This is a genomic window from Pseudomonas sp. SW-3, assembly GCF_016615645.1.
Classification (GTDB): Bacteria; Pseudomonadota; Gammaproteobacteria; order Pseudomonadales; family Pseudomonadaceae; genus Aquipseudomonas; species Aquipseudomonas mandelii.
The window spans coordinates 5,409,906-5,465,775 of record NZ_CP067098.1; the positions used below are offsets into that span (position 1 = coordinate 5,409,906).

Annotated in this window: 55 protein-coding genes, 2 tRNA genes, 1 pseudogene and 1 riboswitch (1 of these 59 running past the window's edge); of the genes and pseudogenes, 35 read left to right on the top strand and 23 right to left on the bottom strand. The window is 59.8% G+C overall.

Going from position 1 to position 55,870, the window contains the following annotated elements:
• The 3 genes from JIO00_RS24400 to JIO00_RS24410 form a co-directional block, all read right to left on the bottom strand.
• On the bottom strand, window positions 1–1,493 hold the 5' portion of the coding sequence (locus JIO00_RS24400; RefSeq protein WP_102595362.1) for a DUF1302 domain-containing protein. The gene continues 394 nt to the left of window position 1, outside the view; the window shows 1,493 of its 1,887 coding nt (coding positions 1–1,493); the start codon lies at window positions 1,491–1,493; its stop codon lies beyond the left edge, outside the window.
• A gap of 336 nt (window positions 1,494–1,829) precedes the next feature.
• Window positions 1,830–3,512 (bottom strand): fatty acid--CoA ligase, encoded by a 1,683-nt coding sequence (locus tag JIO00_RS24405; RefSeq protein WP_077748998.1) that lies wholly within the window; start codon window positions 3,510–3,512, stop codon window positions 1,830–1,832.
• A gap of 161 nt (window positions 3,513–3,673) precedes the next feature.
• Window positions 3,674–4,303, bottom strand: a complete 630-nt coding sequence (locus tag JIO00_RS24410; RefSeq protein ID WP_102595361.1) for a LysE family translocator — start codon at window positions 4,301–4,303, stop codon at window positions 3,674–3,676.
• A 240-nt stretch (window positions 4,304–4,543) separates the two neighbouring features.
• Between JIO00_RS24410 and JIO00_RS24415 the strand changes: the two genes are divergently transcribed.
• The 3 genes from JIO00_RS24415 to JIO00_RS24425 all read left to right on the top strand — a co-directional run bounded on the left by JIO00_RS24415 (window position 4,544) and on the right by JIO00_RS24425 (window position 7,380).
• Window positions 4,544–5,509 (top strand): 2-hydroxyacid dehydrogenase, encoded by a 966-nt coding sequence (locus JIO00_RS24415; protein WP_010458197.1) that lies wholly within the window; start codon window positions 4,544–4,546, stop codon window positions 5,507–5,509.
• A 33-nt stretch (window positions 5,510–5,542) separates the two neighbouring features.
• Entirely contained in the window at window positions 5,543–6,541 is a 999-nt protein-coding gene (locus JIO00_RS24420) for a class I SAM-dependent methyltransferase (protein WP_010458199.1), read from the top strand.
• 40 nt (window positions 6,542–6,581) lie between these two features.
• A riboswitch (yybP-ykoY riboswitch) is annotated at window positions 6,582–6,706 on the top strand.
• Between the two features lie 89 nt (window positions 6,707–6,795).
• Window positions 6,796–7,380 (top strand): TMEM165/GDT1 family protein, encoded by a 585-nt coding sequence (locus tag JIO00_RS24425; RefSeq protein ID WP_010458201.1) that lies wholly within the window; start codon window positions 6,796–6,798, stop codon window positions 7,378–7,380.
• A 136-nt stretch (window positions 7,381–7,516) separates the two neighbouring features.
• Here the strand turns inward: JIO00_RS24425 and JIO00_RS24430 are convergent, their stop codons facing one another.
• Window positions 7,517–8,335: a M48 family metallopeptidase gene (locus tag JIO00_RS24430; RefSeq protein ID WP_077749001.1), complete on the bottom strand. Its 819-nt coding sequence runs from the start codon at window positions 8,333–8,335 to the stop codon at window positions 7,517–7,519.
• Window positions 8,336–9,691: 1,356 nt separating this feature from the next.
• Here JIO00_RS24430 and JIO00_RS30245 point away from each other — a divergent pair.
• Both JIO00_RS30245 and JIO00_RS30250 read left to right on the top strand, forming a co-directional pair.
• Window positions 9,692–9,895 (top strand): annotated as a pseudogene (locus JIO00_RS30245) (HAMP domain-containing protein); the annotation flags it as partial.
• A 111-nt stretch (window positions 9,896–10,006) separates the two neighbouring features.
• Window positions 10,007–10,750 (top strand): methyl-accepting chemotaxis protein, encoded by a 744-nt coding sequence (locus JIO00_RS30250; RefSeq protein WP_370693218.1) that lies wholly within the window; start codon window positions 10,007–10,009, stop codon window positions 10,748–10,750.
• A gap of 95 nt (window positions 10,751–10,845) precedes the next feature.
• Here JIO00_RS30250 and JIO00_RS24440 read toward each other — a convergent pair whose 3' ends face one another.
• Genes JIO00_RS24440 through JIO00_RS24450 form a run of 3 tightly spaced genes read right to left on the bottom strand, consistent with a single transcriptional unit; the run spans window position 10,846 to window position 11,957 of the window.
• Complete coding sequence (locus JIO00_RS24440) at window positions 10,846–11,469, bottom strand: SOS response-associated peptidase (protein ID WP_010458207.1); 624 nt, start codon at window positions 11,467–11,469, stop codon at window positions 10,846–10,848.
• Window positions 11,470–11,504: 35 nt separating this feature from the next.
• On the bottom strand, window positions 11,505–11,765 hold the full coding sequence (locus JIO00_RS24445) for a putative signal transducing protein (RefSeq protein WP_010458208.1): 261 nt from the start codon (window positions 11,763–11,765) through the stop codon (window positions 11,505–11,507).
• Between the two features lie 9 nt (window positions 11,766–11,774).
• Window positions 11,775–11,957, bottom strand: a complete 183-nt coding sequence (locus JIO00_RS24450) for a CPXCG motif-containing cysteine-rich protein (RefSeq protein WP_010458210.1) — start codon at window positions 11,955–11,957, stop codon at window positions 11,775–11,777.
• 139 nt (window positions 11,958–12,096) lie between these two features.
• On the opposite strand from JIO00_RS24450, the gene JIO00_RS24455 reads away from it, so the two are divergent.
• Window positions 12,097–13,263: a 1-acyl-sn-glycerol-3-phosphate acyltransferase gene (locus tag JIO00_RS24455; protein WP_077749002.1), complete on the top strand. Its 1,167-nt coding sequence runs from the start codon at window positions 12,097–12,099 to the stop codon at window positions 13,261–13,263.
• A gap of 231 nt (window positions 13,264–13,494) precedes the next feature.
• On the opposite strand, the gene JIO00_RS24460 is transcribed toward JIO00_RS24455, so the two are convergent.
• A complete protein-coding gene (locus tag JIO00_RS24460) occupies window positions 13,495–13,773 on the bottom strand; it encodes a hypothetical protein (protein ID WP_200667000.1) in 279 nt (92 codons plus the stop codon).
• Between the two features lie 192 nt (window positions 13,774–13,965).
• Between JIO00_RS24460 and JIO00_RS24465 the strand changes: the two genes are divergently transcribed.
• The gene (locus tag JIO00_RS24465; RefSeq protein ID WP_010458215.1) at window positions 13,966–14,172 is read left to right on the top strand and encodes a hypothetical protein; all 207 of its coding nucleotides are present in this window, start codon (window positions 13,966–13,968) and stop codon (window positions 14,170–14,172) included.
• 97 nt (window positions 14,173–14,269) lie between these two features.
• On the opposite strand, the gene JIO00_RS24470 is transcribed toward JIO00_RS24465, so the two are convergent.
• Entirely contained in the window at window positions 14,270–14,854 is a 585-nt protein-coding gene (locus JIO00_RS24470; protein ID WP_010458217.1) for a YajG family lipoprotein, read from the bottom strand.
• A gap of 205 nt (window positions 14,855–15,059) precedes the next feature.
• Here JIO00_RS24470 and JIO00_RS24475 point away from each other — a divergent pair, with 205 nt between their 5' ends.
• Both JIO00_RS24475 and mqo read left to right on the top strand, forming a co-directional pair.
• On the top strand, window positions 15,060–15,293 hold the full coding sequence (locus JIO00_RS24475) for a hypothetical protein (RefSeq protein WP_010458219.1): 234 nt from the start codon (window positions 15,060–15,062) through the stop codon (window positions 15,291–15,293).
• Between the two features lie 738 nt (window positions 15,294–16,031).
• On the top strand, window positions 16,032–17,540 hold the full coding sequence (mqo, locus tag JIO00_RS24480) for a malate dehydrogenase (quinone) (protein WP_077749003.1): 1,509 nt from the start codon (window positions 16,032–16,034) through the stop codon (window positions 17,538–17,540).
• Between the two features lie 202 nt (window positions 17,541–17,742).
• Here mqo and JIO00_RS24485 read toward each other — a convergent pair whose 3' ends face one another.
• Window positions 17,743–18,030, bottom strand: a complete 288-nt coding sequence (locus JIO00_RS24485) for a PA4642 family protein (RefSeq protein ID WP_010458223.1) — start codon at window positions 18,028–18,030, stop codon at window positions 17,743–17,745.
• 63 nt (window positions 18,031–18,093) lie between these two features.
• Window positions 18,094–18,579, bottom strand: a complete 486-nt coding sequence (locus JIO00_RS24490; protein ID WP_010458225.1) for a hypothetical protein — start codon at window positions 18,577–18,579, stop codon at window positions 18,094–18,096.
• A 151-nt stretch (window positions 18,580–18,730) separates the two neighbouring features.
• On the opposite strand from JIO00_RS24490, the gene dauA reads away from it, so the two are divergent.
• The gene (gene dauA, locus JIO00_RS24495; protein WP_010458228.1) at window positions 18,731–20,452 is read left to right on the top strand and encodes a C4-dicarboxylic acid transporter DauA; all 1,722 of its coding nucleotides are present in this window, start codon (window positions 18,731–18,733) and stop codon (window positions 20,450–20,452) included.
• A gap of 9 nt (window positions 20,453–20,461) precedes the next feature.
• Here the strand turns inward: dauA and JIO00_RS24500 are convergent, their stop codons facing one another.
• Window positions 20,462–20,935: a WbuC family cupin fold metalloprotein gene (locus JIO00_RS24500; RefSeq protein ID WP_010458230.1), complete on the bottom strand. Its 474-nt coding sequence runs from the start codon at window positions 20,933–20,935 to the stop codon at window positions 20,462–20,464.
• Window positions 20,936–20,939: 4 nt separating this feature from the next.
• Window positions 20,940–21,497, bottom strand: a complete 558-nt coding sequence (locus tag JIO00_RS24505; protein ID WP_010458232.1) for a hypoxanthine-guanine phosphoribosyltransferase — start codon at window positions 21,495–21,497, stop codon at window positions 20,940–20,942.
• 163 nt (window positions 21,498–21,660) lie between these two features.
• Between JIO00_RS24505 and upp the strand changes: the two genes are divergently transcribed.
• Together upp and JIO00_RS24515 are read left to right on the top strand one after the other, a co-directional pair.
• On the top strand, window positions 21,661–22,299 hold the full coding sequence (gene upp, locus JIO00_RS24510; protein ID WP_010458234.1) for a uracil phosphoribosyltransferase: 639 nt from the start codon (window positions 21,661–21,663) through the stop codon (window positions 22,297–22,299).
• Between the two features lie 2 nt (window positions 22,300–22,301).
• Window positions 22,302–23,576 carry a uracil-xanthine permease family protein gene (locus JIO00_RS24515; RefSeq protein ID WP_010458235.1) on the top strand — a complete coding sequence of 425 codons (1,275 nt, stop codon included), beginning with the start codon at window positions 22,302–22,304 and terminating at the stop codon, window positions 23,574–23,576.
• A gap of 104 nt (window positions 23,577–23,680) precedes the next feature.
• Here JIO00_RS24515 and hemH read toward each other — a convergent pair whose 3' ends face one another.
• Together hemH and JIO00_RS24525 are read right to left on the bottom strand one after the other, a co-directional pair.
• Window positions 23,681–24,706: a ferrochelatase gene (gene hemH / locus JIO00_RS24520; protein WP_010458238.1), complete on the bottom strand. Its 1,026-nt coding sequence runs from the start codon at window positions 24,704–24,706 to the stop codon at window positions 23,681–23,683.
• 13 nt (window positions 24,707–24,719) lie between these two features.
• The gene (locus JIO00_RS24525) at window positions 24,720–25,622 is read right to left on the bottom strand and encodes a TIGR01777 family oxidoreductase (RefSeq protein WP_010458241.1); all 903 of its coding nucleotides are present in this window, start codon (window positions 25,620–25,622) and stop codon (window positions 24,720–24,722) included.
• A 196-nt stretch (window positions 25,623–25,818) separates the two neighbouring features.
• On the opposite strand from JIO00_RS24525, the gene JIO00_RS24530 reads away from it, so the two are divergent.
• From JIO00_RS24530 to JIO00_RS24585, 12 genes are all read left to right on the top strand, one after another.
• On the top strand, window positions 25,819–26,805 hold the full coding sequence (locus tag JIO00_RS24530; protein ID WP_010458243.1) for an NAD(P)/FAD-dependent oxidoreductase: 987 nt from the start codon (window positions 25,819–25,821) through the stop codon (window positions 26,803–26,805).
• On the top strand, window positions 26,802–27,017 hold the full coding sequence (locus JIO00_RS24535) for a TIGR02450 family Trp-rich protein (RefSeq protein WP_010458245.1): 216 nt from the start codon (window positions 26,802–26,804) through the stop codon (window positions 27,015–27,017). Before JIO00_RS24530 ends, JIO00_RS24535 begins: the two co-directional genes overlap by 4 nt.
• A 203-nt stretch (window positions 27,018–27,220) precedes the next feature.
• Entirely contained in the window at window positions 27,221–28,183 is a 963-nt protein-coding gene (locus JIO00_RS24540; protein ID WP_010458247.1) for a YbgA family protein, read from the top strand.
• Entirely contained in the window at window positions 28,183–29,124 is a 942-nt protein-coding gene (locus JIO00_RS24545) for a MerR family transcriptional regulator (protein WP_010458249.1), read from the top strand. Before JIO00_RS24540 ends, JIO00_RS24545 begins: the two co-directional genes overlap by 1 nt.
• 11 nt (window positions 29,125–29,135) lie before the next feature.
• On the top strand, window positions 29,136–30,581 hold the full coding sequence (phrB, locus tag JIO00_RS24550; RefSeq protein ID WP_010458251.1) for a deoxyribodipyrimidine photo-lyase: 1,446 nt from the start codon (window positions 29,136–29,138) through the stop codon (window positions 30,579–30,581).
• Window positions 30,574–30,996, top strand: coding sequence for a nuclear transport factor 2 family protein (locus JIO00_RS24555; RefSeq protein ID WP_010458253.1), 423 nt, complete (start codon window positions 30,574–30,576; stop codon window positions 30,994–30,996). Before phrB ends, JIO00_RS24555 begins: the two co-directional genes overlap by 8 nt.
• The gene (locus JIO00_RS24560; RefSeq protein ID WP_200667002.1) at window positions 30,993–31,775 is read left to right on the top strand and encodes an SDR family NAD(P)-dependent oxidoreductase; all 783 of its coding nucleotides are present in this window, start codon (window positions 30,993–30,995) and stop codon (window positions 31,773–31,775) included. Before JIO00_RS24555 ends, JIO00_RS24560 begins: the two co-directional genes overlap by 4 nt.
• Window positions 31,772–33,019 carry an NAD(P)/FAD-dependent oxidoreductase gene (locus tag JIO00_RS24565; protein ID WP_200667004.1) on the top strand — a complete coding sequence of 416 codons (1,248 nt, stop codon included), beginning with the start codon at window positions 31,772–31,774 and terminating at the stop codon, window positions 33,017–33,019. Before JIO00_RS24560 ends, JIO00_RS24565 begins: the two co-directional genes overlap by 4 nt.
• Window positions 33,016–33,831 (top strand): DUF1365 domain-containing protein, encoded by an 816-nt coding sequence (locus tag JIO00_RS24570; protein ID WP_200667006.1) that lies wholly within the window; start codon window positions 33,016–33,018, stop codon window positions 33,829–33,831. Before JIO00_RS24565 ends, JIO00_RS24570 begins: the two co-directional genes overlap by 4 nt.
• A complete protein-coding gene (locus JIO00_RS24575; RefSeq protein ID WP_200667008.1) occupies window positions 33,818–35,089 on the top strand; it encodes an SAM-dependent methyltransferase in 1,272 nt (423 codons plus the stop codon). The genes JIO00_RS24570 and JIO00_RS24575 overlap by 14 nt, the downstream gene beginning before the upstream one ends.
• On the top strand, window positions 35,082–35,585 hold the full coding sequence (locus tag JIO00_RS24580) for a DUF2878 domain-containing protein (protein ID WP_077749014.1): 504 nt from the start codon (window positions 35,082–35,084) through the stop codon (window positions 35,583–35,585). The genes JIO00_RS24575 and JIO00_RS24580 overlap by 8 nt, the downstream gene beginning before the upstream one ends.
• 53 nt (window positions 35,586–35,638) lie before the next feature.
• Window positions 35,639–35,944, top strand: coding sequence for a YkgJ family cysteine cluster protein (locus tag JIO00_RS24585; RefSeq protein WP_077749015.1), 306 nt, complete (start codon window positions 35,639–35,641; stop codon window positions 35,942–35,944).
• A gap of 129 nt (window positions 35,945–36,073) precedes the next feature.
• Here JIO00_RS24585 and JIO00_RS24590 read toward each other — a convergent pair whose 3' ends face one another.
• From JIO00_RS24590 to hemA, 6 genes are all read right to left on the bottom strand, one after another.
• Entirely contained in the window at window positions 36,074–36,592 is a 519-nt protein-coding gene (locus JIO00_RS24590; protein ID WP_010458265.1) for an acyloxyacyl hydrolase, read from the bottom strand.
• A gap of 117 nt (window positions 36,593–36,709) precedes the next feature.
• On the bottom strand, window positions 36,710–37,501 hold the full coding sequence (gene murI, locus JIO00_RS24595; protein WP_154501746.1) for a glutamate racemase: 792 nt from the start codon (window positions 37,499–37,501) through the stop codon (window positions 36,710–36,712).
• Complete coding sequence (locus JIO00_RS24600) at window positions 37,494–38,249, bottom strand: molybdopterin-synthase adenylyltransferase MoeB (protein ID WP_102594938.1); 756 nt, start codon at window positions 38,247–38,249, stop codon at window positions 37,494–37,496. Before JIO00_RS24600 ends, murI begins: the two co-directional genes overlap by 8 nt.
• Window positions 38,243–39,073: a peptide chain release factor N(5)-glutamine methyltransferase gene (gene prmC, locus JIO00_RS24605; protein ID WP_200667010.1), complete on the bottom strand. Its 831-nt coding sequence runs from the start codon at window positions 39,071–39,073 to the stop codon at window positions 38,243–38,245. Before prmC ends, JIO00_RS24600 begins: the two co-directional genes overlap by 7 nt.
• Window positions 39,074–40,156, bottom strand: coding sequence for a peptide chain release factor 1 (prfA, locus tag JIO00_RS24610; RefSeq protein ID WP_010458272.1), 1,083 nt, complete (start codon window positions 40,154–40,156; stop codon window positions 39,074–39,076).
• Window positions 40,153–41,442, bottom strand: coding sequence for a glutamyl-tRNA reductase (gene hemA / locus JIO00_RS24615; RefSeq protein ID WP_200667012.1), 1,290 nt, complete (start codon window positions 41,440–41,442; stop codon window positions 40,153–40,155). The genes prfA and hemA overlap by 4 nt, the downstream gene beginning before the upstream one ends.
• Before the next feature lie 182 nt (window positions 41,443–41,624).
• Here hemA and JIO00_RS24620 point away from each other — a divergent pair, with 182 nt between their 5' ends.
• The 8 genes from JIO00_RS24620 (at window position 41,625) to ychF (ending at window position 48,546) form a co-directional block, all read left to right on the top strand.
• Window positions 41,625–43,349 (top strand): tetratricopeptide repeat protein, encoded by a 1,725-nt coding sequence (locus JIO00_RS24620; protein WP_077749018.1) that lies wholly within the window; start codon window positions 41,625–41,627, stop codon window positions 43,347–43,349.
• A gap of 4 nt (window positions 43,350–43,353) precedes the next feature.
• Entirely contained in the window at window positions 43,354–43,971 is a 618-nt protein-coding gene (lolB, locus tag JIO00_RS24625) for a lipoprotein insertase outer membrane protein LolB (protein ID WP_010458278.1), read from the top strand.
• Window positions 43,972–43,973: 2 nt separating this feature from the next.
• Complete coding sequence (gene ispE, locus JIO00_RS24630; RefSeq protein ID WP_200668668.1) at window positions 43,974–44,825, top strand: 4-(cytidine 5'-diphospho)-2-C-methyl-D-erythritol kinase; 852 nt, start codon at window positions 43,974–43,976, stop codon at window positions 44,823–44,825.
• Between the two features lie 36 nt (window positions 44,826–44,861).
• Window positions 44,862–44,936, top strand: a tRNA-Gln gene (locus JIO00_RS24635).
• 46 nt (window positions 44,937–44,982) lie between these two features.
• Complete coding sequence (locus JIO00_RS24640; protein WP_010458281.1) at window positions 44,983–45,924, top strand: ribose-phosphate pyrophosphokinase; 942 nt, start codon at window positions 44,983–44,985, stop codon at window positions 45,922–45,924.
• 141 nt (window positions 45,925–46,065) lie between these two features.
• Window positions 46,066–46,668: a 50S ribosomal protein L25/general stress protein Ctc gene (locus JIO00_RS24645; protein ID WP_074880258.1), complete on the top strand. Its 603-nt coding sequence runs from the start codon at window positions 46,066–46,068 to the stop codon at window positions 46,666–46,668.
• Window positions 46,669–46,838: 170 nt separating this feature from the next.
• Window positions 46,839–47,423 (top strand): aminoacyl-tRNA hydrolase, encoded by a 585-nt coding sequence (pth, locus tag JIO00_RS24650; RefSeq protein WP_010458286.1) that lies wholly within the window; start codon window positions 46,839–46,841, stop codon window positions 47,421–47,423.
• 22 nt (window positions 47,424–47,445) lie between these two features.
• The gene (gene ychF, locus JIO00_RS24655; RefSeq protein WP_010458288.1) at window positions 47,446–48,546 is read left to right on the top strand and encodes a redox-regulated ATPase YchF; all 1,101 of its coding nucleotides are present in this window, start codon (window positions 47,446–47,448) and stop codon (window positions 48,544–48,546) included.
• A 176-nt stretch (window positions 48,547–48,722) separates the two neighbouring features.
• On the opposite strand, the gene JIO00_RS24660 is transcribed toward ychF, so the two are convergent.
• Entirely contained in the window at window positions 48,723–49,940 is a 1,218-nt protein-coding gene (locus JIO00_RS24660) for an MFS transporter (RefSeq protein WP_200667014.1), read from the bottom strand.
• A gap of 332 nt (window positions 49,941–50,272) precedes the next feature.
• Between JIO00_RS24660 and JIO00_RS24665 the strand changes: the two genes are divergently transcribed.
• Both JIO00_RS24665 and JIO00_RS24670 read left to right on the top strand, forming a co-directional pair.
• Window positions 50,273–52,330: a methyl-accepting chemotaxis protein gene (locus tag JIO00_RS24665; protein ID WP_010458292.1), complete on the top strand. Its 2,058-nt coding sequence runs from the start codon at window positions 50,273–50,275 to the stop codon at window positions 52,328–52,330.
• A 116-nt stretch (window positions 52,331–52,446) separates the two neighbouring features.
• Window positions 52,447–52,523, top strand: a tRNA-Met gene (locus tag JIO00_RS24670).
• A 71-nt stretch (window positions 52,524–52,594) separates the two neighbouring features.
• On the opposite strand, the gene JIO00_RS24675 is transcribed toward JIO00_RS24670, so the two are convergent.
• Window positions 52,595–53,704 carry a DUF2817 domain-containing protein gene (locus JIO00_RS24675; RefSeq protein WP_200667015.1) on the bottom strand — a complete coding sequence of 370 codons (1,110 nt, stop codon included), beginning with the start codon at window positions 53,702–53,704 and terminating at the stop codon, window positions 52,595–52,597.
• 164 nt (window positions 53,705–53,868) lie between these two features.
• On the opposite strand from JIO00_RS24675, the gene ggt reads away from it, so the two are divergent.
• Entirely contained in the window at window positions 53,869–55,701 is a 1,833-nt protein-coding gene (gene ggt, locus JIO00_RS24680) for a gamma-glutamyltransferase (protein ID WP_200667016.1), read from the top strand.
• The last annotated feature ends 169 nt before the right edge of the window (window positions 55,702–55,870 follow it).

A 55,870-nucleotide genomic window follows, 5' to 3' on the forward strand; every position in this document is an offset into this window, starting at 1 on the left:
CCAGTGGCTGGCAATGCACCCGGACCGTAGACCGGATCGCGGCCATAACGGAGGTCGGAAGTGCTTTCCAGGCCGCCGACGTGAGTCACGCCCACTTCGCCCACCAGGGTCAGACGGCTTGCGCCCATGACCTGGTCAAAGAAGTGCGTCAGGGTGGTCTGGAATTGGGTGATTTCTTTACGACGATAGCCGTGCAGGTCTTGACCCGGGCCGGCAGAGAGCAGCGAAGCGTTACCCAGAGCACCGCCCAGAGGTCGTACACCGGCGAACAGAATGTCGGTGGAGTTGAGCTGCACCGGTGCGTTCGGACGGTAGCTCAGTTCACCGCTCCACGCCGTACCGGTAGGCAGGGTGGTAGAGAAGCTCAGGCCGTAGAGGCGAATGTCTTCAGGGTATTCGATGAAGTATTTCGAATTACCTGCCACCAGCAGCGGCGCGAGTGCGGCGAACGGTCCTGGCAGAGAAGCCGCGGTGTTATAGACCGACTGCGGCGCACCCGTGGCGCTGAAGATCGGCGCACGGCTGTGGTAGTTCATGAAGTAGGCACCGAACTCGGTGTCCAGCGGCTCGAACATGTACTTGAGGGACGCGCCCCACTGGCCGCTGTCGCGAGCATCACGATCGCCGCCACGCTGGACCAGCACACCTTCCTCGTTGACATTGACGCCGTTGGCGGCCAATGGACCCAACGCCACGGCTGGAATCTGCGAACGCTTGTTCAGCACGCGAAGGTTGTTTTCGCAACCATCGGCAACGATGTCCGGCTGCGAGAAGAACGTACCGCAGTTATCGACAACGGTCTGGTCCCATTCCAACTGGTAGAAGGCTTCTGCCGACAGGTTTTCGGTCAGGCTCTGGGACACATAGAACATGTTGACCGGGATCAGGCCTTCCTTGATCTCGGCACCCGGACGACGGAACGCAGAAACGTCGATCGGGTTGATCGAGTTGATGCCGCCGCCGATGAAGGTACTTTCACCCCAGCTCACTACCTGCTTGCCCAGACGCACGGAACCCGGCTGATCGGCAACGGAGTAGTTGTGGTAGACGAAGGCGTCGAGGATTTGCCCGCCGGAGGACTTGGCGCCTTCCTTGCGGTTGTTGTCGCTGATGTCCTTGAACGGACGGCTTTCGTCCTTCAGTTCAAAGTCGTACCAGTATTTGCCACGGACGAAAACGCCAGTGTCGCCATATTTCAATTCAAGGTCATGGATGCCCTTGAAGATCTTCGAGAAGGTTTTCCCGCTTTCGAAGTTCAGGTGACCGTCATCAGAGGTCTGGGACAGGCCGCTGCCACCGTTGTTCACGCCAATGAGGTTCTTGTTGGCACTCTCGGTAGACCAGCTGGAACCGATCGAGAGGGAAGAATCGAACTGACCTTCGATTTCACCAACGTTGAAACTGACGCCGAATGCAGGCCCGGCGAGCGAAGAGGCGAGACTGACCGCCAGGGGCAATTTCGCCCGGCGCCAGAACGTGTTTACTGATGTCATCGACGCTACTCCATGTGCATTATTGTTATGGCAGTTAGCACTTCTAAAAACGTTGTGGATGACGGGGAGCCAAGGCGTCCCGAAGTCACTCCAAATTGCATCGCCCCGTTTTGTGCGTGCGCTCCGTTCTTAAAAATCCTTGAGCGGACTATAGCCAGCAGGTAGTAGAGCTTGATCCCTCTAAAGTGTGATTTGCAGCTGCCGGCCACTCTGGAACAGTCCTTTCGCCAGTCCGACACATGTCGGCATGCCAAGGATGGCTGAAAATTCGGATTTCACAAGCCAAGCGCTTGCTTGGTGGGGCTGGCGTGCCCTTTCGGGCACACCAGAAGGCGCTTAAAGCGTCGAGAGGAAGGTGCTGTTGTTGGCCTGCCATTCAGTGATGTCTAGGCGGATGCGCTTCTTGTCGAGTTTGCCGACACTGGTCTTGGGAATTTCAGTAACAAGGGCGATCTGGCTCGGGATCGCCCACTTGCTCAGGTGGCCCAACTCTACGAATGGTTTGAGGTGTTCCTTGAGCTCTTTAGCCCCGATCTCATGCCCTTCGCGGATCACCAGCAGCGCAAATGGGCGCTCGCCCCACTGTGGATCGGCGATGCCTACCACTGCTACTTCGCGTACCGCCACGTGACGGCTGATCAGATCTTCGAGGTCCAGGGACGAGATCCACTCGCCGCCGGTCTTGATCACGTCTTTGATGCGATCACGAATGTCGATCACGCCCATGCTGTCCAGCGTTGCCACGTCGCCGGTGTGCAGCCAGCCCCCGGCCCAGAGCTCGGCGCCCTTTTGCGGTTCGTTGAAGTAGCCCTCGGTGAGCCACGGCGCACGTAGCACCAGTTCGCCCTGAGTCTCGCCATCGGCGGGCAGGAAGTTGCCGTCGGTGTCGACGATCGCCGCCTCCACCAATGGCCCTGGTACGCCTGCCTTGATGCGATACGTGGTGCGTTCGTCTTCGGTGCCGGCCATCAGCTCATCGTTGAGGTGGGCACAGGACACCAACGGCCCGGTTTCCGACATGCCATAAGCGGCGGTCAGCTGAATGCCCTTGGCCTTGGCCGCTTCGTACAGTGCACGGTTCAGCGCACTGCCGCCGATGACGATTTTCCAGCCGCCGAAATCGGTGCTCTGCGCCGCCTTGGAATTGAGGACCATCTGCAGGATGGTCGGCACGCAGTGGGAGAAGGTGACCTTCTCCTTGCGCCACAGCTCCACCAGGTACTCCGGGTCGTAACGGCCGGGATAAACCTGCTTGAGCCCAAGCATGGTCGCCACATACGGCAAGCCCCAGGCATGCACGTGGAACATCGGCGTGATCGGCATGTACACGTCGTTGGTGCCCAGCAGCCTCACGCTGTCGATGGCGCCCATGATGGTCGACACGCCCATGGTGTGCAGCACCAGTTGCCGATGGGTGAAGTACACGCCTTTAGGGTTGCCGGTGGTGCCGGTGGTGTAGAACGTGGTCGCGACCGAGTTTTCGTCGAAATCCTGGAAGTCGTACTGCGTGCTCGCGGCCGCCAGCAACTGCTCGTACTCGCCTACCAGGTTCGGCAAGTCGGCGGTTTTTTCCGGCAGGTCTGTCAGAAGCAGGGTTTTCTCGACCGTGGTCAGGTGCCCGGCAATCGCCTGGTACAGCCCAACGAATTCGCTGTTGACCAGTACGAAGCGGTCCTCGGCGTGGTTCATGGTGTAGAGGATCTGTTCCGGTGACAGGCGCACGTTGATGGTGTGAATCACCGCGCCGATCATCGGGATGGCAAACATGCATTCCAGATACCGATGGCTATCCCAGTCCATCACCGCCACGGTATCGCCGGCCTTGACCCCGGCCGCCGTGAGCACGTTGGCCAGCCGCGCGACCCGCTCGATCAGGGTCGGATAGCTGTAGCGCAACTGGTCGCGGTAAATGATCTCGCGGGTTTTCTCGTAACGAGCGCCGGACATCAGCAGCCGTTTGATCAGCAGCGGATACTGGTAAGCGCCTTCGGCTGGGGGGATAACGCGAGTCTGCAACATAAGAATCCCTTTTCTGACTGCACGGTGTTGGCTTCAAGAGGCAACCACTCTAGAACCCTTATACGCCGGCCAAATCAGCCAAAGGAATGATTTGCAGAGCCGTACAAATGCTAGCTTTGCGCCAGCATTTGCGGGAGTTCGTTATCCAGGGCGCTGCGCGATCAATGCATCTCGGTAAAAGCGAGTTTGACGCCGATGGCGATCAGCACCACACCCATGGTCCGGTCGAACCAATGGCCCATCCGCGCAAAACCGGCGCGCACGCGCTGCTGGCTGAACAGCCGCGCCACCAGGCAGAACCACACGGCCGTCGCCGCCGCGAGATAGAGCCCGTAGCTTGCCTGCACCGCCAACGGCGTGTGCGGGTTGATCACCACGGTGAACAGCGACAAAAAGAACAGCGTGGCTTTGGGGTTCAGGCCGTTGGTCACGAAACCTGAGGTGAAGGCACCGCGCGGTGTGCGCTCGCCGGCTTCCTTGTGCAAGTCGTCGGTGACGGCTTTAGCCGGTTGCGCGCGCAAGGCCTTGTAGCCGATGTACAGCAGATACGCGGCAGCCGCCCATTTCAAGGCGTTGAACAGCACGATCGACTGCGACACGATCAGGCCGATGCCGAGCAATGAATAGCCGACGTGCAGGAAAATCGCCGTACCGACGCCCAGCGCTGTCCAGGTCCCGGCGCGACGGCCATGAGTCACGCTTTCACGCACCACCACGGCGAAATCCGGGCCGGGGCTGGCGACGGCGAGCAAGTGAATCAGGGCAACGGTCAAGAACTCTGTCCAGTACATGGGGGCTCCTTTGGGGTAGATCGATCAAAATGAAATTCACAGGTCAACGCCAACCCTTGTGGGAGCGAGCCTGCTCGCGATGCGATCTGACATTCAACAAAGGTGTTGAATGTTAATGCCCCATCGCGAGCAGGCTCGCTCCCACAGGTTTCGCACCTGGCCTGCAATGCGTAACTATATGTTTCATCTGGTAGGCTCGGCAGATTACGCCTTCAGTTCACCGCACAAAAGGTACAGTTGATGACGAACTCTCGCCGCGCCGTTTTCCTCGACCACCCTTCCCTGGACCTGGGCGACCTCGATCTCAGCCCGTTGCGCGACTGCTTTGACGACTTGCAACTGTTCGCACAGACCACGCCGGAGCAGGTGATCGAACGTCTCAAGGGCGCCACCGTGGCCATCAGCAACAAGATTCTGATCGACGCCAACGCCATCGCCGCCAGCCCTGATCTGAAGCTGATCCTGATCACCGCTACCGGCACCAACAACGTCGACCTCGCGGCCGCTCGTGCCCACGGCATCACGGTCTGCAACTGCCAGGGCTACGGCACACCGTCGGTGGCGCAGCACACGATCATGTTGCTGCTCAACCTGGCCACGCGCCTGGCGGACTATCAGAAAGCCGTGGGTGAAGGCCGCTGGCAGCAAGCGAAACAGTTCTGCCTGCTGGATTACCCGATTGTCGAACTCGAGGGCAAAACCCTCGGCCTGCTCGGCCATGGCGAACTGGGCGGCGCCGTCGCACGGCTGGCCGAAGCCTTCGGCATGCGTGTGTTGCTGGGACAGATTCCGGGGCGTCCTGCCCGGCCGGATCGCTTGCCGCTGGATGAACTGCTGCCGCAAATCGATGCGCTGACCCTGCACTGCCCACTCAACGAACACACCCGCCACTTCATTGGTGCCCGCGAACTGGCCTCGATGAAACCCGGCGCGTTCGTGGTCAACACCGCACGCGGTGGCTTGATCGATGAACAGGCACTGGCCGATGCCTTGCGCAACGGTCATCTGGGCGGCGCGGCGACCGATGTGCTGAGCGTCGAACCACCGACCGCCGGCAATCCGTTGCTGGCCCACGATATTCCACGGCTGATCGTCACGCCGCACAACGCCTGGGGCAGTCGCGAGGCGCGGCAAAGGATCGTCGGTCAGTTGACCGAAAACGCGCAGGGATACTTCAGCGGTAAAGCGCTGCGGGTCGTCAGTTGATAGACTGCGGCACTTTTTTTCACAGGAGCAGTTATGGATCCGCGCAGTGAAGTACTGCTTCGTCAGGCCGACTTATTTCAGGGTTCGGTGCTGCTGGCCGGTTTGCCCGCCGACGACTTGCTGGGCCGTCTGCCCGACGCCCATGGCTGGTGCTGGCATGCCGGTGATCAAGCGGCGCTGGAGGCGCGTTTTGCCGAGCGCAGCCATTTTGGTGTGACCGCACCCGAGCGTGAGTTCGAGACGGCGGTGGTGTTTTTACCCAAGTCCAAGGACCTGACCGATTACATTCTCAACGCCCTCGCCTCTCGCCTGGCCGGTCGCGAGTTGTACCTGGTGGGTGAAAAACGCAGCGGCATCGAAGGCGCGGCCAAGCAACTGAACCCCTTCGGCAAGCCACGCAAGCTCGACAGCGCGCGGCATTGCCAGCTTTGGCTGGTTACTGTGGCCAACGCGCCAGAAGCCAAGTCGCTGGAAAGCCTGGCCCAGACCTATGAATTGCCGCTGGCCGAAGGTCCGCTGAAAGTCATCAGCCTGCCGGGCGTGTTCAGCCACGGCCGGCTGGATCGCGGCAGCGCATTGCTGCTGGAACACTTGGACAAGTTGCCGAGCGGCCACTTGCTCGACTTCGGTTGCGGTGCCGGTGTACTGGGCGCGGCGGTGAAACGTCGTTATCCGCACAATCAGGTGACGTTGCTTGACGTGGACGCCTTCGCTGCCGCCAGCAGCCGTATGACGCTGGCTGCCAATGGCCTGGAAGCGGACGTGATTACCGGTGACGGCATTGACGCGGCACCGATGGGTTTAAGTGCAATTCTGAGCAATCCACCGTTCCATGTCGGCGTGCATACCGACTACTTCGCCACCGAGAACTTGCTGCGAAAAGCGGCTAAACATCTGAAAAACGGCGGCGAACTACGCTTGGTTGCAAACAGCTTCCTGAAGTATCAGCCGCTGATCGAAGAGCACTTGGGCGTGTGCGCGATCAAGGCCGAAGGACAGGGCTTCAGAATTTATCGGGCCAAACGAGGCTGAAAAATAAGTGCTTGCCTAACGGGTTTTGCCTAGGCAGAATCCGCTCCGTCCTAGGGGAGTAGTCTCCCACGAGCGCCATGCTCGTCCGGCATACGTCAACATACTTGGTCAACAGACCATGGCGTATGCGACCCAAGCGTCCGCATCAGACGGATCGCAGGGTTTGACAAGACCTATGACACGAACACCTTACCCGGGGCGGGAAGGCTGTACGTGTCATAGCCGTGTCGACCCGCCCCTTAGGAAAATCCCTGATGCTGGACTCTTTGCTCGTTCCCACCGCAATCGTTGCCTTGGCCGAAATCGGCGACAAGACGCAACTGCTCGCGCTCATTCTCGCTGCCCGCTTTCGCAAACCCTGGCCGATCATCGCCGGCATCGTCGCCGCGACCCTGGCCAACCATGCGGCGGCCGGTGCGGTCGGCGCCTGGTTCGGCAGTTTCTTCTCGAATGCTGTGTTGCACTGGATCCTGGCGGCGAGCTTCGCCGCGACCGCACTGTGGACCCTGGTGCCGGACAAGATGGACGACGATGAAGCCAGCACCGCCCGCAAGTTCGGGCCGTTCCTGACCACGCTGATCGCGTTTTTCCTGGCAGAAATGGGCGACAAAACCCAGGTCGCCACGGTGATGCTCGCCGCGCAATACCCGGATTTGTGGCTGGTGATCATCGGCACCACCGCCGGGATGTTGATTGCCAACGTACCGGTGGTATTGGCGGGTAACTTTGCGGCGGATAAATTGCCGCTCACCCTGATCCGTCGCCTGGCGGCGTCGGCGTTCTTTGTCCTGGCGATTGTGGCGGTGTACAAGGCGATGCAGAGCAGCGGGTGGGTTTGACGCCGTAGGTTGATAGACCGCGTTATCGTTCCTCGCGGGCAAGTCTCGCGCCTACAGATTCTGTGTCGTAATCGACCGAAAACCTGTAGGAGCGAGGCTAGCCCGCGAAGGCGTCAACGGCATCACCGCCTGACCATCAGGATTTCGGCGCTTTCTCGTACAACGGCATCACCTTCGGAATCGCCGCCTGCAACGAAGCAATCCGGCTGGACGAAGCCGGGTGCGTACTCAAGAACTCAGGTGGGGCGCCTTCCGAGGCTTTGCTCATTTTGTTCCACAACGTGATCGCCGCATTCGGGTTGTAACCGGCGCGGGCCGCCAGCTCGAGGCCGATCAGGTCCGCCTCGTTTTCATTGCCACGGCTGTTGGGCAAGGTCATGCCGTATTTCGCCACGGTGTCCGCCAGGGCCAGGCTGTCCTGACCCAGACCGAGCAACGCGCCTGCGCCTTGCTTGGCCATTTCGACGCCGTATGCCTTGGACATCGCTTCACGACCATGCTCGCGCAGGGCATGGGCGATTTCATGGCCCATGATCGCGGCGATTTCATCGTCGGTGAGTTGCAGTTTGTCGATCAGCCCCGTGTAGAAAAAGATCTTGCCGCCAGGCCCGCAGTTGGCATTGAGCTCGTCGCTCTTGATCAGGTTGACTTCCCATTTCCACTGGGCCGAATCCGGACGAAACACCGGCGCCTGGGCAATCAGCCGGTCGGCAATCATCTGGACGCGCTTGGCGTCGTTACTGGTCTTGTCCAGCACACCCTTGGTGCTCGCCTCTCCGACAGTCTTCTGATAAGACTGCGCGTACATCTGGTTGACTTCGTCGGTGGACAACATGCTGAACATGTACTGCTTACGCTCTACGCCAACAGCCCCACCGCTGGTGGTATTGACCGACTGACAACCGGCAAGCAACAAACCTGCGCTCAGCGCACACACAACCAATGTCTTGTTCATCAAAAAACTCCCTGAAAACATGCCGGGTATCCTAGGCGGGTAACTGTATCCGCACCAGATACAACTGACGTGTAGACGCTCATTTCAGATAAAGCTCTCATTGCCGTAGGAAAAAATTCACATAACGGCGCTCGCCACGGCCGCCAACGCCCGGCAATGATTCATTTACGACATCAACCACTCCAAAACAGCCATTTCGCGCTGCCTCGCTCATGGCCCTCCAGCTCCCTGCCGATACACCACCGCAGACGTCCTCTTGCGTGCGGAGCACCCATGAAATTCAAGTCGATCCAGTTTTCCGTGGCCGCCCTCGCCGGCGCCATCGTTCTTAGCGTAGTCGCCGCGCTGGTGCTGTACGCACTGTTCTCCGGCGCCCGGACGCAAGACATGGTCCAGGAGCGGACCCAGGCGCAATTCGAGCAAGTCATCGAGCAGCGCCTGACCTCTCTGGCGCAAACCCAGGTCAGCCAGATCCAGCGCGAACTCGAAGCGCCGCTGCTGATCGCTGGCGGCCTGGTGCGGGTCAACGCGCTGATCGGTACGCCGGGGGCCGATGGCCAGCCGACATTGAGTCTGAGCCGGGAGCAGTTGATCAGCCTGATCAAGGAAAACGTGGCCAAGAACCCGAAAATTCTCGGCACCTATATAGGCTGGGAAAAAGACGCGCTCGATCACAACGATGCGGCCTACGTCGACACCAAGGTAGTCGGCATCGACGCCAGCAACGGGCGCTTCCTGCCGTGGTGGTTTCGCAACGAGGACGGCACCCTGGGCCTGGACAAACTGGTGGACGTCGATGACCAGAAAACCCTGTCCACCGGCGTGCGTGCCAGCGAGTACTACCTGTGCTCGAAAGAAACCAAGAAGTCCTGCGTGATCGATCCGGCGCCCTACAAGGTCGGCGACAAGATCGTCATGCTCGCCTCCTTTATTGAACCGATCATGCTCAACGGCGCCTTCCAGGGCATCGTCGGTGCCGACCTGTCGGTGAACTTCATCCAGGAAATGTTGCTGGGGGCGAATCAGAAACTGTACAGCGGCGCAGGGGAAATGGCGCTGATCGGTGGTAATGGCCGGATCGTTGCCTACACCAAGGACCCGAGCAAATTCGGCGAAAAGGTCAGCGACATTCTCGACAGCAAGCAGATCGCCAACATGGCCCACCTCAAGGGCGGCGAAGTGACTTACACCGTCGACAAGGCCCAGGGCCGGATCGAGTTGTACCTGCCCTTCGGCATCGGCCAGACCGATGCGCGCTGGACCTTGATGCTGCAATTGCCGCTGAACGCCGTGATGGCCGACCTGCAAAAACTCCAGGGCGACCTGGACGCTCAGCGCAAATCCGACACCTTCGGCATGGCCATTGTCGGTTTATTGATCGCCGGTATCGGTCTGTTGGTGATCTGGCTGGTGGGCCACGGTATCGCCCGCCCGCTCAAGCAAATGGTGGCGATGCTCGACGATATCGCCAAAGGCGAAGGCGACCTGACGCGCCGCCTGACCAGCGACCGCGCCGACGAACTGGGCTCGATTGCCAAAGGCTTCAACACGTTCCTCGCCAAGCTACAGGCGATGATCACCCAGGTCGTGACCTCGGTGCAGAGCGTCAGCGATTCATCGGAACACACCGCCGACATTGCCATCCGCACCAACATCGGTGTGCAGAAGCAAATGGCCGAGATCGATCAAGTGGCGACGGCGGTGCATGAAATGACCGCCACCGCCCAAGACGTGGCACGCAACGCCACCCAGGCCGCGCAAGCCGCCAGCCATGCCGATCAGGCAGCGGCCCAGGGCATGCAAATTGTCCGGGATACGTCGAATTCGATTGGCGTCCTGGCAATTGAAATCGGCAAGGCTGTGGGCGTGGTGCAAACCCTGGCCAAGGACAGCGAGAACATCAATGCGATCCTGACCGCCATTCGCGGGATCGCTGAACAAACCAATCTGCTGGCCTTGAATGCGGCCATTGAAGCGGCACGCGCGGGCGAACAGGGCCGCGGTTTTGCGGTGGTGGCCGATGAAGTGCGCAACCTGGCGCAGAAGACTCAGAAAGCCACTGAAGAAATCCAGACCATGATCCAGCAACTGCAACAAGGCACCCGCGATGTAGTGCGGGTCATGGAGGACAGCCAGAACCGCACAGACGAAAGCGTGCAACATGCGGCGAAAGCGGCCGAGGCCCTGGAGACCATTACTCAGGCGGTGTCGGTGATCAATGACATGAACACCCAGATTGCCAGTGCGGCCGAAGAGCAGAGCGCGGTGGCGGATGACATCAACCGTAACGTGATCAACATCGGGCAAGTGGCCAATGAAGTGGCCGGCGGGGCGGATGAATCCAGTGCGGCGAGTGCGGATCTGACCAAGTTGGCGGAACAGCAGCGGCGGTTGATCAATCAGTTCAAGGTTTGATCCAAAAAACCCTTCGCGGGCAAGCCTCGCTCCTACAGAACACTGCGGTCCGTAGGAGCGAGGCTTGCCCGCGAAGGCGTCAGCACAGACAACCTTTAACCAGGGGTCAGACACTCCGGCCCATTCAGCTTCGGATCATTCACCAGATTTGCCAATACCCGCTCGCGCAACGCCGCGGGCTCACTGGCCAGCAACCCTTGCAATACATGCAGCGGCGTCTCGGGATCAAGCCACGCCGCCTGCCCTGCCTCATCCAGAATCAACGGCCGACGCTGACTCGCGGCCGGCTGGGTGATCACCGCCGTGCTCAGCCACACTTGCTCCTGCACCGGATACGCTTCCCAGATCGCCGCAAAAAACAAGGTCGAGCCTTCTCCCGGCGTCAGCCAATACGGGCGCTTGCGGGTCGTGCCACGCCATTCGTAGAAACCGTTGGCCGGCAGCAGGCAACGGCGTTCGCGCAGGGCCTGGCGAAACATCGGTTGTTCAGCGACGGTTTCGGCCCGGGCATGGGCCGGTGTGCGGGAAAGATCGGTCAGCCACGGCGGCGTCAGCCCCCAACGCGCCCGCGCCAACTCACGCTGAGCGTCTGCACCGGCACGCAGCATCAGCACCGAATCATTGGGGGAAATATTCCACTGGGCCTGCTGATCGGCGGGGAAGCCAGGCAGGGCCGCGAAGGCGGGGTTCCAGCGAAACAGGGCATAACGTCCACACATGGGGCAACACGACTCTCAATAAAACGAACGCCAGCCTAACAGACCAGCGTGCCGGGAAAGCTGTCCGGTTCATCACCGGGCAGTGGCAGCGCGGCATTGTACGCGGTGATCAGCTCGCGGGCGTATTCGGCCTGGTCGTTGTCCACCGACAAACCCAGCAGGCCGTAGATCGGCAGTTCACCGGTCCCGCCGATCAAATCGCGGCCCACCAGATGCGCCTCGATGCCCTCGCTGGCCAGCATGCCTTGCAGCAACTCCCCTTCCATCAGGTTTTCCGGCTCGTAGATTCGCTGCATAGACGCCCCTTACTCGTTTTCGCTGAACACTTCGAGATGCCATTCCTCTCCGTCTACCTGCAACACAAACGTTATCGGCCGACAGCACACCTGACAGTCCTCGATATAGGTCTGATCGCCACCGGACAGGTCCACCGTCGTCTCGACCTCTTCACCACAATACGGACATTCGTACAACGCAGGTTCCAGCATCGCGGTCTCCCAAGTGACTTGTGCGTATAATCGCCGGTCTATTTGCAGGGCTATTTTTGTCTGGCTAACTTTTCAGACCGTGCCCCGTTGGTTTTCGATCAAAACCTTTACTTACCCTAGCCGTTTCTAACAAGAGAGCATGATGGGCGAATTCGATGCCATCCGACCTTACAATGACAGCGAAGTCCCTGCGGTGCTGGACCGACTGCTCGGCGACAAGGCGTTTCTAGATATCCTCATCCATTTCCGCTTCCCGCGTTTTGCCGGTGCCTTTGGCTGGGCGCTCAAACCTCTTATAGCTCATCGGCTGCGCCGTGAGTTCGCCAGCGTCACCTCGGTGGCGACGTTGCAGGATAAAGTCGAGATGTATGTCGACCACACCATCGAACGAGCCACGGACGGTGTGACGTACACCGGCGTCGAGCAGTTCAAGTCCGGCAGCGCCTACCTGTTCATCGCCAACCACCGTGACATCGTGATGGACCCGGCCTTCGTCAACTACGCCGTGTACCACGCCGGCCTGCCGACACCGCGCATCGCGATCGGCGACAACTTGCTGCAAAAGCCCTTTGTCAGCGATTTGATGCGCCTGAACAAGAGCTTCATCGTGCACCGTTCGATCACCGGGCGTCGCGAGAAGATGGCGGCGTATCAGCTGCTGTCCGCCTACATCAACCACTCGATCCGCAACGATTGCGCCTCCATCTGGATCGCCCAGGCCGAGGGCCGGGCCAAGGACGGTGATGACCGCACCGAGTCGGCGATCCTGAAGATGTTCCACATGAGCCGCAAGGACGAGCCGTTCGGCGAAGTCATCCGCTCGCTCAACGTCAGTCCGGTGTCGATCAGCTACGAATACGACCCGTGCGACCAGGCCAAGGCCCGCGAGTTGTTCATCCGCGCCACCACCGGCAGCTACACCAAAGTCCCGGGCGAGGACGACGTCAGCATCGCCAAGGGCATCACCGGCTACAAGGGCCGGGTGCACGTGAACTTCGCCGCGCCGATCACCGAACTGTTCGACGACACCAAGCAATTGGCGATCGAAATAGACCGGCAGATTCTCGGCGGCTACCGGTTATTCCCGGTGCATTACCTGGCTTACGCGCAGTGGAAAGACGCTGACCCGCAATTGCAGGTGCCAAAAGCTGCCGAGGTGTTTGCGGCCGACGAACTGGCCAAGGCCCAGGAAGAATGGCAACGCCGACTGGAAGCCTGCCCTGAGGAACATCGGCCGTATCTGGTGCTGCAATATGCGACGCCGGTGCGTAATCAGTATCGGGTCAAGGCTGGTTTGCCGCTGTAATTGACTGGATACAACAACGGCGCCTTCGAGGCGCCGTTTTTATTTGCCTTGACGCGGTAGGTGGGCAAGGCACTGTCCCTGTGGCGAGGGAGCTTGCTCCCGCCCGACTCAGCAGCAGTCGAAACATCGGTGCTCGCGGTTTGCCTGACGCTACAAGGATGGCTGGTTGTGGGGCCGTTTCGCAGCCCAGCGGGAGCAAGCTCCCTCGCCACAAGGTTCTGCGTCAAAGATTCAGAACCGGGTGCTGATCCACGACACCAGCAACGCCAACCCCAGGCACGCGAAGCCGAAGCGGTAGAAAAACCGGTTCATGCGCAATGTCGCCCAATCCAGGGTGGGCTCTTCGTTCGGGCGGCTCTGGCGTTGGGCGACAAGGCTCGCCATGGCGCGTTGTTCACGGCGACGCGTGGCATGCAGCAGCCAACTACCCGGGAAGGCCAACAGCAAGGCCAGCAGGTTGATCAACTTGGCGGGATGGTGGGTGAACAGCGAAATCAAATGCAACGACATCACGGACCTCGGCAAAACAGGTGTGGCAGACGCCGAACCGACGACTGCGGCGCGGATTCTACCGAAAGCCTGTCCCCCTGCCCTGCCTTTCCGACAAATAACGAACCATCTGACCAAATGCTGCCCTGTGTCACGGCTCCGTCATCTGAATACGCCAGTCTGGCGGCCCTCGAAACCGACACGGATACCGTCATGCTGCACGCCGAAAACCAGGACCGCCTCTACCTCATCGCCCAGAGTGACGAACAACAAAACCTCGTAGGAAGCCTCGCCTTTAACGTTCAGGACCGCCATTGGCTGGTTTATTGCGCACTGGGCGGGCATCAGCATGCGGATTTGCCAGAGACGGATTTGCTGACCGGCGTGAGCGTGCTGGATTTCTATTCACAAGCGGCCTGACCCCACCAGCCTCGCGCCTGCTGGTGATCGGTAATCAGCAGGCATGAAAAAGCCCGGAGCCATTGCTGGCACCGGGCTTTTTTGAATCTCGCGAAAGTTACTCGCCGAGAATCTGACCAATCGTCGGGTCCTTGAACAGACGCGTCAACGCATCGCTCAACACGTCGCTGACCAGCTTGGTGTTGGTTTCCTGATTCGGCGCCATACCGAAACGCTGGTCCAGGGATGCGCCGTAACGGCCGCTGTAGCGACGGTTGGCGTTCTGCACATCCGAGCGGAAGGTTGCGCCGATGGTCGCTTCAGTCACGTACATGCCTTCTTTAGGCGACTGATACTTCAACTCGGCCAGGGTCACGGTCAATTGCGGGGCATTCAGCGCATTCGAGGTCGGGGTGAAGCCCAGCAACCGCACGGCCGCCTCGGCCTGTGCCTGCAACTTCGGCAGGATCTGCGCGCCCTGCACGGTGATCGCGCTGGTCTCGGGGTACAAGCCACCACGGGTGCCCAGGGTTGGCGACGGACGACCATCCACCACACGCACCACCACCGGCTGACCGCGGCCGACCGGCGCCAGCTGAGCTGTCAGCTTGGGTTCAGGGTTCAGTTGTTGCGGGCTGTGGGCGCAGCCGACGAGGGTCAAACTGGTCACAGTGATCAAACCGAACAACAGGCGTTGCAACATGCTCTTCTCTCCAGAATCAGGCACAAACAGGCCCGCAGTATAGCCGTGCGCCACTGCAGCGAACTAGGGCGCTGCAATGATTGAAGTAATTTCCTACAAACCCATCAGAAACCCCCTCGTGTCACAGATCTGTCATCGCCCATACACTTTCACGTCACGGCTTGCTGGCAACCTTCTCGGCAGGTCACCCACAAGGTACTTTGTCATGCGTTATCTCATCTCGCTGTTCGCGCCACGCCCCTTGCACCGCAGTTTTGCCCTGCTCGACCGCAATGGCCATTGCCAGGCGTTCAAGCAGTGCAGCCTCCAGCCGATGGGCGATGGCTGGGTCGAAATCGAAGAAATCCGCCTCAACTGGTTGCACCATCCCCTGCCCCCGAGTGCCCGTGTCAGCCAGCGCCGGCCACGTGCACGGGTGCAACATCTGTTGACCACCTGACCAGACGCCTAATAAAAGTCATTAAACACGTCCATTTCCCTGCGTTTCTTAGATACAATCTCCCCCCGATTATAAGGACGTCTCCTGATCGGGCCTCGCAGCATCGTCAATGCTTCGGTATTGGCACCCCGCACCGCCCACAGAGAGCCGCCCACACAGATCGAGTGAAGCTGGCGCGCTTGCTGTTCCTTGAGCAAAAACCCCACTTTTCGCGAATCTGCAGAGCTGTCATTACGCTCGGTCACTGAGCTGTTTGCCCGTTTTGCCTGTCATGTACCCCATGACGGCAATCCATCCGGGCACGGTGCCAGGCTGGGACAGCCCTTTTTTGAGGTTCACGTCTTCAAAAGAGCGTGAAAAAAACGGGTTTTCACAACTTCACAAGAGTGTGGCGAGCAAATGAATAGTTTTGCGTCTGAACATGCACCATTAGCGTCTGAAACAGCCCAACGACACAGGACCGAGTACTCCTCGAACACCGGAGCCTGAAGCCTGTCCGCTACGGATTTGGTTGCACAAACGGATGTCTCGACCATAAGTCGAATTGCCAGCCGCGCGCTGAGATGAGTTCATGTAACTCTTTAGGCCCGGCCGCATGCATCCGTCGAAGTTGCGAAAAATTGCGAAGATTCGGACATGGCAACACTGACCACGGGTACCTGGGCATCACTGACACGCCCCGGAACGCCTGGCAGCCATGCCGACAATTTGGTGCTGCAGATTTTGGAGACGCGTTAAATGGCGCATAACGAAGCAGTCGACGTAGTACTGGTTGGGGCCGGCATCATGAGTGCCACCCTTGCCGTACTGCTCAAAGAACTCGACCCCGCGATCAAGCTGGAAGTCGTCGAGCTGATGGATTCCGGTGCTGCGGAGAGTTCCAACCCATGGAACAACGCCGGTACCGGTCACGCCGGGCTGTGTGAGCTCAATTACACGCCGCAGGCGGCCGACGGCAGCGTCGACATCAAGAAAGCCGTGCACATCAACACTCAGTTCGAAGTGTCGAAGCAGTTCTGGTCCTACCTGACCAAAAAAGGCACGTTCGGCTCCTGCAAGACGTTCATCAGCCCGGTGCCGCACCTCAGCTTCGTGCAGGGCAATGATGGCGTTTCCTTCCTCAAGGAACGCTTCAAGACCCTGAGCAAGCACCACGCCTTCTCGGACATGGAATACACCGAAGACAAGGCCACCATGGCCGACTGGATGCCGTTGATGATGCCGGGCCGGCCAGCCGACGAAGTCGTCGCAGCCACCCGCGTAATGAACGGCACCGACGTCAACTTCGGCGCCCTGACCAATCAATTGCTCAAGCACCTGACCAGCGCACCCGATGCCCAGGTAAAGTACTGCAAGCGCGTGACGGGCCTCAAGCGTAACGGCAGCGGCTGGACCGTCAGCATCAAGGACGTCAACAGCGGCAACACCCGTGAAGTCGACGCCAAATTCGTCTTCCTCGGTGCGGGCGGCGCGGCACTGCCGCTGTTGCAGGCCTCGGGCATCGAAGAAAGCAAAGGCTTCGGCGGCTTCCCGATCAGTGGCCAGTGGCTGCGTTGCGACAATCCGGAAGTGGTCAAGCATCACCAGGCCAAGGTCTACAGCCAGGCTGCGGTGGGTTCTCCACCGATGTCGGTGCCGCACCTGGATACCCGCGTGGTCGATGGCAAGAAGTCCCTGCTGTTCGGACCTTATGCCGGTTTCACCACCAAGTTCCTCAAGCATGGCTCCTTCATGGACCTGCCGATGTCGGTTCGCGCCGGCAACATCGGCCCGATGCTGGCCGTGGCGAAAAACAACATGGACCTGACCAAGTACCTGGTCAGCGAAGTGATGCAGTCGATGGAGCAGCGTCTGGACTCCCTGCGTCGCTTCTACCCTGAGGCGAAAGCCGAAGACTGGCGCCTGGAAGTGGCCGGCCAACGGGTGCAGATCATCAAGAAGGATCCGAAAAAAGGCGGCGTTCTGCAGTTCGGTACCGAACTGGTCGCGGCCAAGGACGGTTCCCTTGCCGCCCTGCTCGGCGCCTCCCCAGGCGCTTCGGTGACTGTTTCGATCATGCTTGAGCTGATTGAAAAATGCTTCCCGAACAAGGCATCCGGCGAATGGGCTGCCAAACTGGCGGAAATCTTCCCGGCCCGGGAAAAAGTTCTGGAAACCGACGCTGCGCTGTATCGCAAGATCAATGCGCACAACAACGTCGCCCTGGAACTGGTTGAAGCCAGTAACGAGACCGAAAGCTACGCTTGATTCGGCCCCATGAAAAACGCCCCGTTCTCAGTGAGAGCGGGGCGTTTTTTTTAGGACGCTGAAATTATCTTTGTGGCGAGGGAGCTTGCTCCCGCTGGGCTGCGAAGCGGCCCCAAAGCTCTGCGAACGGCATAGATTTTGTGAGCGCTGCGCACTCAAGCGGGAGCAAGCTCCCTCGCCACATATTCCGGTGTGTCCGGGATCAGCCGCGCGCCTTGGCAATCAACTCGATGTACTCGGCCGCATTGCGCTGATCCTTGATCAGGGCGACGAAGTCATTGCCGTGCTCATCCTTGCCATCCAGGTCCAGGCCGGCTGCGACGAAGAATGTCAGAAAACGCTCGAAGTCATCGATGCGCAGGCCACGGTAGGCCTTGATCAGCTTATGCAGGGACGGCGAAGTGGCGTCGACCGGTTCGAAATCGAGAAACAACTTGATCTGCTCATCGCCGATCTCGTCACCAATCACTTGTTTCTTATCTTTACGCATTGCCGACTCCAGCTCGCAGACATTTCACGGGGCGGGCAGTTTACCCCTGCCCGGGCACAAGGCTCAACGCGGACGAACAGCGCCCGTGTGCAGATCGGCCCAGACATGGCCGTTGGCGTAGCTGAGGAACTGGCAATAGACCGTGCCATTGCGCAACAAATCGATCACCACCCGGTACTGCGCCATCGGGTAAAACAGCGTCAGGGTTTTGCTTTTTTCGTCATAGATCGGCTTTTTCAGGCTTTTGCTTTCGCCGTCGAAATTGACCAGCACCTGGTTGATGGTCGCGCCCTTGTTCAAGGATTTGCCCTTGAGGCGGATCATCATCGGAGACGTAACCGGAATCGGTTGTTGATTGGACTGACGCTGGCTGCCAACCACCACCGAATATTCGGTGACCTGCAACAACTGTTGCTGCTCGGGCTCCGCGTCACGCAGGGTAAGGTCGTCAGGCGGCAGAAACTGCGCGTGCATCGGCGCCGGGGCGGCCGCCAGAGGCAGGCTGAGGGTCAGCAACAGGACGGCGCAGCTGCGGATCAAAAGGCTCATGACGGGCTCCGAAGACGGGGCCAAGCACTCTAGCATGAGGATCAACCGCGCGAATTGGCGATATAGGTCAATACTTCGCAGTACGAGGTTGGCCATGCTGGACGAGCTTTCAGCCGTCGTTCAACAGTGCATCGTCTTCTAGGGAGTGTGCATGACGTTCTCCGTCCCCCCATTGTTTGCGGCCTGGCGTCAGACCTGGCGCGCCGGCTACACCCTCAGGCGCTTACGCGGCGACATCAGTGCCGGGGTGACGGTAGGGATTATTGCCATCCCGTTGGCCATGGCCCTGGCGATTGCCGTAGGTGTACCGCCCCAGCAAGGGTTGTATACGGTACTGATCGCTGCGCCCCTGATCGCCCTGACGGGAGGTTCACGTTTCAATGTCAGTGGGCCGACCGCCGCGTTCGTGGTCATTCTGTTGCCCATCACCCAACAATATGGCCTGGGCGGCCTGCTGCTTTGCACCATGCTTGCCGGCGTCATTCTCATTGCCTTGGGGCTGATTCGAGCCGGGCGGTTGATTCAGTACATTCCGTACCCGGTCACCCTGGGCTTTACCGCCGGGATCGGCATCGTCATTGCCACCCTGCAATTGAAGGATTTGCTGGGCCTGACCACCGCCGGCCAGGCAGAACACTACATCGAACAACTGGGCGTATTGATTCTGGCGTTGCCCAGCGCCCGACTAGGGGACGGGATCATCGGCCTCACATGCCTGGCCGTTCTGATTGTCTGGCCACGGTGGGTGCCGAGGATTCCGGGGCATCTGGTGGCGCTGACAATCGGCGCGCTCCTGGGGGTGGCGCTGGAGCACGGCGGGCTGGCGGTGGCGACATTGGGTGAGCGCTTCAGCTATATGGTCGACGGCGTCAGCCATCCCGGCATTCCGCCGTTCCTGCCAAGCTTCGATTGGCCTTGGAATCTACCCGGCCCCGACGGCCAGCCGCTGCACCTGTCTTACGATTTGATCCGTCAGTTACTGGCGCCGGCGTTCGCCATTGCCATGCTCGGCGCCATCGAATCCTTGTTGTGTGCGGTGGTGGCGGATGGCATGACCGGCAGCAAACACGACCCCAACGCAGAACTGCTGGGCCAGGGCCTGGGCAACCTGATCGCCCCGTTGTTCGGTGGCATTACCGCCACGGCGGCCATTGCCCGAAGTGCCACCAACGTGCGCAGCGGCGCCTTTTCGCCACTGGCCGCCATTATTCATAGCGCCGTGGTGCTGATGGCAATACTCGTCCTGGCACCGCTTTTCAGCTACTTGCCGATGGCGGCACTGGCCGCGTTGCTGGTCATGGTGGCGTGGAACATGAGCGAGGCCCGGCACGTGCTCCATACCTTGCGCATCGCGCCTCGCAGCGATGTGCTGGTCTTGCTGACCTGCCTGAGCCTGACGGTGTTGTTCGACATGGTGATGGCCGTCGCCGTCGGCCTGCTGCTGGCCGCCGGGTTATTTATCAAGCGCATGAGCGATCTCACCGACACCGCCGAACTGCCTCGCGGCTTCCATCAAGCCTTGCAGGACATGCCGGAGCACGTTCGCTGCTACGCGATACGCGGGCCGCTGTTCTTTGGCGCGGCTGAAAAAGCGCTGGGGGTGCTACGCAAATTCAACCCGGAGGTCAAAGTGGTGATCGTCGAGATGAGCGCCGTGCCGATGCTGGACATGACGGCGCTGGCCGCCTTCGACAATATCCTGAGGGATTACCGCAAGGACGGCATCGGCCTGATTCTGGTGGCGACCGCTCCACGGGTGCGCCTGAAGCTCAGGCGCGCGGGCATCCATCGGGAACAGCGTCAGCTGGCCTACGTGAACAACCTGGAACAGGCCCGTCGCAAAAGCGAACGCTGGCTGGCCGAGGAAAATTGAGCGCACGGCTCAATCAAACTGTGCGCGCATCCACGCCTGATACTCGGCCACACCCGGCTCGCCTTCACGTGGTGCCCAGTGCGCCAGCTCACCCTCACCGACCGGCCGATAAGGCCCGGCCTTGCATTCGAACATCAGGCTATCGGCTTCCAGCACGACTAGGCCATGGAACACGCCTGTTGGCAGGTCCACGCCGACACAATCACCACCGGCGACGAGGACTTGCTTCGTCACGACCACGCCAGACTCATCAAAGATCAGCAAACCGAGCCGCCCTTTGAGGACCAGCAATGTTTCTGCCTTGTTGTCCCCCAAGTGTCGGTGAGGCGGGATATACGTGTTTGGCTGCAACCCCACCGCCATGCGATGGCAAGCCTCTTCCATCTGATGGAAGTTGTGATGCTGACGCCCGCGAGGACTCGCGGCCGCTTTCTCGGCCAGTCCGGCGAACAACGTTTGATCAAGAAAGCTGGGCACGGTCATGTTCTTACATTCCTTTAACAGCAAAAATCCCGTTGGCGTTACGCCAGTAACCTTTGTAGTCCATGCCGTAACCGAAGATGTAACGGTCGATGCACGGCAGGCCGACGAAATCGGCTTTCAGGTCCGGGCGAGCCTTGCGGTCGTGGTCCTTGTCGATCAGCACGGCGGTGTGCACTTTGCGCGCGCCAGCGTGTTTGCAGTAATCGATGATCGCGCCCAGGGTGTGACCTTCATCGAGGATGTCGTCGATGATCAGCACGTCGCGGTCGAGGAACGAAACTTCCGGCTTGGCTTTCCAGAACAGGTCGCCGCCGCTGGTTTCGTTGCGATAACGGGTGGCGTGCAGGTAGGACGCTTCCAGCGGGAAGTGCAGATGGGTGAGCAGCTTGCCGGCGAAAATCAGGCCGCCGTTCATCACGCAGAACACCACCGGGTTAGTGTCAGCCAGCTGTTCATTGATGTGTGCACCGACGCGGGCGATGGCCGCCTCGACTTCAGCTTCGGTGTACAGGCAGTCAGCCTCTCGCATGATTTGACGGATATGCTCGAGATCAGCGGACATGGCGCTCTCCAGGGGGGACGGATTCGGGAAAAGCGGGCAAAGGTACGCATCCCGCACGGCCAGATCAAGCGTTTGTGGACTAACGTACTGTATGTCTATAGGACAACACCCTCGGATAGATTAATCTAGGCCGGTTTTTTTGCCCGCCGCCGGAGCCTTTCCCATGCCCATCCTCGAGATCCGCCATCCGCTGATCCGTCATAAACTCGGCCTCATGCGCCGCGCCGACATTAGCACGAAGAATTTCCGTGAGCTCGCTCAGGAAGTCGGTGCCCTGCTGACCTATGAAGCCACCAAAGACCTGCCGCTGGAAACCTACGACATCGAAGGTTGGTGCGGCACCGTGTCGGTGGAGAAAATCGCCGGCAAGAAAATCACCGTAGTGCCAATCCTACGCGCCGGCATCGGCATGCTCGAAGGCGTGCTGAGCCTGATCCCGGGTGCCAAGGTCAGCGCCGTCGGCGTGGCCCGCAACGAACAAACCCTGCAGGCCCACACCTACCTGGAAAAACTGGTTCCGGAAATCAACGAGCGCCTGGCAATGATCATCGACCCGATGCTCGCCACCGGCAGCTCCATGGTCGCCACCATCGACCTGCTGAAAAAGGCCGGTTGCCGCGACATCCGCGCCATGGTCCTGGTTGCCGCGCCGGAAGGCATCGCCGCTGTAGGCAAAGCGCACCCGGACGTGATGATCTACACCGCCTCCATTGATGAAAAACTCAACGAACACGGTTACATCATCCCAGGCTTGGGCGATGCCGGTGACAAGATCTTCGGTACCAAGCAGAAGGACGCTTGAGCATGCAGCAAGAGTTCAACGATCCGCTCTGGCGCACGGTTCTGTCTGGCGCACAGATGCTGTTCGTGGCCTTCGGCGCCCTGGTGTTGATGCCGCTGATTACCGGCCTTGACCCTAACGTGGCGCTGTTTACCGCAGGCCTGGGGACGATTCTGTTCCAGATCGTCACCGGGCGCCAGGTGCCGGTATTCCTCGCATCGAGCTTCGCTTTCATCACCCCGATCATTCTCGCCAAGGGCCAGTTCGGCCTCGCGGCGACCATGGGCGGCGTGATGGCGGCGGGTTTCGTCTACACCTTTCTCGGCCTTGCGGTGAAGATCAAAGGCACCGGTTTCATCGACCGTCTGCTACCACCGGTAGTGATTGGTCCGGTGATCATCTCGATCGGCCTGGCCATGGCGCCGATTGCCGCCAACATGGCGATGGGCAAGGCTGGCGACGGCACCGAGCTGATTCCCTATCAGACCGCCATGCTGATCTCGATGCCGGCGCTGCTCACCACCCTGATCGTCGCCGTGTTCGGTAAAGGCATCTTCCGCCTGGTGCCGATCATTTCCGGCGTGCTGGTCGGTTTTGCCATGGCGTTCTATTTCGGCGTTGTCGACACCGCGAAGATTGCCGCCGCGCCGTGGTTTGCGATTCCGCACTTCACCGCGCCGGAGTTCAACTGGCAGGCGATTCTGTTCATCGTTCCGGTAGCCCTGGCGCCAGCCATCGAGCATATCGGCGGGGTAATTGCCGTCGGCAGCGTGACCGGCCGCGATTACCTGAAGAAACCCGGCCTGCACCGCACCCTGCTCGGCGATGGCATTGCCACCACCGCTGCCGGTCTGTTCGGCGGCCCGCCCAACACCACCTACGCCGAAGTGACGGGCGCGGTGATGCTGACCAAGAACTACAACCCGAAAATCATGACCTGGGCGGCGATCTTTGCCATCAGCCTGGCGTTCGTCGGCAAGTTCGGCGCACTGCTGCAAAGCATCCCGGTGCCGGTAATGGGCGGGATTCTGTGCCTGTTGTTTGGCTCGATCGCTGCGGTGGGGATGAACACGCTGATTCGCCACAAGATCGACCTGGGCGAAGCGCGCAATCTGGTGATTGTGTCGGTGACGTTGGTGTTCGGGATTGGCGGTGTGCTGGTCGGCACTGGCACCGGCCCCGATGACTTCGGCCTCAAAGGCATTGCGTTGTGCGCGGTGGTGGCGATCGGGCTGAATCTGTTGCTGCCGGGCAATGACAGCTGGAAGCACAAGAAGGCGGATGAGCCGTTGTTGTAGTCAGCCTTGAGAATGCCTTCGCGGGCAAGCCTCGCTCCTACAAGTTGTGTGTCGCTCGACACAACGACGCAATTCTGTAGGAGCGAGGCTTGCCCGCGAAGCTTTTAAAGCGCCAACGGCGCCCTTTCACACAAGGCACTCAACGCCCGCGCCCACTGCGGATCATCGTTGAGGCAAGGCACCAGCACCAAATCCTCGCCCCCTGCCTCGCGGAACAATTCCTTCCCGCGATCACCGATTTCCTCAAGCGTCTCGATGCAATCAGCAACGAACGCCGGGCACATCACTAGCACCTTCTTCACGCCCATTCCCGCCAGCTCATCGAGGCGCGCTTCGGTGTAGGGTTCGATCCATTTCGCCCGGCCCAAACGCGACTGGAACGACACCGACCACTTGCCATCCGCCAGCCCCATGCGCTTGGCAAACTCCGACGCCGTGCGCAGGCATTGGGCGCGGTAGCAGGTCGCCAATACTTCTGGCGAAGCGTTCTGGCAGCAATTATCGCTTTGGAAGCAATGGTGACCGGTAGGGTCGATCTTCTTCAGGTGCCGCTCCGGCAAACCATGGAAGCTCAGCAACAGGTGATCGTAATCCTGCTGCAAATAAGGTTTCGCGCTGGCGACCAATGCGTCGAGGTATTCCGGCTGATCGTAGAACGGCTGGAGAATCGAAAACTGCACATCGAGCCGCTTCTCACGCACCACCCGCTTGGCTTCTTCAATCACCGTGGTCACGGTGCTGTCGGCGAATTGTGGATAAAGCGGTGCGAGGGTGATTTTTTTGTGGCCCTGAGCAGCCAGCTCAACCAGTTTCGTCTCAATCGACGGCTCGCCGTAGCGCATCGCCAGCTCAACCGGCCCATGGTGCCATTGCGCAACCATGGCCTCGCGCAGGCGACGGCTGAGCACCACCAGCGGCGAGCCCTCCTCCCACCAGATCGACGCGTAGGCGTGGGCGGACTGCTCCGGACGCTTGATCAGGATCAGCGACACCAGCAAGCGTCGCACCGGCCATGGCAGGTCGATCACGTAGGGGTCCATCAGAAATTGATTGAGGTAACTGCGCACATCCGCCACCGATGTAGAGGCAGGTGAACCCAGGTTAACCAGAAGCAATGCGTGATCGGTCATGCAACGTCCTATTTCAAAGGCGGCTGGACAGGTCGTCCAGGGCCGCGCGCAAATCGGTGAACTGGAACGTGAAACCCGCTTCCAGCAAGCGCGCCGGTACGGCCTTCTGGCCGCCCAGCAACAGCAGTGACAACTCACCCAGGCAAACTTTCAAGGCCAAGGCCGGCATCGGCATGAACGCCGGTCGGTGCAGCACGGCGCCCAATGTTTTGGCGAACTCGCGGTTGCGCACCGGTTTTGGCGCGCAGGCATTATATGGACCGCTGGCGTCATTGCGATGCAGAAGAAAATCAATCAGGGCGATTTGATCGTTGATATGAATCCAGGGCATCCACTGCCGACCACTGCCCAAAGGCCCGCCCAGCCCCAGTTTGAATGGCAGCAACAGCCGCGACAAAAAGCCGCCCTCGGCAGACAGCACCAAACCGGTTCGAATCAGGATCACCCGAATACCCATGGCCTCGGCGCGCTGGGCGGTTTCTTCCCAGGCAATGCACAACTGACTGGCGAAATCATCGATGGACGGCGGAGATGCTTCGGTCAGTTCGCGCTCGCCACTGTCGCCGTACCAGCCGATGGCAGAACCCGAGATCAACACCTGCGGTTTCTGCGCGCGGGTCTCGAGCCAGGCCAGCAAGGTTTCGGTCAGGGTGATGCGACTCGCCCAGAGCAAGGCTTTGCGCCTGGACGTCCATGGCCGATCAGCGATGGGCGCGCCCGCCAAATTGATAATTGCGTCCACCGGTTCTTGCCCGAGGTCTTCGAACAACGCGACGCCGCGAACCTGGGCACCGCAGATTTTCGCGACTTTTTCCGGCGTGCGGCTCAAGACTGTCAGGCGATGTCCCTGACTCAACCAGTGTCGGCAGAGTTGACGTCCTATCAAACCAGTACCGCCGGTCAGCAATATGTGCATGACTTCTTCCTCGCGTGGCGTTTTACCCTGATCACTAGTCTATTTTTATAAGCAGGGATCTTTGGTATCGGGCAGTGTCTGTGTTTAACAATAGGCCAAGCTGTCAGATCGAGAACGCTAAAAGTTATACCAAAAAACAATATTGTACAGGTTTAAACCACGGCGTAGTCTGTACAGAAAGGTAAACGAGGCCCCTATGACTGTACCTATCGCAATCATCGGCACCGGCATCGCCGGGCTCTCAGCCGCTCAGGCCCTGACAGAAGTCGGGCACAGTGTTCAACTTTTCGATAAAAGCCGCGGCAGTGGCGGACGCATGTCGAGCAAGCGCAGTGATGCGGGTGCCTTGGACATGGGCGCACAGTATTTCACTGCCCGCGACCGGCGCTTCGTCACCGAGGTCCAGCGTTGGCAATCCAACGGCTGGGTCGCCGAGTGGACGCCGCAGCTCTACACCTTCCACGGCGGCCAGCTCAACCTGTCGCCGGACGAACAGACACGCTGGGTCGGGACACCGCGCATGAGCGCCATCACCCGCGGCCTGCTCGGCGACCTGGAAGTGCATTTCGCCTGCCGGATCACCGAGGTCTATCGCGGTGAAGAACACTGGCACCTGCAAGACGCCGAAGGCTTCACCCATGGTCCGTTCAGTCATGTGGTGATCGCGACGCCGGCGCCTCAAGCCACAGCACTGCTGGCCTCCGCGCCGAAACTCGCCGGGGCCGCCGCCGGGGTGAAAATGGAGCCAACGTGGGCGGTGGCGCTGGCATTCGATACGCCGCTGGATACCCCCATGGAAGGTTGCTTCGTGCAGGACAGCCCGCTCGACTGGCTGGCGCGCAACCGTAGCAAACCCGGGCGCGACAACACCCTCGACACGTGGGTACTGCATGCGACGAGCGCCTGGAGCCGGCAACATATCGACCTGCCCAAGGAGGCGGTGATCGAGCAACTGCACGGTGCATTTGCCGAGCTGTTGCACAGCGCCATGCCCGCCCCGACCTTTAGCCTCGCGCACCGCTGGCTTTACGCGCGTCCCGCCAGCAGTCACGAATGGGGGGCTCTGGCCGATGCCGATCTGGGCTTGTATGTATGCGGCGACTGGTGCCTGTCCGGGCGTGTCGAAGGCGCCTGGCTCAGCGGCCAGGAAGCTGCACGACGGTTGCACGAGCACTTGCAGTGAATAGAATCAATCCGAGTAAATTGCTGCTGTCGAAATGGACAGCAGCCCACCCGCGAAACCGCGAAAAACATTTTCTGGTGACCGAACTGTTCCGCGATGAGGAAGGCACGGTGCTGGACGTCGAATTGCAGGCGGTGCTGACCCAACGCAGTGAGCGTCTCCCATGGCAATCGCTGAAAGCCAGCGACGACTGGATACTCGGCTGGAAATAGATCCTGCCCGCGGATGCGGTGTGTCAGCTACCCATGTGTCGCCTGATCCACCGCTATCGCGAGCAAGCCCTCTCCCACAAGGGAATGCACTCCCCTCCCGAAAACCTATACAAATAATTTGACTTGTACACCTTTGAATCTATGATGAAGACAAAGTTGTACAGAGTTACCGCTCTGTACAGGTCTGGATTCGAGGTGTTCCGATGCATGTACAGCCAGCGACTCTACCGAAAATCGCCATCAGCGCCTGCTTGATGGGAGCGGAGGTGCGTTTCAACGGTGGGCACAAGGAATCGCGCCTGTGCAGCCGAACCCTCACCGACTATTTCGAGTTCGTACCGGTGTGCCCGGAAGTCGCCATTGGCTTGGGTATCCCTCGCGAACCGATCCGCCTGATCGGCGACCCCGAACATCCCGAAGCCGTTGGCACCGTCAACCCTGAGACCAACGTCACCCGGCCGCTCGCCGAGTACGGTCAGAAAATGGCTGCGGAGCTGGACGATATCTGCGGCTACATCTTTATGCAGAAATCCCCTTCCTGCGGCCTCGAGCGGGTCAAGGTCTACCAGGCCAACGGGTCGCCGGTGGACGGAGGTGGACGTGGTATCTACGCCCAGGCGTTCTGCGCCCTGCACCCCGACTTACCGGTGGAAGAAGATGGCCGCCTCAACGACCCGGTATTGCGCGAAAACTTCCTGACCCGCGTGTTCGCCTACAGCGCCTGGCAGCAGCTATTGCGAGAAGGAGTGACACGACGCGGCCTCATAGAATTTCACTCGCGCTACAAATACTTGCTGATGGCCCATAACCCCTTGCAATACAAAACCCTGGGCAACCTGCTGGGCAACATGGGCCAGACCGATCCTGCGGAACTCGGCCCGCGCTATTTCAGCGAACTGATGGCGGCATTGAAAAAATGCGCGACGCGCCGTACCCACACCAACGTCCTGCAGCACATCAGCGGTTATCTCAAGCAATTCATCAGCCCTGAAGACAAGCAGGAAATGCAGCACGTCATCGGCCAGTACCGGCACGGCATCGTGCCGTTGGTGGTGCCGCTGACGCTGCTCAAACACTATTTCCGTCAACACCCGGATCCGTATATCGCGCAGCAGGTTTACCTTCAGCCGCACCCGGAAAACCTCAGCCTGCGAAACGCCATCTAATGAAAAGCCCAATCGACACCAGCGCCAGCGAAGACCTTGGCGCCGACTTCAAGAAAGCCCTGGACGAAGGCTGGTTGCCGATTCGCGAAGTGGCGCGCCAGACCGGCGTGAACGCCGTGACCCTGCGTGCCTGGGAGCGACGCTACGGGCTGATCGTGCCCCAGCGCACGCCCAAGGGGCATCGCCTGTTCTCTGCCGAACACGTGCAACGGATTTTGACCATCCTCACCTGGCTCAATCGCGGCGTGGCCGTCAGTCAGGTCAAGCAGCTGCTCGACACGCCACAGGCCTTTACCGAAACCGTCGAAAACGATTGGCAAGTGCTGGGCCAGACATTGCTGCAAGCGGTGACCCAGCTCAATGAACGCACGCTGGATGACACCGTCAATCAAGCCATGGCGCTGTATCCGCCTCGTACCTTGTGCGAACAACTGCTGATGCCGTTGCTGGCGGAGCTGGAGCAACGCTGGCAGGGCCAGTTCGGCGCGCAGATGGAGCGGGTGTTTTTCTTTTCCTGGCTGCGTAGCAAATTCGGCGCACGCATCTACCATAACAACCGTCAGTTACGCACCGCGCCGTTGCTATTGATCAATCACTCGGACCAGCCACTGGAACCTTGCCTGTGGCTGACCGCGTGGCTGATCAGCAGCGCCGATTGCCCGGTGGAAGTCTTCGACTGGCCGCTGCCGCCAGGCGAACTCGCGCTGGCGGTCGATCACCTGCAAGCCCGCGGCGTACTGCTGTATTCCAGCAAAGCCATGAACATTTCGCAGCTGCCGAAACTTTTGAATGGCGTCAGTTGCCCAAAAATGATTGCCGGACCAACGGTATGCATTCACCACGCCGAGCTGTCCGCAAAAACGTCTGAGAGTGTTGATTTGTTCCTGGCCGAAGACCCGCTATCGGCTCACCAGGAACTGGTCAAGCGTGGGCTTATTTAATGGACACTTCCATGCATTTGATCTGGTTGCGTAGCGACTTGCGCCTGCACGACAACACCGCCCTGTCGGCTGCTGCCGCTCGCGGCCCGACGGTGGCCGTGTACCTGTTGAGCCCGGCGCAATGGCTGGAACACGATGACGCGCCGTGCAAAGTGGATTTCTGGCTGCGCAATCTGGGTGAACTGAGCGACGCGCTGGGCGAACTGAACATCCCCCTTCTGATTCGCCACGCCCCTCGCTGGGATGAAGCGCCGCAGGTTTTGCTCAAGCTGTGTCAGCAATTAAACGCGGAGGCGGTGCACGTCAACGAGGAATACGGGGTTCATGAAAGCCGTCGCGATACGGCAGTCGCCGAAACGCTCAAGGCCCATGGCATCGACTTCTTCAGCTACCTCGATCAGTTGTTGTTCAATCCGGGCACCGTGTTGACCAAGACTGGCACCTACTTCCAGGTCTTCAGCCAGTTCCGCAAAGTCTGTTACGAACGTCTGCACCGGTCGCTTCCGGGACGGGTGGCCAAACCGGCCGTACAGGATCCGTTGCCCATCAGCAGTGACGACATTCCATCGAGTGTTAAAGGGTTCGACATGCCCAGCGAGAGCTTGCGCCAGCTCTGGCCCGCCGGCGAAGCCGAAGCTCAACGCCGTCTCGACACCTTCGCCGACGCACAAATCGATTACTACAAAAGCGAGCGCGACTTCCCGGCCAAACCCGGCACCAGCCAGCTCTCGGCTTACCTCGCTGCCGGGGTGATTTCCCCGCGCCAGTGTTTGCACGCCGCCCTGCACAGTAATCAAGGCGAGTTCGAAAGCGGCAAGGTGGGCGCGGTCACCTGGATCAACGAGTTGCTGTGGCGCGAGTTCTACAAACACATTCTGGTGGGCTACCCACGGGTCTCGCGTCACCGTGCCTTCCGCCCGGAAACCGAAGCCCTAGCCTGGCGCGACGCCCCGGAAGAACTGCTGGCCTGGCAGCAAGCCCGTACCGGCCTGCCGATCATCGACGCAGCGATGCGTCAATTGCTCGAAACCGGCTGGATGCACAACCGCTTGCGCATGGTGGTGGCGATGTTCCTGACCAAGAACCTGCTGATCGACTGGCGCGAAGGCGAACGCTTTTTCATGCGCCACTTGATCGACGGCGACCTGGCGGCGAACAACGGTGGCTGGCAGTGGAGTTCGTCCACGGGCACTGACTCGGCCCCTTATTTCCGTATTTTCAATCCGCTGAGCCAATCGGAGAAATTCGACGCTGAAGGCGTGTTCATCAAGCACTGGCTGCCGGAACTGGCTGGGCTGAACAAAAAAGACGTGCACAACCCGGCGAACGTCGGCGGTCTGTTCGGCGTGGCGGATTATCCGTCGCCGATCGTCAACCTGAGCACTTCGCGCCAGCGAGCCTTGGCCGCGTTCAAGAACTTGCCCTCGCGACACGATGCCGGAGGCGCTCATGAGTGATTTCCTGCGGCAGTTTGCCCGGCAATTCGCGCAGCTGGATAAAAACAGTTTGCAACGCCTCGGCGAGCTGTACACCGAAGACGTGCACTTCACCGATCCGCTGCATGAAGTGCAAGGGCTCGGACAGTTGCGCAGCTACTTCACCGAGCTCTACGCCAACGTCACCGAACTGCGTTTTGATTTTCACGGTTTCGACCAGACCGGCGAAGGCCAAGGTTATCTGCGCTGGGTCATGAGTTACCGCCATCCGCGCCTGAGCGGCGGCCGGTTGATTCGTGTCGACGGCTGCTCGTACCTGCTCTGGCGCGACAAGGTTTATCGTCACCGGGATTACTTCGATGCCGGGGCACTGCTTTACGAACATTTACCCGTATTGGGTCGGGCGATTGCCTGGCTGAAAAGGAGAATGGGATGAGTCTTACACCTCCACGGCGATACTGGCTGACGGGTGCCAGCAGCGGCATCGGCGCCTCGCTGGCTGAAGAAATCCTCAAAACCGGTGCTCATCTGGCCGTGAGCTCGCGCTCTACAGCGGTGCTGAAAGTCTTGTCCCAGCGTTATCCGGGGCAAGTGCTGGTCGTGCCCGGCGATTTGACGAGCAGTCAGGCGGTGCGCGAAATCGGCGAACAGATCGTCCATGAATGGGGCTCGCTGGACACGGTGATCCTCAACGCCGGCACGTGCGAATACGTCGACGTCAAGCAGTTCGATTCCTCGATCGTCGAACACGTGGTGCGCACCAACCTGCTCGCGAGCGCCTATTGCATCGAGGCCGCGTTGCCCTTGTTGCGCAAGGGCACCGCGCCGCATCTGGTGGGCGTCGCCAGTTCGGTGACCTACCTGCCCCTGCCACGGGCCGAAGCCTATGGCGCGTCGAAGGCCGGGCTGCGTTATCTGTTCGAATCCCTGCGCATCGATCTTGCGCCGGAAGGCATCGAAGTCACAGTGGTCAGCCCGGGGTTTGTCGAGACCCCACTGACGGCGAAAAACGACTTCCCGATGCCGCTCAGTTGGCCAGTGGCGAAAGCCGCCCGGCACATCTTCGCCAAACTCAAGAACCGTCCCCTGGAGATCGCTTTTCCGGGACTGTTCATGGCGGCTCTCTGGCCCCTGTCGAAAATGCCCAATTGCGTGAAACTGGCCATCGGCAAACGCATGGTGCGCAGCAGCCCACCGATCAGGGACGTGCCGTGAACATTGCGATCATTGGCAGCGGAATCTCGGGGCTCACCAGCGCCTACCTGCTCAATCGCAGGCATGAGATCACCCTGTTCGAGGCCAGCGACTGGATCGGCGGGCACACCCATACCGTGGACGTGACCGTGGATGACCAGCGCTATGCCGTGGACACCGGTTTCATTGTGTTCAACGACTGGACCTACCCGAATTTCATTCGCCTGCTCGGCCAGATCGGCGTGGAGTCGAAACCGACTGAAATGAGTTTTTCAGTGAAGGATCCGGACTCGGGCCTGGAATACAACGGCAATAACCTCAACAGCCTGTTTGCCCAACGGCGAAATCTGTTGTCACCCGGCTTCTGGGGCATGTTGCGCGACATCCAGCGCTTCAACAAAGAGGCGCAGCGTGACCTGGCCGAGGGTCGGATCGCCGCCGACACCACGCTGGACGACTATCTGAAAAACGGCCGCTATGGCGAACGCTTCATCCTGCATTACATCGTGCCGATGGGCGCAGCAATCTGGTCGATGTCCATGGCTGACATGCTCGGTTTCCCGCTGCAATCCTTCGTCAGGTTTTTCAAGAATCACGGCCTGCTGTCCATCAGTAATCGTCCGCAGTGGCGGGTGATCGAAGGGGGTTCGAGCGCTTACATCGAGCCACTGACGGCGACGTTCAAACAGAACATCCGACTCAACTGCCCCGTCACCCGGGTCGAGCGTGATGAACAAGGCGTCATTATCCACAGCGCCGCCGGCAGCGAACGATTCGATAAAGTGGTGTTTGCCTGCCACAGCGATCAGGCCCTGCAACTGCTGGCCAAGCCGAGCGATGCCGAACAATCGATCCTCAGCGCCCTGCCCTACGCCGACAACGAAGTGGTGCTGCACACCGACACACGCCTGCTGCCTACTCGAAAACTTGCGTGGGCCAGCTGGAATTACCGCCTCGGTGGCCCGGGCCACACACGGGCCACCGTCACCTACGACATGAACATCCTGCAAGGCCTCCAGAGCGATACCACGTTCTGCGTCAGCCTGAACCAGAGCGCCGGCATCAGCCCGTTCAAAGTGCTCGCCAAATACACTTACGCCCATCCGCAATTCAGCCTGGCGGCCGTTGCTGCGCAAAGCCGTTGGGAGGAACTGGACGGCGCGCAACACACTTATTATTGCGGCGCCTATTGGGCCAACGGTTTCCATGAAGACGGCGTGGTCAGCGCGTTGCGCGTTGCTCGCTCGTTTGGTGAAGTGTTGTGAACAGCGCCCTCTATAGCGGCTGGATCGCCCATCGGCGGTTCGCCCCAAAGCCTCATGCCTTCCGTTACCGGATCGGTCTGTTGTACCTGGACCTCGACGAACAGGAGGCCGTGCTCGGCCTGTCGCCGTTCTCGGGCAACAGTCGCTTCGCACCGTTCTCGTTTCGCGAGAGCGATTACCTCAAGGCCTATACCGGCAGCGGCATGCGCCTGATTGACGCGGTGCGCCAGCTCGTCGGCCAGGCCATCGGTCATGCGCCCCAAGGTTCGATCTGCCTGCTGACCCAGCCGCGCAGTTGGGGTTTGTCGTTCAACCCGGTGAGTTTTTTCTACTGCCATGAGGCTGACGGGCAACTGGCGGCGATTCTTTGCGAAGTCACCAACACCCCGTGGCGCGAGCGTTATCACTATGTATTGCCGGCCAAGGCCCCGGAGAATCTCGGCGATTTCCATCAACATTTTGCCGTGGCGAAGGCGTTTCACGTTTCGCCGTTTCTACCGCCAGACCTGGAATACCGCATGAGTTTCAGCCCCGCCGCGAAACGGCTCGGCGTGCACATGGCGGACTGGCAGGGCGAGCTGAAGTTGTTCGACGCCACGCTCAGCTTGAAACGCCAGGCACTGGACCGTGCCAGCCTGCATCGTTACTTGCGGCGCTTTCCATGGATGACGGCGAAAACCTGCCTGGCGATCTATTGGCAGGCCCTGCGCCTGCTGCTCAAGCGCGCACCGATATTTGCTCATCAGGCTGCCGTTGGCAGCGTTCAAACCGCCATCGTTCCTCCCAAGGATCACCGTCATGAAATCCTCTAGCGCCTCGGCAAAAGTCAATCTGCTCAGCACCAACGGCCTGACCGGATCGTTGCTGCGCCGTGGTGTACTGCGGCAACTCACGCAGCTCAAGCATGGACAACTGGTGGTCATCGAAAACGGCGAACGACAAGTTTTCGGGACCGCAGGCAGCCCATTGATCGGGGAGATCCATATCCTCGACGCGGCGGCGTGGGGGCTGGTGGCGGGTAACGGCTCGATCGGCGCTGGCGAAGCGTTTATCCACGGTTATTGGAGTTCGCCGGACTTGACCGCGGTGGTTCGCGTGTTCGTCAGTAACCTTGAGGTACTGGATGCGCTGGAAGGTGGCCTGGCGAAACTCGGCCGCCCTTTCGTTCAAGCGCTGCACTGGCTCAATCGCAACACGCGCAAGGGTTCGCAGAAAAACATCGCCGCCCACTACGATCTGGGCAACGACCTGTTCGAACAGTTTCTTGACCCCACCATGATGTACTCCGCCGCACAGTTCCTGACGGACGAAGACAGCCTGGAACAGGCGCAGTTGAACAAGCTGGAACGGATCTGCCAGAAACTCGCGCTCAAACCCAGTGATCACTTGCTGGAAATCGGCACCGGCTGGGGCAGCATGGCGCTTTACGCGGCGCAGCATTACGGCTGCAAGGTCACCACCACCACGCTTTCAAAAGAACAGTACGCCTTCACTGCCCAACGCATTGAAGCCCTCGGCCTGCAAGACCAGGTCACGCTGCTGCTCAAGGATTACCGCGACCTCACCGGGCAGTACGACAAATTGGTGTCGATCGAGATGATCGAAGCGGTCGGCCATCGCTTCCTGCCGGTCTATTTCAAGCAATGCGCGGAGTTGCTCAAAAGCAACGGCCTGATGCTGTTGCAGGCCATCACCATCCGCGAACAGCGCTACGAACAGGCCAAGGGCAGCGTCGATTTCATTCAGCGTTACATTTTTCCTGGCGGTGCCCTGCCCTGTGTGCAGAAGATGCTGGAAGTCATCAGCCGCGACACCGACATGAATTTGCTGCACATGGAGGATTTCGGCCTGCACTACGCCCGAACCCTGCGCCTGTGGCATGAGAATTTTCGCCGAGCCCAGGGCCGCTTGAGCGAGTTGGGCTACGACGATTATTTCCTGCGGTTGTGGGAATTTTATCTGTGCTACTGCGAAGGGGGATTTCTGGAGCGCACCATCGGCACCGCGCAAATGGTGCTGGCCAAACCCTCGGCAATGCCCGCGCCGCTGCTGGGGCGCTTCGATGCGTGAGCGCTTGGCCAATGCCGCACTGTTTCAGCTCGGCTGGTTTGCCTGTGTGATGGGCGGCGACAGTTTATGGTTGCTGGTGGCGTTGGCGGTACTGGTGATTCATCTGCTGTGGATAAGTCGCTGGGCGGATGAAGGCCGACTGATTCTCAGCGTTGTGCTGCTGGGCACCACCGTCGACAGTTCGTTACGCTGGCTTGGTGTGTTCGATTTCGCCGACGTCGCGCCCTTGATCCCGCTGTGGCTGATGCTGTTGTGGGCTTTACTGGCAACCACGTTGCGCCACTGCCTGCAATGGACCGCCAAACCTTGGTGGCTCGGCAGCCTGCTGGGCGCCGTGGGTGGGCCATTGTCGTATTACGCCGGTGGACAACTGGCCGGCGTGCAGTTTCCTTACGGTCAGATGCCCACGCTGCTGGGTATCGGCCTGCTCTGGGCCATGCTGTTCCCAACGCTGCATTTCATGGCGCAACGGCTGGCGGCGGACACCCGCAGCTAAGCGTCCGTCAGGCCTTTAACACAGCCAGGGCGCACTGCCTTACACTGCCCGCCATGAAAACCATTCCCCACACGCAAATCACCGAACCGGCCGTCACGTGCTCGACTTGCGCAGCCTGTTGCTGCCAGCTCGAAGTCATGCTGATCACCGACACGGGCGTGCCTGAACGTTTTATCGATACCGATGATTGGGGCGGGGAAGTCATGCTGCGTCTGGATGACGGCTGGTGCGCTGCGCTGGATCGCAACAGCATGATGTGCACCATCTACGAAAAACGCCCGCTGATCTGCCGGGAGTTCGAGATGGGCGCACCAGAATGCATCGATGAGCGCCAGGGGATTACCACGGCGTATCGCTGAATTTGAAGTCGACGCACATCCAGTGTGGGAGCGAGCCTGCTCGCGATGGCTTCCTGTCAGTCAACACTGTTGCTGAATGGCAGACCGCAATTGCGAGCAGGCTCGCTCCCACACTTAAAGGAGCGAGTCTCAGAGCGGCATCGTGTAATGCAACGCGTAACTTTCTACACCGTTGTTCGGGCTACTGAGCCCGGCATTGGAATAGTGCGTCGCACGAATGCCGACTTCATGTCCGCCGGTAAAGCGCAGGCCAAAACCGAACCGGTCTTCAAACTGAAAAGCACTGCCGAGTTGATTGTTTTCGACTTCGGTATTGGCGAATACCGCGACGCCGACCCCCAACTCCACATAAGGCTTGACGGTCTGGCCAGCAAATTCGTAAACCAACACCGGCGCGAACGACAGGCTGTGGTTGCTGGAAGTCTTGTCGCCGTCCCAATAGGTGTAGGCACCGCTCCAGTACCCCGTCAAGCGACCGATATCACTCTGCAACCAGCTCTTGTCCCAATCGAATTGCATGCCCAATCGATAGGTCATGGTCGACTCGCTGGTCTGTCCGACCGCGAATTCCACGCCTGCCGCCTGCGCGGTAAAACTGTGCCCCATCAGTGCGGCCGCAATCGCGGCCAAGCAGAATAGTCGCTTCACTAGAAACATCCTTTTCCGAACGATTTCATATGGTTTTTTTGTTGCTTACCGCTATAGAAGTCGACGATTAATCAGAAGTTCAGCCCAATTATTCGTTTTCGCCCACTTTTTTTTTAGTTATCTATCGAAGCTTTGCACAACACCGCCGCTGTTCCACAGCGTCGGCAAAATAGTCCTGAAATGCTCCGGATCGGCACTCGTCCAGAACTGCGCAGCACGTGCCGGCCCCTCGGCAAGTAACTCACGCTCGGCCAACAAACGCTGGAGTTGCCGCGCAACAGCGGCACCGGTGTCGATCAAGCTGATGTCTTCAGGGATCATCTGCTTAAGCAATGGCTTTAGGAAGGGATAATGCGTGCAGCCCAGAATTATCGTGTCGCACCCGGCGCCGAGCAGCGGCCCGACGTACCCGGCCAGCAACTGACGCAATGCCTCGCTGTGCAGATCGCCGTTTTCAATCAGCTCCACCAGGCCGGGGCACGGCTGAGTGATAACGCGTACATCAGTGGCGAAACGATCGAGCAACGCCGCGAACTTGGCGCTCTGCAACGTGCCAGTGGTGGCGAGTACGCCGACCACACCACTGCGGGTGGCGGCAGCGGCAGGTTTGACGGCGGGCTCCATGCCAACGATGGGCCACGCAGGGAAATCGCGCCGCAAGTCCGCAACACCGGCGACGGTCGCCGTGTTGCAGGCCAGCACCAAGGCCTTCGCGCCCTGCTGCTGAAAAAATTCGGCCATCACGCTGCAACGCTGCTGGATGAATTCAGGGGTTTTTTCGCCGTAGGGAACATTGCCGCAATCGGCGACGTACAGCAGCGACTCGTTGGGCAGCAAGCGCCGGATCTCGGCCAATACCGAAAGCCCACCGACGCCGGAGTCGAATACGCCGATTGGCGCTTCACGCATGTTTTGAACCACAGACGCTGCAGCCAGGATCGCGCTTGACCCGCAACTCACGGAAGCGCGAACCCAGGGCATCGATCAGCAACAGACGCCCCACCAATGGCTCACCGAAACCCACCAGCAGTTTCAGGGCTTCCAGCGCCTGGAGGCTGCCCACCAGCCCAACCAGTGGACCGACAACGCCGGCCTCACTGCAGGTCAATTCGGCTTCGCTGCCGTGACCGTATAGACAGTGGTAGCACGGGCTTTCCGGGCGGCGCGGGTCAAACACCGACAACTGCCCTTCGAGGCGAATTGCCGCGCCGCTGACCAGCGGTTTGCCGGCAGTAACGCAGGCCGCGTTGACCGCTTCACGGGTCGAGAAATTATCGGAACAGTCCAGCACCAGATCCACCGCCGCCACGGCGGCCGCCAGGGAATCTTCGTCCAGTGCGGTGCGATGGGCGATCAGTTGGATCTCGGGATTGATCGCGCTCAGTCGGCGGATCGCTGAATCGACCTTGCTCGAGCCGACGCTGTCAGTGTCGTGAACGATCTGGCGTTGCAGATTGGTCAGGTCGACCGTATCGAAATCCGCCAGGTGCAGCTCGCCGACACCGGCCGCGGCCAGATACAGCGCCACCGGTGAGCCAAGACCGCCAAGACCGACGATCAATACGCGGCTTTCTTTCAGCCGCAACTGGCCGTCGATATCGACGTGTTGCAACAGAATCTGCCGGCTATAGCGCAACAACTCCTGATCATTCAGCACGGCAGGCGCCCCAGGCTGATACGTTCGTGACCGCCCAGATCGGTGCGGCTGTGGACTGCTTCAAAGCCGCGGCTCAACAGCAAGTCGCGCACGGCTTCGGCTTGATCGTAACCGTGCTCGAGCATCAGCCAGCCACCCGCTTCCAGATAATCCGGCGCCTGGGCGACGATCCGGCGCAGATCATCGAGCCCGTCGACGCCAGCCACCAGAGCGCTGGCCGGTTCGAAGCGCACATCGCCTTCTACCAGATGCGGGTCGGCGGAGGCGATGTACGGCGGGTTGCTGATGATCAGATGAAAACGCTGACCTTCCAGGGCGCTGAACCAATGGCTGCTCAGCACCGTGGCATTGTTCAAGTGCAGGCGCTGACGATTGCGTTCGGCCAGCGCCACGGCCTCGAGTATGCGATCCACCGCAGTGACTTTCCACGCCGGACGCTCGCTGGCCAAAGCCAGGGCAATGGCGCCGCTGCCGGTGCCAAGATCGAGCACTTGGGCCGGTGTGGCTGGCAGCAATTCCAGCGCCGCTTCCACCAGCAGTTCGGTATCCGGGCGCGGGATCAGCGTGTGCGGCGCGACTTCCAGATCAAGCTTCCAGAACCCTTGCTGCCCCAGAATGTAGGCCACCGGCTCACCGCCGCGACGACGTTGCAGGTACTCGGCAAACTTCAGCGCGGCTTCGCTCGGCACAATGCGTTCCGGCCAGGTGTGCAGAAAGCTGCGGGACTTGCCCAAGGCCGCGGCCAGCAATAATTCGGCATCCAGACGCGCCGTGGGCGAGTCGGGCAAATCGGCGGCGCGCAACAAACTGGCAATGATCGTCATTTACTCACCTATCGCTGCCAATTGATCGGCCTGGAACTCGGCCAGTAACGGTTCAATCACGGCCTCGACGCCGCCCGCGAGGACTTCGTCGAGGGAATACAGCGTCAGGTTGACCCGGTGGTCGGTCACCCGGCCCTGGGCAAAGTTGTAGGTGCGGATGCGCTCAGAGCGATCCCCCGAACCGACCAGCAGCTTACGCTCGCTGGCGATGGCGTTCGCGGCGGCGCTGGTTTGTTGATCGTTGAGCTTGGCCGACAGCCAGGACATCGCCCGGGCACGGTTCTTGTGTTGCGAGCGTTCTTCCTGGCATTCGACGACGATACCGGACGGCAAGTGCGTGATGCGGATCGCCGAGTCGGTCTTGTTGACGTGCTGGCCGCCGGCCCCGGAGGAACGATAGGTATCGACCCGCAGATCCGCCGGGTTGATCTCGATCGTTTCCTGCTCATCCGGCTCAGGCAACACCGCCACGGTGCAGGCCGAGGTGTGGATGCGACCCTGGGATTCGGTGGCCGGAACCCGTTGCACGCGGTGCACGCCGGATTCGAACTTCAGTTTGCCGTAGACGTTTTCGCCTTCAACACGGGCGATGACTTCTTTATAGCCGCCGTGCTCACCGATGTTCTCCGAGAGAATTTCCACCCGCCAGCCACGCCGCTCGGCATAACGCGAATACATACGGAACAGGTCGCCGGAAAAAATCGCCGCTTCGTCACCGCCGGTGCCGGCACGAATTTCGAGGAACACGTTGCGCCCGTCATTCGGGTCCTTGGGTAGCAGCATGCGTTGCAGGCTGGCTTCGATGTCGATCAGTTGCTCTTTGGCTTCGCGAACTTCTTCCACGGCCATTTCGCGCATGTCCGGGTCGCTGTCCTTGAGCAGTGCCTGGGCGCCTTCGAGGTCGCCTTGCACTTTGAGCAGCTGTTTATAGGTGGCGACAATCGGTTCGACTTCCGCGTATTCCTTGGAATAGGTGCGGAATTTGTTTTGATCGGAAATGACTTCGCCATCGCCAAGCAGGGCGGTCAATTCCTCGAAACGGTCCTGGAGGATGTCCAGCTTATTGAGCAGTGACGCTTTCATTGCGGTTTCTTATCCGAAAAGCTATCCGATGAGCCCTCATTCAGGGCAAAGAGTTCCTGGGCCATGGCCAGCGCATCGAGGCGGCCTTCGGCAGAAAGCTTTTTCAACTGCACACTCGGGGCGTGCAAAAGTTTGTTGGTCAGGCCACGCGCCAATTGCACCAGCACCTCTTCGGCGCTGCTGCCATTGGCCAGCATGCGCTGGGCCTTCTGCAATTCTTCGTCGCGCATGCGCTCGCTTTGTTGGCGATAGGCCTTGAGCACATCCACCGCCGCCAGTTCACGCAGGCGGACCATGAAATCTTCGGCACCGACCAAGACCATATCTTCCGCCGCCTGGGCAGCGCCCTGCCGGCTCTTGAGGTTCTCGGCGACCACTTCGTGGAGATCGTCGACGCTATAGAGGTAAACGTCGTCCAACTCGCCGACTTCCGGCTCGATATCCCGAGGAACAGCGATGTCTACCATGAAGATCGGTTTGTGCTTGCGCAGTTTCAACGCTCTTTCCACGGCGCCTTTGCCAAGGATCGGCAACTGGCTGGCAGTGGAACTGATCACGATGTCGCTGCGCACCAGCTCTGCCGGGATGTCCGAGAGCAAAACGGCATGGGCACCAAACTGCTCGGCAAGGATGCTCGCGCGTTCCAGGGTTCGGTTGGCGACCACAATGCGCTTTACACCCAGTTCATGCAGGTGGCGGGCGACCAGGGTGATGGTCTCTCCGGCGCCGATCAGCAAGGCCTGGCTGCGCTGTAAATCGCTGAAAATCTGTTTCGCCAGGCTGACCGCGGCAAACGCCACGGACACCGGGTTCTCGCCGATGGCCGTGTCGGTGCGCACTTGCTTGGCCGCGTTGAACGTCGCTTGAAACAAGCGCCCGAGCAGCGGACCGATGGTGCCGGCCTCACGCGCCACGGCGTAGGCCGATTTCATCTGACCGAGAATCTGCGGTTCGCCCAACACCAGCGAATCGAGCCCGGAAGCCACCCGCATCATGTGACGAACTGCCGCATCATCTTCGTGCACATAAGCGCTCGCACGCAGCTCTTCGAGGCTCAAATGATGATAATCGGCCAGCCAGCGCAAGATGATGTCAGCCGAAAGGTGATCCTGTTCTATATAGAGTTCACTGCGATTGCAGGTGGAGAGGATCGCAGCTTCGCGGCTGTCGGTAAGTCGGCAGAGCTGCTGCAAGGCCTCCACCAGCTGCTCAGGGGTAAAGGCCACGCGCTCGCGGACGTCTACTGAAGCAGTCTTGTGGTTGATACCGAGTGCAAGGAAGGCCATTCAAGGTCGCTGATGGTGACGTGAAGCCGCCAATTGTCCTACTTCGACAGAGCCAGAACAACTACCGCTGACTATTGTCCCAATGACCTGCCTCTATAAAGGCATCCATCGAGACTCGGTTATGTTTGGCCGAAGGCTTGTGTCATGATGATCCGACCGCAGGTTAGTCGTCCTCTTCCTATATGAATAGATCTTCCGCGTTGCTCCTCGCTTTTGTCTTCCTCAGCGGCTGCCAGGTCTTGGCACCCGTTTCGTCGGACGGTACGCCGCCGGTCGAAGACAGCACTCCGGCCCCTGAAAAGCCCAAGGTTTACAGCTCATTCAGTGAAGAAACCGTCTTCAGCCTGTTGAGCGCCGAACTGGCTGGCCAGCGCAATCGTTTCGACATTGCCCTGGACAACTACGTCACCCAGGCCATCAACACTCAGGATCCGGGCATCTCCGAGCGAGCCTTCCGCATTGCCGAATACCTTGGCGCCGATCAGGCTGCCCTGGATACCGCGTTGATCTGGGCAAAAAACGCCCCGGACGATCTCGAGGCGCAACGCGCGGCTGCCGTGCAACTGGCGCGCGCCGGGCGTTATGACGACTCCATGGTCTATATGGAGAAAGTCCTGCTTGGCAAAGGCGACACGCATTTCGACTTTCTTGCCCTGTCCGCGGCCGATACCGACCAGGACACGCGCAACGGCCTGATGAAAAGTTTTGACCGCTTATTGCAGCGCCACCCGAACAACAACCAGTTGATTTTCGGCAAGGCTTTGCTGTTGCAACAGGACGGTGACGCCAAAGGCGCGCTGACCTTGCTTGAAGACAATCCGCCGGACGACGGCGAAATTGCCCCGATCCTGCTGCGCGCGCGCCTGTTGCAAGTGCTCAACCGTGGCGATGAAGCCTTGCCACTGCTGCAAAAAAGCATCAAGAAATACCCGGACGACAAGCGTCTGCGCCTGACGTATGCACGCATGCTGGTTGAACAGGACCGCATGGACGACGCCAAGGTCGAGTTCTCAAGCCTGGTCCAGCAATACCCGGAAGACGACGAACTGCGTTACTCCCTGGCGCTGGTGTGCCTGGAAGCCAAGGCCTGGGACGAGGCCAAGGGTTATCTGGAAGACTTGGTCGCCCGGGAAAGCCACGTCGATTCGGCGCACCTGAACCTCGGTCGTATAGCTGAAGAGCGCAACGACCCACAAGGCGCACTGATCGAGTACGCCCAGGTCGGCCCCGGCAATGACTATCTGCCTGCGCAACTGCGCCAGACCGACATTCTGATCAACAACGGCAAGACCGCCGAAGCCCAAAGCCGTCTGGCTACGGAACGCGACGAGCAACCTGATTACGCGATCCAGTTGTACCTGATCGAAGCCGAGACCTTGTCTGCCAACAATCAGCCCGACAAGGCGTGGAAGGTTCTGCAAACCGCGCTGCAGAAGTACCCGGACGATTTGAACCTGCTTTACACCCGCGCCATGCAGGCGGAAAAACGCAATGACCTGGCGCAGATGGAAAAAGACCTGCGCCTGATCATCAAGCGCGACCCGGACAATGCAATGGCGTTGAACGCCCTCGGCTACACCCTGTCGGACCGCACGACGCGTTACGCCGAAGCCAAGGCCCTGATCGAACAAGCGCACCAGATCAACCCGGAAGACCCGGCGGTACTCGACAGCCTCGGCTGGGTGCACTTCCGCCTGGGCAATCTCGATGAAGCCGAGCGCTATCTGCGTCAGGCCCTGGATCGCTTTCCCGATCAGGAAGTTGCCGCTCACCTGGGCGAAGTCTTGTGGGCCAATGGCAAACAGCGGGAAGCCAGGCAAATCTGGAGCAAGTTCCTCAAGGAACAACCCGACAGCCCCATCCTGCGCAGCACCATCAAGCGCCTGACCGGATCAGAGACTCTTTAAGATTATGTTTTTGCGCCACCTTGTTGTTTTCAGTTTCATCGCCCTGCTCGCCGGTTGCGCGGGCTTCGGCGCCCGCGAATCGGTCCAGGGCCAAGGCAACACGGCCCAATGGCGCGATTACAAACAGCAGCTGACCAGCCTTGATGGCTGGCAGATCAACGGCAAGATCGGTATTCGTGCGCCAAAAGACTCGGGCAGCGGCACGTTGTTCTGGCTGCAGCGACAGGATTACTACGACATTCGCCTCTCCGGCCCGCTGGGTCGCGGCGCGGCTCGTTTGACCGGCCGCCCGGGCAAAGTCTCGCTGGAAGTGGCCAATCAGGGCCGTTATGACGCCACGACCCCCGAAGCGCTGGTTGAAGAACAGCTCGGCTGGAAGCTGCCGGTGTCCAATCTGGCGTGGTGGGTTCGCGGGCTTCCGGCCCCGGACAGCAAAAGTCGCCTGACCCTGGACGCCGACAGTCGGCTGGCCAATCTCGAGCAGGACGGCTGGCAAGTCGAATACCTCAGTTACGCCGAGCAAAACGGCTATTGGCTGCCCGAGCGGATCAAACTGCACGGCACCGACCTTGATGTCACGCTGGTGATCAAGGAATGGCAACCACGCAAACTGGGGCAGTGAACATGACCGTTGCGCGCTTGACGCTGCCCTCCCCGGCCAAACTCAATCTGATGCTGCACATTCTCGGCCGCCGTGAAGACGGTTATCACGAGTTGCAGACGATTTTTCAGTTTCTCGATTACGGCGACGAAATCACGTTTGCCGTTCGTGACGACGGTGTGATTCGGTTGCACACCGAATTTGATGGCGTTCCTCACGACAGCAACCTGATCGTCAAAGCCGCGAAAAAACTTCAGGAGCAATCCGGTTGTTCGCTCGGCATCGATATCTGGATCGAAAAAATCCTGCCCATGGGCGGTGGAATCGGTGGCGGCAGTTCAAATGCCGCGACGACTTTGCTCGGCCTCAATCATCTCTGGCAACTGGGTTGGGATGAGGATCGACTGGCTGTGCTGGGCCTGACACTGGGCGCCGACGTCCCGGTTTTCGTGCGTGGGCACGCGGCTTTCGCCGAGGGCGTAGGGGAGAAACTCACCCCTGTAGACCCCGAAGAACCGTGGTATCTCGTGCTTGTGCCGCAAGTATCTGTAAGTACAGCAGAAATTTTTTCAGATCCGTTGTTGACACGTAACTCTTCTCCCATTAAAGTGCGCCCCGTTCCCAAGGGAAACAGTCGAAATGACTGCTTACCGGTGGTAGCAAGGCGTTATCCAGATGTACGTAACGCATTGAATTTGTTAGGTGAATTTACCGAAGCAAAACTCACCGGAACTGGAAGTTGTGTGTTTGGGGGCTTCCCAAGCAAAGCTGAAGCTGATAAAGTCTCGGCCCTTCTTACAGAGACCCTTACAGGGTTTGTAGCAAAAGGAAGCAACGTTTCGATGTTGCATCGCAAGCTACAAAATCTGCTCTAAAGGAATCGATTACTGGGTAATCGTTGCAACAGATACAGGGGCGTCGCCAAGCGGTAAGGCAGCAGGTTTTGATCCTGCCATGCGTTGGTTCGAATCCAGCCGCCCCTGCCATTTTCCTATACTCATCCAGGTTACCCTCAGCCTTCAGGTACTGCGCGTGTCCAAGATGATGGTCTTTACGGGGAACGCTAACCCCGATCTGGCTCGGCGTGTTGTACGTCAGCTGCATATCCCTCTCGGTGACATCTCTGTCGGTAAGTTCTCCGACGGCGAAATTACTGCCGAGATCAATGAAAACGTCCGCGGTAAAGATGTTTTCATTATTCAGCCGACTTGCGCTCCGACCAACGATAACCTGATGGAACTGGTAGTGATGGCTGATGCCTTCCGCCGCTCCTCGGCTACTCGTATCACTGCTGTTATTCCTTACTTTGGTTATGCCCGTCAGGATCGCCGTCCGCGTTCCGCACGTGTGGCTATCAGCGCGAAAGTCGTTGCTGACATGCTTACCGTAGTCGGCATCGACCGTGTTCTCACGGTTGATCTGCATGCTGACCAAATCCAGGGTTTCTTCGATATTCCGGTAGATAACATCTACGGCTCCCCGGTTCTGGTGGATGACATTGAAGATCAGCGCTTCGAAAACCTGATGATCGTGTCCCCGGACATTGGCGGCGTCGTGCGTGCACGTGCTGTTGCCAAATCCCTGGGCGTGGATCTCGGGATCATCGACAAACGCCGTGAGAAAGCCAATCACTCTGAAGTGATGCATATCATCGGTGATGTCGAAGGGCGTACCTGTATTCTGGTCGATGACATGGTCGATACCGCCGGCACTCTGTGCCACGCGGCCAAGGCCCTGAAAGAGCATGGCGCCGCTAAGGTTTTCGCCTACTGCACACACCCTGTGCTGTCCGGTCGGGCGATCGAAAACATTGAAAATTCTATGCTGGACGAACTGGTGGTGACTAACACCATCCCGTTGTCCGCTGCTGCTCAAGCCTGCACGCGTATCCGTCAACTGGATATCGCGCCGGTCGTTGCCGAGGCGGTCCGCCGCATCAGCAATGAAGAATCGATCAGCGCGATGTTCCGTTAAGGGCCCTGCCCTTCTCGACTGTCTCGCTGACGAAAAGCGCCCCGCCCCGGCATTCCTGCCGGGGCGGGGCTTTTTTGCCCATATCGCCTTTAGCGCTGGTCGCAACCGCTGGGGCGAATGTGGTTATTTTGGAGATACAAAATGAACGAATTTACTCTGAATGCTGAAGTGCGTTCCGACCTGGGGAAAGGTGCGAGCCGCCGCCTGCGTCGTCTCGCAAGCCTGGTTCCAGCTGTAGTTTACGGTGGCGAAAAAGCCCCTGAATCCATCAGCATGCTGGCTAAAGAAGTTGCCAAACTGCTCGAAAACGAAGCGGCTTACAGCCACATCATCGAGCTGAACGTTGGCGGCACCAAGCAAAACGTAATCATCAAGGCTCTGCAGCGTCACCCGGCCAAAGGCCACGTACTGCACGCTGACTTCGTGCGCGTTGTAGCTGGCCAGAAACTGACCGCTATCGTGCCTGTACACTTTGTTGGCGAAGAAGCCCCGATCAAGAAAGGCGGCGAAGTTTCGCACGTTGTTTCGGAAATCGAAGTGACCTGCCTGCCAAAAGACCTGCCTGAATTCATCGAAGTCGACCTGGCTAACGCCGAAATCGGTTCGATCATTCACCTGTCCGACCTCAAAGCCCCTAAAGGCGTTGAGTTTGTTGCTCTGGCACACGGCGATGACAAGGCTGTTGCCAACGTCCACGCTCCACGTGTTGCTCCAGAAGCTACTGAAGAAGGCGCAGCAGAGTAATTCACTCTGTCATGCCGGAGTGATCAAGTAACATCGCGGACTGGAACGTAGCGAGAAAGCGGGCGAGAACGCGGAGTTTACATAATGGTAAATGAGCACTTTTCGTCCACTTTCGCCGCACACACTGATTGCGGCGATGTTATCCACCACTCCAAAGAAGGGCCCCTATCGTGACTGCCATCAAACTGATCGTTGGCCTGGGAAATCCAGGCGCTGAATACGAACAGACCCGGCATAACGCAGGGGCCCTTTTTGTTGAGCGCATCGCGAACGCGCAAGGCGTCAACCTTGTGGCCGATCGCAAATATTTCGGCCTGACCGGGCGCTATTCGCATCAGGGTCAGGATGTTCGTCTGCTGATTCCCACCACCTACATGAACCGCAGCGGCCAGGCCGTCGCGGCACTTGCCGGCTTCTTCCGCATTACGCCTGAAGAAATCCTGGTGGCGCATGACGAACTCGACCTGCCTCCCGGCGTTGCCAAGCTCAAACAGGGCGGCGGCCATGGCGGTCACAACGGGTTGCGCGACATCATCGCGCAACTGGGCAATCAGAATACCTTTTACCGCTTGCGGCTTGGCATTGGCCACCCGGGCGTTGCCAGTATGGTTTCAAATTTCGTCCTGGGTCGTGCGCCACGCGCCGAACAGGAAAAACTCGATGCCAGCATCGACTTTGCCCTCGGCGTGCTGCCGGATATCCTCGCCGGTGAATGGAACCGCGCGATGAAAAACCTGCACAGCCAGAAGGCCTGACTCACTCCTCGGGGAAAACACCATGGGATTCAATTGCGGCATCGTCGGCCTGCCTAACGTCGGCAAGTCCACCCTATTCAACGCCCTAACCAAATCCGGGATCGCGGCCGAGAACTTCCCCTTCTGCACCATCGAGCCGAACACCGGTATCGTGCCGATGCCGGATCCACGCCTGGAAGCCCTGGCGGCCATTGTCAATCCAAAGCGCATCTTGCCAACCACCATGGAATTCGTCGACATCGCGGGCCTGGTGGCCGGCGCCTCGAAAGGTGAAGGCCTGGGCAACAAATTCCTCGCCAACATCCGCGAGACCGATGCTATCGCTCACGTGGTCCGCTGCTTCGAAGACGAGAACGTGATTCACGTCTCCAACAGCGTCGACCCGAAACGCGACATCGAAATCATCGACCTGGAACTGATCTTCGCCGACCTCGACAGCTGCGAGAAGCAACTGCAGAAAGTTGCCCGTAACGCCAAGGGTGGTGACAAGGACGCCGTGGTCCAGAAAGGTCTGCTGGAGCAACTGATCGCTCACTTCACCCTCGGCAAGCCAGCGCGCACGCTGATGAAGAACATGGGCGCCGACGATAAAGCGGTGATCCGTGGCTTCCACCTGCTGACCACCAAGCCGGTCATGTACATCGCCAACGTCGCTGAAGACGGTTTCGAGAACAACCCGCTGCTGGACATCGTCAAGGCCATCGCCGAAGAAGAAGGCGCCATGGTGGTTCCGGTCTGCAACAAGATCGAAGCCGAAATCGCCGAACTCGAAGACGGCGAAGAGAAAGACATGTTCCTCGAAGCCCTGGGCCTCGAAGAGCCTGGCCTGAACCGCGTGATCCGCGCCGGCTACGAAATGCTGCACCTGCAGACCTACTTCACCGCCGGTGTCGAAGAAGTCCGCGCCTGGACCGTCCGCGTAGGTGCGACCGCGCCACAAGCCGCTGGCGTGATCCACACCGACTTCGAAAAAGGCTTCATCCGCGCCGAAGTCATCGCCTACGACGACTTCATCCAGTACAAAGGCGAAGCCGGCGCTAAAGAAGCCGGTAAATGGCGCCTGGAAGGCAAGGACTACATCGTAAAAGACGGCGACGTGATGCACTTCCGTTTCAACGTGTAAAAGCAGCCGCACAAGAAAAAGCCGCGTTGAATACGCGGCTTTTTTGTGCCTGAAATCCGGGCGAGACCTACTCCTGTAGGAGCGAGGCTTGCCCGCGAAGAACGATGACGCGGTGTTCCTGGCAAACCGCGTAATGGCCTTCGCGGGCAAGCCACGCTCCTACAGGTGGAGCGGTGCTACGCCTTTTTGGTTCTTGGCAGGAAGATCGCGAGTACGCCAAACAATGGCAGGAACGAGCACAGAAAGTACACGTATTCGATGCCGTGGACATCCGCCAGATGCCCGAGCAACGCCGCGCCAATCCCGCCAAAACCGAACATCAATCCGAAGAACACCCCGGCAATCATGCCGACATTGCCCGGCACCAGTTCCTGTGCGTACACCACAATGGCCGAAAAGGCTGACGCGAGGATAAAGCCGATCAGCACGCTCAGAATGCTGGTCCAGAACAGATCAACGTGAGGCAGGATCAGCGTGAACGGCGCCACGCCAAGGATCGAGAACCAGATCACCGCCTTCCGCCCGATCTTGTCGCCAATCGGCCCACCGAAGAACGTCCCCGCCGCCACGGCGCCCAGGAACAGGAACAGATGCAGCTGCGAACTGGCCACCGACAGGTCGAACTTCTCGATCAGGTAGAAGGTGAAGTAGCTGGTGAAACTGGCCATGTAGAAATACTTGGAGAACACCAGCAGCCCGAGCACCACCAGCGCGCTGATCACCCGGCGTTTCGACAGGCCGTGCGTCGCCGCCTGACCTTGTTTGAGCTTGAACAGGTTTAAGTGGTTGGCGTACCAGCGGCTGATCCGATAGAGCACGAACAGCGCAAACACGGCGAACAATCCAAACCACGCCACATGGCCCTGGCCGAAGGGAATGATGATCGCCGCTGCCAGCAACGGGCCGAAGGCCGAGCCGGCATTGCCGCCGACCTGAAAGGTCGATTGCGCCAGACCGAATCGCCCGCCCGAGGCCAGTCGAGCCACGCGAGAAGCTTCCGGGTGAAAGGTCGACGAGCCGATGCCAATCAACCCCGCCGCCAGCAGAATCAGCGGAAAAGTACCGACCACCGACATCATCAAAATACCGATCAGCGTGCAGACGGTTCCCGCCGGTAGCAGCCAGGGCTTGGGATGGCGATCGGTGTGGTAACCGACCCATGGCTGCAACAGCGAAGCCGTCAGCTGGAACGTCAAAGTGATCAATCCAACCTGGGTAAATGTCAGGCCATAGTAGGCTTTCAACATCGGATAAATCGACGGTAGAACCGACTGGATCAGGTCATTGATCAAATGCGCCAGCGCCACCGCGCCAATGATGCGCATGACCAGAGGGCTGCTTTGTGAAGTCGCGGGTGCCGACGTCGTGCCGGTCTGAACATTGCTGATAGCCATGAGAATTTCCGTACAGCAGATGGGTGCACGCAGGCAGGTGCGTCAATGTGCCATTTTTCAGTGCGGCAGCGCCATCCCCTTAGCCTGCTAACGACCTCGACACTCATCGCCAAGAAGGTGATAGCGCAACGCCATGGTCTGAATCTTGCCTTGTTAATCCGCTTCAACGCGGCCCCTTACAAAGGGGACCGAGAATGGGAAGTTTCGCTACAGAGTCGGCCTACAGAGCTGACAAGGGTGAACTTTCGAGGCCTTTTAAAAGGGCACAAGTCGCGGTCGCAACGGCCTCGACGCACGCCATTGGTGCGTGGTGTTCAGAGGAGTCATGGGGCATGCAGGCTTTTTTATCACCGGGGATCGGATTGCTGGGGCGTTTTGGCTTCGCACGCAAATTTCAGTTGTTGTTTCTGCTGTTTATCCTGCCGCTGGCAGGCAGCCTGGTGATGATTGGTCAGGACTATCGCGCCAAACTTAACTTGATCTCCGGCGAACGTGCCGGTGTTCGGCAACTGCTCGCCCTGGATGCGCTCGATAACCTGCTCGCCGCCCAACGTGACCGCGCCGCCCGCTGGCGTGCGACGGAAACCAATCGCCAGCCAACGCCTGCAACCCTTGCCGCGATGGCTGGGTTCGATGCGGTTCAACCCGCCGTCGCCCAAGCCACCTCGGACCTCGGTGATGCGCTGAAAACCGAAGGCGCCGAGGGCGAAACCCTGACCCGTTATCAGGCGCTGCAAACCGCCCTCAACGGCCTCGACTCGAAAAGCCTGAGCAGCGTTGGTTGGTGGCCGGATGGCTACGATCGTTTCACCAATGCCTTGAGTGCGCTGCAAGCCCTGCGCGAGCAGATCGCCATGGACAATCGCCTGACCCTCGCGCCGTGGCTGGAAACCTACTTGCTGACGCAAATCTCGACACAGCATGCGCCGGACCTGATTGAGCGGGTTGGCCGTCTGGCCAGCGTCGGTCAGGCATCGGTGGTGTCCGGGCAGTTCACCCTGCAAAGCCGTCTGCAATTGCGCGATTTGCGCAGTCGTATCGGCGATGCCCGGGAACAGCTGGCGAAAACCGCCAGCCTGCTGGAAGCACGCCTGCCCAGCGCGTTGCAAAGCTGGGCCGGGCAATATCACGACAGCCTCAAGCATCTCGATGCTGAACTGAAAGTCCTCGATGACGGCGTCTTCGGCGGCAGCATCAAGCTCAAGCCGGAAGAATTCGAACGCAGCCTCGACAGCCTGCTCACCGACCTCGCCTCGCTGCGCCAGCAGTCATTGGTTTCGCTGGATCAACGCCTGGATTACTACCATGGCTCGGCGATCAGCCAGTTTATTCTGGTGGCGACGATCTTTGGCTGCCTGCTGCTGGCCGCGCTGTACCTGTTCATCTGCTTGCAGGCCTCGATCCGTCGCAGCGCCAGCGGCATCACCCTGCTGGCTGAAGCATTGCGCGACGGCAACCTAAGCCTGCAAGTGCCGGTGCAGGGGCGCGACGAACTGGCGGCCATCAGCACGGCCCTGAATGTCGCCGTGGTGCAGCTGCGCAACAGTTTGCTGGGGGTCGATCACGAAACCTTGCAGGTGAGCAACGCGGTGCGCACCCTCAACCATCACTCCAGCGGCGCCTTGGGCGAAGTTGAAGCGCAGCAATTGCAGATCAGCCAGATCGCCGCTGCGGCCACGCAGTTGGCCGCGACCTCTCAGGGTGTCGCCCAGAGTTGCGAACAGGCGTCCGGCAGTGCTCAACACACCCAACGCATTGCGGCCGACAGCAGCCGCGACAGCCAACGCACCACGGCGAGCATTCAGCAGCTCAACCAGCGCTTGAACGACACGGCGGCGGCACTCGGCCGGGTGAGCGAACAAGGCCAGCAGATTCAATTGGTGGTCGACACCATTCGCGGCGTGGCCGAGCAGACTAATCTGCTGGCGCTCAACGCGGCGATCGAGGCGGCTCGCGCGGGCGAACAGGGTCGCGGCTTTGCGGTGGTGGCGGATGAAGTGCGCAGCCTCTCGCAACGCACTCAGTCCTCCACCGCGCAGATCGCCGGCACTGTCGACAGTCTGCGCAGCACGGTGAATGAGGCGGTCAGCCTGATGGAAGCGGCCTGTAGCCAAGCGCAAAGTGATGCCCAGTCGGTCACCGGCCTGGGCGAACGCCTCGGGGAAATTGCCCACGCGGTGCAAGGCGTTACCGACACCCTGGCGCAGATCGCCACGGCAGTTGAGGAACAGGCCAGCACCGCCGATGAAGTCAGCGGCAACATCCAGCAGGTCGATCAGGCCGCGGTAAGGTTGCTCGAAGGCGCGCGGGCGGTGAACCTGGCGGCGGACACCTTGAGCCAGGGCAGCAAGGCCTTGAGTGCCAATACCGGGAGATTTCAGCTCAGTTGATGCCCTCACCCGGCCCGAATATTCGGCTCAGGTGGATAAGCGGTTGAAAGCGTAGAGAAATATTTTGGATTTACGCTTGACGCATCTGCATTACCGGTGAATAATGCGCGCCACTTGGCTACATAGCTCAGTTGGTTAGAGCATAGCATTCATAATGCTGGGGTCCGGGGTTCAAGTCCCTGTGTAGCCACCAAGTACTAAAAACGGCTTACCGAAAGGTAGGCCGTTTTTTTATGCCTCGCGAAAAGTGCCCCTAACAGCACTTCAAGAACGAACCGTCGGCAACGCCGATAACGCGCGCTCCCAAATCTGCCACGTCCGCAGCCAGACCATCGCCTGCCAGTCGCTGTCGGCAGGATAGAACTGCTCCAGCAGATTCAGTTTGATCTCGCGCCCCACCGCATTACTTGGATTGCCGTGCAGATGCAGCCAGTGGTCATCGCGCAAATGACGATGAACGTCCGGCCCCGGATACGTCCCGCACTCGATCACGAACGGCATCAGTTTGACCTGCGGCAGTGCATTGATCAGTGCCTGCGAGGTGTAGCCCGTCGCGGTGGCCGCCACGCCGGTTTCACTCAAGGTGTCGGCACCGGTCAGCAACGTGTAGAGCCAGGGACCATAAATGGCCTGCGCATCGGGTAGCGCCGGATAAGCCGCCTCGGTGATGGTCAGCAACATCGGATGACCGTACTCGCCAGCGCCGGTGTGCAAATCGAAACACATCGCGACCTCGGCGTGGGCAACATGCGTTTGCAGGATTTCGTGCAGCGTGCGGTTCGACCAGCTCGGCGCCAGGCCGCCATAAAACAGGCCATCGGGATGACTGTGCTGGCCGCCCTCGACGATCGACATCACCGCTGGCCAGCCGTGTTCGCGAATCTGTCCGTCGAGCAAGGCGTCGGCGCGCTCACGTTCGGGCCCCCGCAACTCAGTGAACGCATAGATGTCATGCAGCGCTGCGTAAGCCTGATTGTCCGGCAGCGGACGTTCGAAGTTCAGGTGATTGCGGTTCAGATCGATGTTGTCTTCGTTGACCCGACGCAGCCATGCGGTGCCCCAGGGATTGATCAGGTGGATCAACACCACCGCGACATCGACCGGCAGTGAACGCTTGCCCAACTCCTGCATCCACTTGATCTGGCATCCCGAGCCATAGAAACCTTCCACCCCATGGGTGCCGCTCAACGCAATCAGCAATCGCTTGGCACCTGGATCACCCAACACCGCCACATCGGTGCTCAAGGGTTCACCGAAAGGTCCTTTGAGGGGATGCGGATATTCAGTCAACGTCGCTCCGGCCGCAGTCGCTGCGGCGAGGAATTGCTCACGCTGAGTGCGATAACTCGGCTGGGTGGGAAACTCGGTCTGCATGGCTGCCTCTTGTTGATTTTCTGACCCGTCTGATGCCCTCGACCCTACAGAAAATCCGTCAACTCATGAAGGGTAAAAGCGTCTTGGCTCTCATCCGTGGTTTGCACCACGCCCTGTCGGCCGATAAAGTCCCCTGATCTTTTCCCACGGACGGAGTGCCCAACGTGTTCTCAGCCTTCCGCTTGAGCCGCTATCGCCTGTCAGCCTTTTCGCTGATCGCCACCGCGCTGACCCTTGCAGCGTGCAACGCCCCGCCCACGTCGACATTGCCGATCGCGCCGGAAGTCGCCTCGGGTTATCGCACCGACCTGCAAACCCGGCACGCCTCGAAACACATGGCGGCGGCAGCCAACCCTCTGGCGGCCGAGGCCGGGCGCGAGATGCTGCGTCAGGGCGGCTCGGCGGTGGATGCCGCGATTGCCATGCAAGCGGTGTTGACGCTGGTGGAACCTCAATCCTCGGGCATCGGCGGCGGCGCGTTCATTGTGTTGTGGGATGGCAAGAACGTGCGCACTTACGACGGTCGCGAAACCGCACCGGCCGGCGCCACGGAGAAGCTTTTCCTACAAGCCGACGGCAAACCGATGGCCTTCACCCAGGCGCAGATTGGGGGTCGCTCAGTGGGCACGCCCGGTGTGTTGCGAGCGCTTGAGCTGGCACATCAGAAGCACGGTCGTCTGCCATGGGCGCAACTGTTCGAACCGGCCATCCGACTCGCGGAGCAAGGTTTCGCCATCTCGCCGCGCTTGCATCAGCTGATCGCTTCAGATTCCTCCATGCGTCGCTCGCCTGACATGATGGCGTACTTCCTGAATGCCGATGGCAGCCCGAAAGCCGCCGGCACTCAGCTGAAAAACCCGGCACTGGCCGCCGTGCTCAAACGCATCGCCACAGAAGGTCCCGATGCGTTGTACAAAGGGCCGGTTGCGCAAGAAATCGTCGCCAAGGTTCAGGGCCACGCCAACCCTGGCAGTCTGTCGCTGAACGATCTCCAAGGCTATACGGCCAAGGAACGCGCGCCGCTATGCACCGACTACAAACGCTGGCAGGTCTGCGGCATGCCGCCACCGTCGTCGGGCGGGATCGCCGTGGCGCAGATCCTCGGCACACTCCAGGCGCTGGAAGTACGCGACCAGCGTTTTGCCTTGGCCTCAATGAAACCGGTCAAGACCGACAAACCCGCCGGCACCGAGCCGACGCCAGAAGCCGTGCACCTGATTGCCGAAGCCGAGCGCCTGGCCTACGCCGACCGCGCGCTCTATCTGGCCGACGCCGACTTCGTGCCCGTCCCTGTCAAAGGCCTGGTGGACCCGAGCTACCTGGCCAGCCGCGCCGCCCTGATCGGTGACCGCAGCATGGGCACGGCCAAACCCGGCACCCCACCGGGCATCAAGATCGCCTATGCACCGGACCGTTCACCGCTGCGCATCTCGACCTCGCAAGTGGTCGCGGTCGATGACGAAGGTGGCGCGGTGTCCATGACCACCACCGTCGAATCCGCGTTTGGCTCGCACGTGATAGTTCAGGGTTTTCTGCTCAACAATCAGATGACCGACTTCTCGTTCATCCCCGAAGAAAACGGGCAGAAAGTCGCCAACCGCGTCGAACCCGGCAAACGCCCCCGCTCGTCCATGGCACCGACGCTGATTTTCGACCGTCAGAGCGGCGAATTCCTCGCCACCATCGGCTCGCCGGGCGGTTCGCAAATCATCGAATACGTCGCCAAATCCACCATCGGCCTGCTCGACTGGAACCTCGACCCGCAAGCCGCCATCAGCCTGCCCAACTTCGGCAGCCGCAACGGCCCGACGGAACTGGAAGAGGGTCAGTTCAGCGCCGGGTTGATGCAGGCGCTGAAGGACAAAGGGCACAGCGTGAGCGAGATCGACATGACCAGCGGCACCCAGGCGATTGTCCGGGTGAAGGATGCGCAGGGGAAGGCTTCGTTGGCGGGCGGGGCCGATCCTCGGCGTGAGGGGGCTGCGTTGGGGGATTGATTCCTACAGAGGGTGGAAAAGGCTTACCGGGAGGTAGGCCTTTTTTGTATGTAATGAGTCCTGTTCGGCTACCTCGCGCCGACTTTTCCTACCTGCACACCACTGCTTCTTCGATAGAGTTCAAAGATCATTTTTCGCATCAGTTCAGCCACCCGAAGCACCTAGGTAC

Bases quoted from the DNA above. Each gene is read 5' to 3' on its own strand.
- JIO00_RS24405 (WP_077748998.1), bottom strand. From the start codon at position 3,512: ATGTTGCAGACTCGCGTTATCCCCCCAGCCGAAGGCGCTTACCAGTAT.
- JIO00_RS24410 (WP_102595361.1), bottom strand. From the start codon at position 4,303: ATGTACTGGACAGAGTTCTTGACCGTTGCCCTGATTCACTTGCTCGCC.
- JIO00_RS24415 (WP_010458197.1), top strand. From the start codon at position 4,544: ATGACGAACTCTCGCCGCGCCGTTTTCCTCGACCACCCTTCCCTGGAC.
- JIO00_RS24420 (WP_010458199.1), top strand. From the start codon at position 5,543: ATGGATCCGCGCAGTGAAGTACTGCTTCGTCAGGCCGACTTATTTCAG.
- JIO00_RS24425 (WP_010458201.1), top strand. From the start codon at position 6,796: ATGCTGGACTCTTTGCTCGTTCCCACCGCAATCGTTGCCTTGGCCGAA.
- JIO00_RS24430 (WP_077749001.1), bottom strand. From the start codon at position 8,335: ATGAACAAGACATTGGTTGTGTGTGCGCTGAGCGCAGGTTTGTTGCTT.
- JIO00_RS30250 (WP_370693218.1), top strand. From the start codon at position 10,007: ATGGCCGAGATCGATCAAGTGGCGACGGCGGTGCATGAAATGACCGCC.
- JIO00_RS24440 (WP_010458207.1), bottom strand. From the start codon at position 11,469: ATGTGTGGACGTTATGCCCTGTTTCGCTGGAACCCCGCCTTCGCGGCC.
- JIO00_RS24445 (WP_010458208.1), bottom strand. From the start codon at position 11,765: ATGCAGCGAATCTACGAGCCGGAAAACCTGATGGAAGGGGAGTTGCTG.
- JIO00_RS24450 (WP_010458210.1), bottom strand. From the start codon at position 11,957: ATGCTGGAACCTGCGTTGTACGAATGTCCGTATTGTGGTGAAGAGGTC.
- JIO00_RS24455 (WP_077749002.1), top strand. From the start codon at position 12,097: ATGATGGGCGAATTCGATGCCATCCGACCTTACAATGACAGCGAAGTC.
- JIO00_RS24460 (WP_200667000.1), bottom strand. From the start codon at position 13,773: ATGTCGTTGCATTTGATTTCGCTGTTCACCCACCATCCCGCCAAGTTG.
- JIO00_RS24465 (WP_010458215.1), top strand. From the start codon at position 13,966: ATGCTGCACGCCGAAAACCAGGACCGCCTCTACCTCATCGCCCAGAGT.
- JIO00_RS24470 (WP_010458217.1), bottom strand. From the start codon at position 14,854: ATGTTGCAACGCCTGTTGTTCGGTTTGATCACTGTGACCAGTTTGACC.
- JIO00_RS24475 (WP_010458219.1), top strand. From the start codon at position 15,060: ATGCGTTATCTCATCTCGCTGTTCGCGCCACGCCCCTTGCACCGCAGT.
- mqo (WP_077749003.1), top strand. From the start codon at position 16,032: ATGGCGCATAACGAAGCAGTCGACGTAGTACTGGTTGGGGCCGGCATC.
- JIO00_RS24485 (WP_010458223.1), bottom strand. From the start codon at position 18,030: ATGCGTAAAGATAAGAAACAAGTGATTGGTGACGAGATCGGCGATGAG.
- JIO00_RS24490 (WP_010458225.1), bottom strand. From the start codon at position 18,579: ATGAGCCTTTTGATCCGCAGCTGCGCCGTCCTGTTGCTGACCCTCAGC.
- dauA (WP_010458228.1), top strand. From the start codon at position 18,731: ATGACGTTCTCCGTCCCCCCATTGTTTGCGGCCTGGCGTCAGACCTGG.
- JIO00_RS24500 (WP_010458230.1), bottom strand. From the start codon at position 20,935: ATGACCGTGCCCAGCTTTCTTGATCAAACGTTGTTCGCCGGACTGGCC.
- JIO00_RS24505 (WP_010458232.1), bottom strand. From the start codon at position 21,497: ATGTCCGCTGATCTCGAGCATATCCGTCAAATCATGCGAGAGGCTGAC.
- upp (WP_010458234.1), top strand. From the start codon at position 21,661: ATGCCCATCCTCGAGATCCGCCATCCGCTGATCCGTCATAAACTCGGC.
- JIO00_RS24515 (WP_010458235.1), top strand. From the start codon at position 22,302: ATGCAGCAAGAGTTCAACGATCCGCTCTGGCGCACGGTTCTGTCTGGC.
- hemH (WP_010458238.1), bottom strand. From the start codon at position 24,706: ATGACCGATCACGCATTGCTTCTGGTTAACCTGGGTTCACCTGCCTCT.
- JIO00_RS24525 (WP_010458241.1), bottom strand. From the start codon at position 25,622: ATGCACATATTGCTGACCGGCGGTACTGGTTTGATAGGACGTCAACTC.
- JIO00_RS24530 (WP_010458243.1), top strand. From the start codon at position 25,819: ATGACTGTACCTATCGCAATCATCGGCACCGGCATCGCCGGGCTCTCA.
- JIO00_RS24540 (WP_010458247.1), top strand. From the start codon at position 27,221: ATGCATGTACAGCCAGCGACTCTACCGAAAATCGCCATCAGCGCCTGC.
- JIO00_RS24545 (WP_010458249.1), top strand. From the start codon at position 28,183: ATGAAAAGCCCAATCGACACCAGCGCCAGCGAAGACCTTGGCGCCGAC.
- phrB (WP_010458251.1), top strand. From the start codon at position 29,136: ATGCATTTGATCTGGTTGCGTAGCGACTTGCGCCTGCACGACAACACC.
- JIO00_RS24555 (WP_010458253.1), top strand. From the start codon at position 30,574: ATGAGTGATTTCCTGCGGCAGTTTGCCCGGCAATTCGCGCAGCTGGAT.
- JIO00_RS24560 (WP_200667002.1), top strand. From the start codon at position 30,993: ATGAGTCTTACACCTCCACGGCGATACTGGCTGACGGGTGCCAGCAGC.
- JIO00_RS24575 (WP_200667008.1), top strand. From the start codon at position 33,818: ATGAAATCCTCTAGCGCCTCGGCAAAAGTCAATCTGCTCAGCACCAAC.
- JIO00_RS24580 (WP_077749014.1), top strand. From the start codon at position 35,082: ATGCGTGAGCGCTTGGCCAATGCCGCACTGTTTCAGCTCGGCTGGTTT.
- JIO00_RS24585 (WP_077749015.1), top strand. From the start codon at position 35,639: ATGAAAACCATTCCCCACACGCAAATCACCGAACCGGCCGTCACGTGC.
- murI (WP_154501746.1), bottom strand. From the start codon at position 37,501: ATGCGTGAAGCGCCAATCGGCGTATTCGACTCCGGCGTCGGTGGGCTT.
- prmC (WP_200667010.1), bottom strand. From the start codon at position 39,073: ATGACGATCATTGCCAGTTTGTTGCGCGCCGCCGATTTGCCCGACTCG.
- prfA (WP_010458272.1), bottom strand. From the start codon at position 40,156: ATGAAAGCGTCACTGCTCAATAAGCTGGACATCCTCCAGGACCGTTTC.
- hemA (WP_200667012.1), bottom strand. From the start codon at position 41,442: ATGGCCTTCCTTGCACTCGGTATCAACCACAAGACTGCTTCAGTAGAC.
- JIO00_RS24620 (WP_077749018.1), top strand. From the start codon at position 41,625: ATGAATAGATCTTCCGCGTTGCTCCTCGCTTTTGTCTTCCTCAGCGGC.
- lolB (WP_010458278.1), top strand. From the start codon at position 43,354: ATGTTTTTGCGCCACCTTGTTGTTTTCAGTTTCATCGCCCTGCTCGCC.
- ispE (WP_200668668.1), top strand. From the start codon at position 43,974: ATGACCGTTGCGCGCTTGACGCTGCCCTCCCCGGCCAAACTCAATCTG.
- JIO00_RS24645 (WP_074880258.1), top strand. From the start codon at position 46,066: ATGAACGAATTTACTCTGAATGCTGAAGTGCGTTCCGACCTGGGGAAA.
- ychF (WP_010458288.1), top strand. From the start codon at position 47,446: ATGGGATTCAATTGCGGCATCGTCGGCCTGCCTAACGTCGGCAAGTCC.
- JIO00_RS24660 (WP_200667014.1), bottom strand. From the start codon at position 49,940: ATGGCTATCAGCAATGTTCAGACCGGCACGACGTCGGCACCCGCGACT.
- JIO00_RS24665 (WP_010458292.1), top strand. From the start codon at position 50,273: ATGCAGGCTTTTTTATCACCGGGGATCGGATTGCTGGGGCGTTTTGGC.
- JIO00_RS24675 (WP_200667015.1), bottom strand. From the start codon at position 53,704: ATGCAGACCGAGTTTCCCACCCAGCCGAGTTATCGCACTCAGCGTGAG.